Origin of the sequence: Alcanivorax sp. NBRC 102024 (assembly GCF_001602235.1) — a bacterium.
Taxonomy (GTDB): domain Bacteria; phylum Pseudomonadota; class Gammaproteobacteria; order Pseudomonadales; family Alcanivoracaceae; genus Alcanivorax.
This window is the reverse complement of the sequence record NZ_BDAS01000005.1, coordinates 1-57671: the sequence shown is the minus strand read 5'-3', so window position 1 is coordinate 57671 and position 57671 is coordinate 1. Positions and strand designations below refer to the sequence as shown.

The 57671-nt window shown below is 57.1% G+C and carries 56 protein-coding genes (1 of these 56 running past the window's edge); 25 read left to right on the top strand and 31 right to left on the bottom strand.

Annotated features, from left to right (window positions below):
• The 5 genes from A0251_RS09700 to A0251_RS09680 all read left to right on the top strand — a co-directional run.
• Window positions 1–452, top strand: the 3' portion of a protein-coding gene (locus tag A0251_RS09700) for an isocitrate/isopropylmalate dehydrogenase family protein (RefSeq protein WP_062816646.1). It extends 688 nt beyond the left edge of the window; only the last 452 of its 1140 coding nucleotides appear in the window; its start codon lies beyond the left edge, outside the window; its stop codon occupies window positions 450–452.
• Between the two features lie 37 nt (window positions 453–489).
• Window positions 490–1776: an aspartate aminotransferase family protein gene (locus A0251_RS09695; protein ID WP_062816645.1), complete on the top strand. Its 1287-nt coding sequence runs from the start codon at window positions 490–492 to the stop codon at window positions 1774–1776.
• 35 nt (window positions 1777–1811) lie between these two features.
• Entirely contained in the window at window positions 1812–2783 is a 972-nt protein-coding gene (locus A0251_RS09690) for a D-2-hydroxyacid dehydrogenase (protein WP_062816644.1), read from the top strand.
• A gap of 66 nt (window positions 2784–2849) precedes the next feature.
• Window positions 2850–4256 carry an amidase gene (locus A0251_RS09685; RefSeq protein ID WP_062816643.1) on the top strand — a complete coding sequence of 469 codons (1407 nt, stop codon included), beginning with the start codon at window positions 2850–2852 and terminating at the stop codon, window positions 4254–4256.
• Between the two features lie 65 nt (window positions 4257–4321).
• Entirely contained in the window at window positions 4322–5530 is a 1209-nt protein-coding gene (locus A0251_RS09680) for a pyridoxal phosphate-dependent aminotransferase (RefSeq protein WP_062816642.1), read from the top strand.
• Window positions 5531–5678: 148 nt separating this feature from the next.
• Here the strand turns inward: A0251_RS09680 and secF are convergent, their stop codons facing one another.
• From secF to A0251_RS09640, 8 genes are all read right to left on the bottom strand, one after another.
• Complete coding sequence (gene secF, locus A0251_RS09675) at window positions 5679–6602, bottom strand: protein translocase subunit SecF (protein ID WP_062816641.1); 924 nt, start codon at window positions 6600–6602, stop codon at window positions 5679–5681.
• A gap of 13 nt (window positions 6603–6615) precedes the next feature.
• Window positions 6616–8496, bottom strand: coding sequence for a protein translocase subunit SecD (secD, locus tag A0251_RS09670; RefSeq protein WP_062816640.1), 1881 nt, complete (start codon window positions 8494–8496; stop codon window positions 6616–6618).
• 124 nt (window positions 8497–8620) lie between these two features.
• Window positions 8621–8977, bottom strand: a complete 357-nt coding sequence (yajC, locus tag A0251_RS09665) for a preprotein translocase subunit YajC (RefSeq protein ID WP_231865998.1) — start codon at window positions 8975–8977, stop codon at window positions 8621–8623.
• Window positions 8978–9031: 54 nt separating this feature from the next.
• Window positions 9032–10144: a tRNA guanosine(34) transglycosylase Tgt gene (tgt, locus tag A0251_RS09660; RefSeq protein WP_062816639.1), complete on the bottom strand. Its 1113-nt coding sequence runs from the start codon at window positions 10142–10144 to the stop codon at window positions 9032–9034.
• Window positions 10145–10153: 9 nt separating this feature from the next.
• The gene (gene queA / locus A0251_RS09655; RefSeq protein ID WP_062816831.1) at window positions 10154–11197 is read right to left on the bottom strand and encodes a tRNA preQ1(34) S-adenosylmethionine ribosyltransferase-isomerase QueA; all 1044 of its coding nucleotides are present in this window, start codon (window positions 11195–11197) and stop codon (window positions 10154–10156) included.
• Between the two features lie 118 nt (window positions 11198–11315).
• Window positions 11316–11786, bottom strand: coding sequence for an RDD family protein (locus A0251_RS09650; protein ID WP_062816638.1), 471 nt, complete (start codon window positions 11784–11786; stop codon window positions 11316–11318).
• A gap of 277 nt (window positions 11787–12063) precedes the next feature.
• Window positions 12064–12369, bottom strand: a complete 306-nt coding sequence (locus A0251_RS09645) for a type II toxin-antitoxin system RelE/ParE family toxin (RefSeq protein ID WP_062816637.1) — start codon at window positions 12367–12369, stop codon at window positions 12064–12066.
• Entirely contained in the window at window positions 12366–12656 is a 291-nt protein-coding gene (locus A0251_RS09640; protein WP_062816636.1) for a hypothetical protein, read from the bottom strand. Before A0251_RS09640 ends, A0251_RS09645 begins: the two co-directional genes overlap by 4 nt.
• A 180-nt stretch (window positions 12657–12836) precedes the next feature.
• Here A0251_RS09640 and A0251_RS09635 point away from each other — a divergent pair, with 180 nt between their 5' ends.
• Window positions 12837–13634 (top strand): Wadjet anti-phage system protein JetA family protein, encoded by a 798-nt coding sequence (locus A0251_RS09635; RefSeq protein ID WP_197461901.1) that lies wholly within the window; start codon window positions 12837–12839, stop codon window positions 13632–13634.
• Between the two features lie 201 nt (window positions 13635–13835).
• Here the strand turns inward: A0251_RS09635 and A0251_RS17175 are convergent, their stop codons facing one another.
• Window positions 13836–14840: an AraC family transcriptional regulator gene (locus A0251_RS17175; RefSeq protein WP_197461900.1), complete on the bottom strand. Its 1005-nt coding sequence runs from the start codon at window positions 14838–14840 to the stop codon at window positions 13836–13838.
• Window positions 14841–14965: 125 nt separating this feature from the next.
• Here A0251_RS17175 and A0251_RS09620 point away from each other — a divergent pair, with 125 nt between their 5' ends.
• Window positions 14966–15478 carry an SDR family oxidoreductase gene (locus A0251_RS09620; protein WP_062816633.1) on the top strand — a complete coding sequence of 171 codons (513 nt, stop codon included), beginning with the start codon at window positions 14966–14968 and terminating at the stop codon, window positions 15476–15478.
• A gap of 131 nt (window positions 15479–15609) precedes the next feature.
• Here A0251_RS09620 and A0251_RS09615 read toward each other — a convergent pair whose 3' ends face one another.
• From A0251_RS09615 to A0251_RS09595, 5 genes are all read right to left on the bottom strand, one after another.
• Window positions 15610–15810 carry a thioredoxin domain-containing protein gene (locus A0251_RS09615; RefSeq protein ID WP_062816632.1) on the bottom strand — a complete coding sequence of 67 codons (201 nt, stop codon included), beginning with the start codon at window positions 15808–15810 and terminating at the stop codon, window positions 15610–15612.
• Between the two features lie 426 nt (window positions 15811–16236).
• Entirely contained in the window at window positions 16237–19359 is a 3123-nt protein-coding gene (locus A0251_RS09610; RefSeq protein ID WP_008930140.1) for an efflux RND transporter permease subunit, read from the bottom strand.
• Window positions 19352–21019: an efflux RND transporter periplasmic adaptor subunit gene (locus A0251_RS09605; protein ID WP_008930139.1), complete on the bottom strand. Its 1668-nt coding sequence runs from the start codon at window positions 21017–21019 to the stop codon at window positions 19352–19354. Before A0251_RS09605 ends, A0251_RS09610 begins: the two co-directional genes overlap by 8 nt.
• An 11-nt stretch (window positions 21020–21030) precedes the next feature.
• Window positions 21031–22359, bottom strand: coding sequence for a TolC family protein (locus A0251_RS09600; protein WP_008930138.1), 1329 nt, complete (start codon window positions 22357–22359; stop codon window positions 21031–21033).
• Window positions 22356–22898 carry a DUF411 domain-containing protein gene (locus A0251_RS09595; protein WP_008930137.1) on the bottom strand — a complete coding sequence of 181 codons (543 nt, stop codon included), beginning with the start codon at window positions 22896–22898 and terminating at the stop codon, window positions 22356–22358. The genes A0251_RS09600 and A0251_RS09595 overlap by 4 nt, the downstream gene beginning before the upstream one ends.
• Window positions 22899–23831: 933 nt before the next feature.
• Here A0251_RS09595 and A0251_RS09590 point away from each other — a divergent pair.
• From A0251_RS09590 to A0251_RS09535, 12 genes are all read left to right on the top strand, one after another.
• On the top strand, window positions 23832–24242 hold the full coding sequence (locus A0251_RS09590; protein WP_040297268.1) for a MerR family transcriptional regulator: 411 nt from the start codon (window positions 23832–23834) through the stop codon (window positions 24240–24242).
• 69 nt (window positions 24243–24311) lie between these two features.
• A complete protein-coding gene (locus tag A0251_RS09585; protein ID WP_062816631.1) occupies window positions 24312–24932 on the top strand; it encodes an isoprenylcysteine carboxylmethyltransferase family protein in 621 nt (206 codons plus the stop codon).
• Window positions 24933–25058 carry a hypothetical protein gene (locus A0251_RS17680; RefSeq protein ID WP_255357626.1) on the top strand — a complete coding sequence of 42 codons (126 nt, stop codon included), beginning with the start codon at window positions 24933–24935 and terminating at the stop codon, window positions 25056–25058.
• Window positions 25048–27552, top strand: coding sequence for a heavy metal translocating P-type ATPase (locus tag A0251_RS09580; protein WP_040297267.1), 2505 nt, complete (start codon window positions 25048–25050; stop codon window positions 27550–27552). Before A0251_RS17680 ends, A0251_RS09580 begins: the two co-directional genes overlap by 11 nt.
• A gap of 49 nt (window positions 27553–27601) precedes the next feature.
• On the top strand, window positions 27602–27877 hold the full coding sequence (locus A0251_RS09575) for a DUF2933 domain-containing protein (RefSeq protein ID WP_008930133.1): 276 nt from the start codon (window positions 27602–27604) through the stop codon (window positions 27875–27877).
• Complete coding sequence (locus A0251_RS09570) at window positions 27874–28239, top strand: hypothetical protein (RefSeq protein ID WP_008930132.1); 366 nt, start codon at window positions 27874–27876, stop codon at window positions 28237–28239. Before A0251_RS09575 ends, A0251_RS09570 begins: the two co-directional genes overlap by 4 nt.
• A 23-nt stretch (window positions 28240–28262) precedes the next feature.
• Window positions 28263–29777 carry a thymidine phosphorylase family protein gene (locus tag A0251_RS09565; protein WP_051011835.1) on the top strand — a complete coding sequence of 505 codons (1515 nt, stop codon included), beginning with the start codon at window positions 28263–28265 and terminating at the stop codon, window positions 29775–29777.
• A 54-nt stretch (window positions 29778–29831) separates the two neighbouring features.
• A complete protein-coding gene (locus tag A0251_RS09560; RefSeq protein ID WP_008930129.1) occupies window positions 29832–30722 on the top strand; it encodes a ribose-phosphate pyrophosphokinase in 891 nt (296 codons plus the stop codon).
• 6 nt (window positions 30723–30728) lie between these two features.
• Window positions 30729–31646 (top strand): DMT family transporter, encoded by a 918-nt coding sequence (locus A0251_RS09555; protein WP_008930128.1) that lies wholly within the window; start codon window positions 30729–30731, stop codon window positions 31644–31646.
• A 661-nt stretch (window positions 31647–32307) separates the two neighbouring features.
• A complete protein-coding gene (locus A0251_RS09545; RefSeq protein ID WP_008930126.1) occupies window positions 32308–32589 on the top strand; it encodes a DUF5676 family membrane protein in 282 nt (93 codons plus the stop codon).
• A gap of 63 nt (window positions 32590–32652) precedes the next feature.
• Window positions 32653–34335, top strand: coding sequence for a BCCT family transporter (locus A0251_RS09540; protein ID WP_008930125.1), 1683 nt, complete (start codon window positions 32653–32655; stop codon window positions 34333–34335).
• A gap of 215 nt (window positions 34336–34550) precedes the next feature.
• Window positions 34551–35828, top strand: coding sequence for a hypothetical protein (locus tag A0251_RS09535; RefSeq protein ID WP_040297265.1), 1278 nt, complete (start codon window positions 34551–34553; stop codon window positions 35826–35828).
• An 88-nt stretch (window positions 35829–35916) separates the two neighbouring features.
• On the opposite strand, the gene A0251_RS09530 is transcribed toward A0251_RS09535, so the two are convergent.
• The 16 genes from A0251_RS09530 to A0251_RS09450 form a co-directional block, all read right to left on the bottom strand.
• Complete coding sequence (locus A0251_RS09530; protein WP_008930123.1) at window positions 35917–36375, bottom strand: hypothetical protein; 459 nt, start codon at window positions 36373–36375, stop codon at window positions 35917–35919.
• Between the two features lie 69 nt (window positions 36376–36444).
• Window positions 36445–37809 (bottom strand): NADH-quinone oxidoreductase subunit N, encoded by a 1365-nt coding sequence (locus tag A0251_RS09525; protein WP_062816630.1) that lies wholly within the window; start codon window positions 37807–37809, stop codon window positions 36445–36447.
• Window positions 37809–39278: a NuoM family protein gene (locus tag A0251_RS09520; RefSeq protein ID WP_062816629.1), complete on the bottom strand. Its 1470-nt coding sequence runs from the start codon at window positions 39276–39278 to the stop codon at window positions 37809–37811. The genes A0251_RS09525 and A0251_RS09520 overlap by 1 nt, the downstream gene beginning before the upstream one ends.
• A gap of 15 nt (window positions 39279–39293) precedes the next feature.
• Window positions 39294–41204 carry an NADH-quinone oxidoreductase subunit L gene (locus A0251_RS09515; RefSeq protein WP_062816628.1) on the bottom strand — a complete coding sequence of 637 codons (1911 nt, stop codon included), beginning with the start codon at window positions 41202–41204 and terminating at the stop codon, window positions 39294–39296.
• Window positions 41201–41512, bottom strand: coding sequence for an NADH-quinone oxidoreductase subunit NuoK (nuoK, locus tag A0251_RS09510; RefSeq protein ID WP_008930119.1), 312 nt, complete (start codon window positions 41510–41512; stop codon window positions 41201–41203). The genes A0251_RS09515 and nuoK overlap by 4 nt, the downstream gene beginning before the upstream one ends.
• Entirely contained in the window at window positions 41509–42075 is a 567-nt protein-coding gene (locus A0251_RS09505) for an NADH-quinone oxidoreductase subunit J (RefSeq protein WP_008930118.1), read from the bottom strand. The genes nuoK and A0251_RS09505 overlap by 4 nt, the downstream gene beginning before the upstream one ends.
• A complete protein-coding gene (locus tag A0251_RS09500) occupies window positions 42075–42971 on the bottom strand; it encodes a complex I subunit 1 family protein (protein ID WP_008930117.1) in 897 nt (298 codons plus the stop codon). The genes A0251_RS09505 and A0251_RS09500 overlap by 1 nt, the downstream gene beginning before the upstream one ends.
• On the bottom strand, window positions 42968–44578 hold the full coding sequence (locus A0251_RS09495; RefSeq protein WP_304438781.1) for a heavy metal-binding domain-containing protein: 1611 nt from the start codon (window positions 44576–44578) through the stop codon (window positions 42968–42970). Before A0251_RS09495 ends, A0251_RS09500 begins: the two co-directional genes overlap by 4 nt.
• A 464-nt stretch (window positions 44579–45042) precedes the next feature.
• On the bottom strand, window positions 45043–45405 hold the full coding sequence (locus A0251_RS09485) for an NADH-quinone oxidoreductase subunit A (RefSeq protein ID WP_062816625.1): 363 nt from the start codon (window positions 45403–45405) through the stop codon (window positions 45043–45045).
• 203 nt (window positions 45406–45608) lie between these two features.
• Complete coding sequence (locus tag A0251_RS09480; RefSeq protein WP_062816624.1) at window positions 45609–45929, bottom strand: P-II family nitrogen regulator; 321 nt, start codon at window positions 45927–45929, stop codon at window positions 45609–45611.
• Between the two features lie 132 nt (window positions 45930–46061).
• Window positions 46062–46280: a hypothetical protein gene (locus tag A0251_RS09475; RefSeq protein WP_062816623.1), complete on the bottom strand. Its 219-nt coding sequence runs from the start codon at window positions 46278–46280 to the stop codon at window positions 46062–46064.
• A 28-nt stretch (window positions 46281–46308) separates the two neighbouring features.
• The gene (locus tag A0251_RS09470) at window positions 46309–47661 is read right to left on the bottom strand and encodes an APC family permease (protein ID WP_082810826.1); all 1353 of its coding nucleotides are present in this window, start codon (window positions 47659–47661) and stop codon (window positions 46309–46311) included.
• Window positions 47662–47703: 42 nt separating this feature from the next.
• Window positions 47704–48453 carry a copper resistance protein B gene (locus A0251_RS09465; protein ID WP_062816622.1) on the bottom strand — a complete coding sequence of 250 codons (750 nt, stop codon included), beginning with the start codon at window positions 48451–48453 and terminating at the stop codon, window positions 47704–47706.
• Window positions 48454–48462: 9 nt separating this feature from the next.
• Window positions 48463–50238, bottom strand: a complete 1776-nt coding sequence (locus tag A0251_RS09460; protein ID WP_062816621.1) for a copper resistance system multicopper oxidase — start codon at window positions 50236–50238, stop codon at window positions 48463–48465.
• A gap of 83 nt (window positions 50239–50321) precedes the next feature.
• Window positions 50322–50882 (bottom strand): cytochrome c, encoded by a 561-nt coding sequence (locus tag A0251_RS09455; protein WP_062816620.1) that lies wholly within the window; start codon window positions 50880–50882, stop codon window positions 50322–50324.
• A gap of 17 nt (window positions 50883–50899) precedes the next feature.
• Window positions 50900–51190 (bottom strand): hypothetical protein, encoded by a 291-nt coding sequence (locus tag A0251_RS09450; RefSeq protein ID WP_062816619.1) that lies wholly within the window; start codon window positions 51188–51190, stop codon window positions 50900–50902.
• A gap of 186 nt (window positions 51191–51376) precedes the next feature.
• Between A0251_RS09450 and A0251_RS09445 the strand changes: the two genes are divergently transcribed.
• Window positions 51377–52069, top strand: coding sequence for a heavy metal response regulator transcription factor (locus A0251_RS09445; protein WP_008930105.1), 693 nt, complete (start codon window positions 51377–51379; stop codon window positions 52067–52069).
• Window positions 52056–53462 (top strand): heavy metal sensor histidine kinase, encoded by a 1407-nt coding sequence (locus tag A0251_RS09440; RefSeq protein ID WP_008930104.1) that lies wholly within the window; start codon window positions 52056–52058, stop codon window positions 53460–53462. Before A0251_RS09445 ends, A0251_RS09440 begins: the two co-directional genes overlap by 14 nt.
• Before the next feature lie 186 nt (window positions 53463–53648).
• Here A0251_RS09440 and A0251_RS09435 read toward each other — a convergent pair.
• Window positions 53649–54811 (bottom strand): IS3 family transposase gene (locus A0251_RS09435; protein ID WP_119917345.1). Its coding sequence is split into 2 segments (ribosomal slippage): window positions 53649–54556 and window positions 54556–54811, totalling 1164 coding nucleotides; the frame shifts between segments, so codons are not numbered across the junction.
• Between the two features lie 259 nt (window positions 54812–55070).
• Here A0251_RS09435 and A0251_RS17170 point away from each other — a divergent pair.
• From A0251_RS17170 to A0251_RS09410, 4 genes are all read left to right on the top strand, one after another.
• A complete protein-coding gene (locus A0251_RS17170; protein WP_082810825.1) occupies window positions 55071–55403 on the top strand; it encodes a hypothetical protein in 333 nt (110 codons plus the stop codon).
• 70 nt (window positions 55404–55473) lie between these two features.
• Entirely contained in the window at window positions 55474–55968 is a 495-nt protein-coding gene (gene radC, locus A0251_RS09420; protein ID WP_008929384.1) for a DNA repair protein RadC, read from the top strand.
• A gap of 97 nt (window positions 55969–56065) precedes the next feature.
• Complete coding sequence (locus A0251_RS09415) at window positions 56066–57034, top strand: DUF932 domain-containing protein (protein WP_008929383.1); 969 nt, start codon at window positions 56066–56068, stop codon at window positions 57032–57034.
• Between the two features lie 84 nt (window positions 57035–57118).
• The gene (locus A0251_RS09410) at window positions 57119–57619 is read left to right on the top strand and encodes a hypothetical protein (protein ID WP_231874209.1); all 501 of its coding nucleotides are present in this window, start codon (window positions 57119–57121) and stop codon (window positions 57617–57619) included.
• Window positions 57620–57671 lie beyond the last annotated feature (52 nt).

Genomic DNA, 57671 nt, shown 5'->3' with positions numbered 1-57671 from the left:
CCAACGAATTTCCCGACGTGGACACTCACCACGAGCTGGTGGATGCGGCCTGCATGAAGTTCGTGCAGTGCCCCTGGCGCTTCGACGTGGTGGTCGCCAGCAATCTGCACGGTGACATTCTTACCGACCTGGCAGCGGTATTGTGCGGCGGGCCGGGGCTGGCCCCATCCGCCAACCTGAACCCGGATGAACCCACGCTGCCCGCCCTCTTTGAACCGGTGCACGGCAGCGCCCCGGACATTGCCGGCCAGAACCTGGCCGACCCCCGCGCCACCCTGATGAGCCTGGCCATGTTGCTGGAAAATCTGGCCCACCATCACCCGGCCATCGGCAGTGCGGCACAACATCTGCATGACCTGATTCAGGCGGACCTGGCCCGCGAGGCGAACGGTGACCCTTTTTCAGGCACCCGGGAAACCGGACAACGGCTATGCCAGTGGCTGGCAGCCTGACGCTGCGCCGGCAAGCCAACAACAGAAAGGAGGCACTATGAGTCACCTGTCCCCCCTGCTGGTGCAATCCAGCGGTATTTGTGCCGAGCGCGGCGAAGGAAACTGGCTCTACGACGAGGATGGTAACCGCTGGCTGGATTTCACCTCCGGGATCGGTGTGACCTCCACCGGTCACTGTCATCCGAAAGTGGTGGCTGCGGCTCAGGAGCAGGTCGCCAAACTGGTCCATGCGCAATATGCCACCGTCAAACACCCCAATATGGTTGAACTGACAGATCGGCTCTACAAGCATCTGCCCGCCCATATGGATGCTGTGGCGTTTTCCAATTCCGGCAGTGAGTCCGTGGAAGCAGCATTCCGCCTGGCACGACAGGCTACCGGTCGCCCCAACATTGTGGTGTTTCGTGGCGGTTTTCATGGCCGGACCATGGGCGCGGCGTCGTTGACCACCTCCAATAACAAGGTGCGCACCGGTTGGGCACCGCTGATGGCGGGCGTGTCGGTTGCCCCCTTCCCCCATGCGTACCGCTACGGCTGGGACGAAGACACCACCGTGGACTTCTGTCTGGGAGAACTCGATCACCTGATGATCACCGAGTGCAACCCCAAGGACACGGCGGCCATCATCATCGAACCGGTACAGGGCGAGTACGGCTACTACCCGGCGCCGAAACGTTTCATGGAAGGCCTGCAGGCACGCTGCAAGGAACATGGCATCCTGCTTATCGTCGATGAAATCCAGGCCGGCTACGGGCGCACCGGCAAGTTCTGGAGTCACGAACACAGCGGGGTGTCCGGGGACATCCTGATTACCGCCAAGGGGTTGGCCAGTGGTTACCCCCTGTCTGCCATCGCTGCCAGCAAATCCCTGATGGACAAGGGCTACCCGGGCTCCCAGGGCGGCACCTACGGCGCCAACGCGGTTGCCTGCGCTGCCGCCATCGCCACGCTGGACGTGATCGAAGAAGAAGGGCTGGTAGAGCACGCCCGCGAGATGGGTGACTATCTGCTGGAGAAGCTCACGGCCGTTCAGCAGGATTTCCCCTGTATCGAAGAGATACGCGGCCAGGGCCTGATGCTCGGCGCCGAGATCACCCGCTCCCCGGGGGTGGCAGACGGCGAACACGCCGCGGCCATTCTCAAGGCCTGCGAGAAAGATGGCGTCCTGCTGCTCCGCTGTGGACACAAGGGCCAAGTGGTTCGCTGGCTGCCTGCGCTCAACGTGACTCGCGAGGAAATCGATATTGCCGTGGGCACCTTCGCCAAGGCGATTGCCAGCACATGCAAGAACCAGGATAAACGCTGCTCAGGCTGCAAAAGCTGAATTCGAAAGCCACCGGAAAGTGAAAGAGTCGCATTATGAGCAAACCGGTAATTACGGTGCTGATGGCCGAGGATGAACCCTCCATGCCCGGGCTTGAAGCCCTTGCGGGGCAAGCGGAGGTTCGCGAGGCCCGGCATCGGGAGGAGCTGGAAGCCGCCCTTCCGGAAACGGAAATTTTGCTGGTGACCGATTTCCGCACCGAGATGCTGCAGGAAGTCTGGCCCGATCCCTGCAAAATTCGCTGGATACACGCCACCAGCGCGGGGGTGGATGCCCTGATGATTCCCCAAGTGCGTGACAGCGACATTCCTGTCACCAATGCCAGAGGTATTTTTGACAGGGGTATTGCCGAATATGTGCTCGGCGCCATGTTGCTGTTTGCCAAGGACACGCTCACCAACCTGTCGTTGATGAAGGAACACCGCTGGCAACACCGGGAAACCCGTCTACTGCGAGACAGCCGGGCCTTGGTGGTAGGTGCCGGTTCCATTGGCCGGGAAGTGGCAACCGTACTGGGCGCCCTGGGCGTCAGCGTAGTGGGCACCGCCCGCAACGCCCGGGAGGATGCAGCGTTTGAGCGGGTGCATGCCCAACAGGATCTGCCCGATCTTCTCCCGGAAGCGGACTACGTCATCATTACCGCACCACTGACACCGCAAACCGAAGGGCTGTTCGACGCTGACCAGTTCCTGCGCATGAAGCCCGGTGCGGTACTGATCAATGTGGGGCGCGGCCCCATCGTGGAAACGTCAGCGCTGCTGGCCGCCCTGCAAAGCGGGCATCTGGGCGGCGTTGCTCTGGACGTGTTCGAAGAAGAACCCCTGCACGCCAACCACCCGCTCTGGGATGAACCCAAGGCCATGCTGTCCGCCCATATGGCCGGTGACTTTATCGGCTGGCGAGCCGCGCTGGGTCAGCAATTTGTCGATAACTTTCAACGCTGGCAGAAAGGGGAACCGCTCAACAACCCGGTCAGCAAGGAGCACGGCTACGTCAGTAATGCCTGAGGCAAGAGCCTGACCGCAGCCCTACGCAGAGAAACACAGGATTAGCGTCAACCAGGAGTGATGCCGATGAGCAAGGAACTACTGACCATGAGCGCCCAGGCGCTGAAAGCCGCCTACCAGACCGGCGCCCTCTCCCCCGTAGAGGTTTGCTCCAACCTGCTGGACCATATCGAAAAGCATGACCCGGCCCTGAATGCCTGGTGCCTGATTGACCGCGATACCACCTTGCAATGGGCCCGTGAATCCGAACAACGCTATCAGCAAGGCACTCCGGAAGGGTTACTGGATGGCGTACCGGTGGCCGTCAAGGATGTCTTCCTCACCCCCATGTGGCCGACCCTGAAAGGCTCCAAAACCATCGACCCTGCCTCTACCCTGAACAAACGCTCCCCGGCGGTGGCCGCTCTGGAGCGCCATGGCTATGTCCCTCTGGGCAAGACCACGACCCCGGAGTTCGGCTGGAAAGGGATTACCGACAGCCCCTTGTGCGGGCCCACCAACAACCCCTGGGATCCATCCAAAACCGCCGGAGGCAGCAGCGGCGGCAGTTCCGCCGCTGTCTCCGCGGGCATGGCCCCACTGGCGCTTGGCACCGATGCCGGCGGCTCTATTCGCATCCCCGCCAGTTTCTGCGGCATCGTCGGCCACAAGCCCACTTTCAGCGAGGTCCCGCACTGGCCCGCCAGCCCGTTTGGCACCCTCGCCCACGCCGGCCCCATGACCCGTTCCGTAGCGGACGCCGCCCTCATGATGAACGTGATGTGCGAAGCCGATGCCCGCGACAGCCTGGCCGCCCCCCGCCGTCATATTGATTATCTGGCGGCGCTGGACCAACCCATGAAGGGGTTGAAAATCGCCATGAGCACCAACCTGGGTTATGTGGATGTGGATCCGGATATCGAGAAAGCGTTCAAGGACGCCGCCAGGGTATTTGAAGATCTGGGCGCCACCATCACTGAAGCCGACCCCGGATTCAGCAATCCGCTGGCCGCGTTCAGTCACCTTTTCTATAGCGGTGCGGCCAATGCCATGCGCGATCTCGGTGAGCGCCAACGCAGCCTGATGGACCCGGCGCTGATTGAAGTCGCCACCAAGGCCGAGAAACTCTCCATGCTGGATTACCTGGGCGCCATGAACGAGCGCATGGCGGTCAGCGAACGCATGGCGGTCTTTCACACCAAATACGATTTGCTGATTACTCCGACCCTGCCTCTTGGGGCGTTTGACACCAACCGCGAAGTACCGGTGGACTGGCCCAGCACCCGCTGGCCCACCTGGACCCCATTTACCTATCCGTTCAACCTGACTGGCCAGCCGGCACTGTCAGTGCCCATGGGGCTGGACAGCAAGGGCCTGCCCATGGGGCTGCAGATTGTCGGTGCCCGTTTCGACGATGCCCGGGTCCTGGCCGCCGGGCACGCCTTCGAGCAAGCCAAGCCATTCACCCTGTTGCCACCATTGCTGCAACACTAGACACGTGTTTTGCGGCGCGCCGTCGCCGCCGCCTGAAGAAGCTGCGCATCAAAAAGAAGGAGCACATGATGGGCAATATCAATCTGGATACGGATTTCTACGAAAGCGAAGACCCGATCTGGAACCCGGCGCTGCTCACCATTCCGGTGCCGGGCATTCGTCGCATGGTGAACCTGGCATCGGACCTGGACAATGTCATCCATCTCTCCATTGGCCAACCGGATTTCAAGCCACCGGGCCATGTTATCCAGGCCGCCGTGGATGCCCTCAACGCCGGGCAGACCGGCTACACCATGGACGCGGGCCTGCCGGAACTGCTCGAAGCCCTGGCTGAATACTACAGCCACCGATACCAACGCCCGCTGGTGCCGGAAAACCTGATGATCACCACCGGCGCCACCGAGGCGATCTATCTGGCGCTCACCGCCACTTCCGCACCCGGGCGGGAGTTCATCGTGCCCGACCCGTCATTCATGCTGTACGGCCCCCTGATCCGCATGAATGGCGGCACCGTAAAAACCATTGCAACCCGGGCAGAGAACAACCATCAGCTTGACCCCCAGGAAGTGATTGATGCCATGGGGCCGAATACCTTTGCCGTGGTCCTCAATTCCCCCAGCAACCCCACCGGCACGATCTATCCACGGGAAACCATTGAAGCCATCGTGGAAGAAGCGGCCTACCGGGGCATTCATGTGATCAGTGACGAGGTCTATGACCACCTGATCTATGACGGTCGGGATTACCCCAGCGTGCTGTCCTGCTGCTCGGACCTGGACCATGTGATGGTGATCAGCAGCTTCTCGAAAACCTTTTCCATGGCCGGCATGCGCATCGGCTGGCTGATCGGCAGCCAGGGCGCCATCAAGAAATTGCGCCGCTACCACATGTTCACCACTACGGTGGCCAACACCCCCTGCCAGTGGGCCGGGGTTGCTGCCCTGCGCGGCAGCAACGACTTTATTGACAGCATGGTGGCGGAATACCAGCATCGTCGGGACCGGCTGGTGGAACTGGTGGAACAGACCCCGTACCTGACCGGATACCAGCCTGATGGCGCCTTTTATTTGTTCCCGTCGCTGCCGGATGGGGTGGACGGCGCCAATGTGGCCCTGAAAATGCTGCGTGAAACCGGCGTCTGCACCATCCCCGGCGACACCTTCGGGGAAGCCGGCAAACACGCCCTGCGCATCAGCTATTCCACCTCCCTGGACCAGATCGAGGAAGCCTTTGAACGCATCATCCCATGGATGAAAAAACAGAACTTCGGGTAAAAGGCGAGGTGCGAGTCACGAGAAGCGAGTCGCGAAAGGCGAAACCGGTTTTGTCGTAACTCGCATCTACAGAAACAAAAAAGCCGCGAACAATCGCGGCTTTTTTAGGTTTAGCTATTAACGATGAATTGTTAACCATTCACTGCTTTTACGGTGTTTCATCCAGCTCTTCCGGTTCCGGAATCAGGAAGTCTTCCTTGGTCACCTTCATCATGAACAGAATGTTGGTGACCACGTAGATGGATGAATAGGTACCCACCAACACCCCGACGATCAGGGCTTCGGAAAACGCCTTCATCACTTCACCGCCGAAGAAGAACAGCGCCACCAATACCAGCAGGGTGGTCAAGGAGGTATTGATGGTCCGGGTCAGCGTCTGGTTCACCGCACCATTGATAATGGCTTCCGGATCCGTTTCCCGGGTATTGCGGAACTCGTCTCGAATCCGGTCCGCCACTACGATGGAGTCATTGAGCGAGTAACCAATCAGCGCCAGCACCGCCGCCAGCACCGTCAGATCAAATGGCCACTGCAACAGTGAAAACAGACCCAGCACGACAATCACATCGTGGAACAGGGCCACCACCGTCGCCACACCGAACTTGTTGGAAAAACGAAACCAGACGTAGAGCATCATCAAGCCCAAGGCCAGCAGCATGGCCGTACCGGATTCATCACGCAGTTCATCACCCACCTGTGGGCCGACAAACTCCACCTTCAGCAATTCCAGATCACTGTTCTCAGCCTTGAGTGCATCGAATACCACGTAGCCGATCTTGTCCGCATCCACGCTGTCTTTTGGCGCCACACGGATATTCACTTCCTTGGGCGAACCATAATGCTGGACCACCGCGTCACCGAAACCGGCCTCGGACAGATCCGCTCGTGTCTGCGACAGCTCCACATCCACCGGACTTTTCACCACGATGGTAGTACCACCAGTGAAATCCAGGCCCAGATTCAGGCCCCGGGTCACCAACAGCACCACAGAGATCACTACCAGCGCGATGGACAGGATTCCCAGAGGTTTCCGGGCACCCATAAAATTGACGTTCATTTCTGCCTTACTCATCGCCATCACCGCCTCAGATACTCAGTTTGGCCGGTGCACGGGCACCGCGACCGTAGATCATTTCCACCATGGCACGGGTGCCGATGATGGACGTGAACATGGAAGTGAGAATGCCGATGAACAGGGTTACCGCGAACCCCTGTACCGACCCGGTACCGGCAGCAAACAGGATCACCGCCACGATCAGGGTGGTGATATTGGCATCCAGAATGGTGGTGAAGGCCTTGCCGTAGCCCTCTTCAATGGCTTGCAACGGCTTGAGGCCACGGCGCAGATCTTCTTTCACCCGCTCGAAAATCAGCACGTTGGCGTCCACCGCCATACCCACGGTCAGTACGATACCGGCAATGCCGGGCAGGGTCAGGGTTGCACCGGGAATCAGTGACATGATGCCAACGATGATCACCAGGTTGCCGAGCAGGGCCACATTGGCCACCAGGCCAAACACCTTGTACCAGACCACCATAAAGATCAGCACCAGCACCAGGCCCAGTGCCATGGACTTGAGGCCGGCTTCGATATTTTCCGCACCCAGGCTCGGGCCCACGGTACGCTCTTCGACAATGCTCACCGGCGCCGCCAGAGAACCGGCACGCAGCAACAGGGCCAGCTCGGAGGCTTCCGCCGGGTTGTCCAGACCGGTGATGCGGAAACGGCTGCCCAGGGTATCCTGAATGGTGGCCACGTTGATCACGTACTTGTCCGTGGTGCTGACCATCTTGTCCACGGTGTTGCCATCGGCATCAGTGGTCTTCTGGACATCGGTCTTGGTCTCGATGAACAGCACCCCCATGGGGTTACCCACATTCTTGCCGGTGATGCGCTGCATGCGCTTGGCGCCATCCCCGTCCAGCGTCACATTCACTTCCGGTGAACCGTTCTGCTGATCGAAGCCCATACGCGCATCAATGACCTGGTCACCGGTGGCGATCTTGGACTTGCTCAAGGCAACAATACGGCCTTCCTGGCCCTTGAAGGGGAAAAACTCCAGCCCCGGCGGTGCTACCCCGGTGCGCAGGCGGGCAGACGACACACTGTTGTCCACCAGGCGAAATTCCAGGGTCGCGGTACGACCAAGGATCCGGCGGGCCTGGGACGCATCCTGAATCCCCGGCAACTGCACCACAATCCGGTCGGAACCCTGGCGCTGCACCACGGCTTCCGCCACACCCAGTTCGTTGACCCGCTTGTTCAGGGCGGTGCGGTTCTGATCCACCGCATAGTCCTGCATTTCCTTGAGCGCACTGTCATTCAGTGTCAGCACCACTTCCGGGCTGTCACCCGCCGGCTTCATGGCAAAGTTATCCAGTGCGCGGCGCAATGGCGCCCGGGCCGCATCGGCGGCCACCTGATCTGCAAAGGTGGCAGTAATGGTTGTGCCATCCACCGCCACGCTGCGATAGCGAACCCCGGCATCACGCAGGGTCAGCTTGGCATTCCCCGCCCAGGCTTCCATGCGGCTGGTCACCACGTCGTCCATATCCACCTGCAGCAGGAAATGCACCCCGCCCCGCAGATCCAGCCCCAGGTTCATGGGGCTGGCACCCACAGCACGCAGCCATTGGGGGGTGGTCGCCGCCAGGTTCAAGGCCACCACGTAGTTATCGCCCAACAGGTTGGCCGCGATTTCCCGTGCGCGAAGTTGTGCCTCGGTGTCATCCAGGCGGACCAGCAGCGAGGTACCAACCGTCTCACCAGGCCCGTGGTTGAGACCGGCATCATCCAGAGCGCCAAGCACCCTCTGACGAGCCACATCGGTGACTTCACCACCGGCCTCTGCGTGGCTGATCTGGATGGCAGGCGCATCGGGGTAAAGATTGGGGAGCGCGTACAGGCCGCAGACGATCAGAGCGGTCAGTAGCAGGAAAAATTTCCAGCGGGGGTAGCGGGTCATAATACTTTCCGGTGTTGCCGGTCCTTGGGCCCGGGAATGAAAAGCGCTGCGCGCTCACCCCCGGGTAAAACAGGTTTTTTGAGCCTGTAAAAAGCCCCGTACAGGACGGGGCTGACCGTTGTTTTTAGATGGACTTGATGGTGCCTTTGGGCAGGGTTGCCTGGACACTGCCTTTCTGCAGTTTGATTTCCAGGTTATTGCTGATTTCCACCACCACGAAGTCATCGGTCACCTTGCTGATACGGCCCAGGATGCCGCCGCTGGTGACCACTTCGTCGCCCTTGCTCAGGCTTTCCACCAGGTTTTTGTGCTCCTTGGCGCGTTTTTGCTGGGGACGAATCAGGAAGAAGTAGAACACCACCATCATCACCACCAGCATGATCAGCTCCACACCGCCCGGGCCCGCAGGCGCAGCCGCATAAGCCGGGGAAATCAGGCCGGTGGCCAGCAAGGCCAGGATGGAACGCATTGCGATTTTCATTGATTACTCCAAGTTTTCAATAAGCGAAGGGTGCCCCGAATAGCCGGTTGCACCCTACAGCGCGGGGGTTTGCCGGCCTCGCGCTGCATAGAAGTCGTCCACAAAGGCGGACAATGTACCCCCTTCAATGGCCCCCCGCAATCCAGCCATCAGGCGCTGATAATAACGCAGGTTATGGATGGTATTGAGTTGGGAGCCCAGCATTTCGTTGCAGCGGTCCAGATGGTGCAGATAGCTGCGAGAGAAATGCTGGCAGGTATAGCAGTCACAGTCCGATTCCAGGGGAGCCAGATCATGACGATGCCGGGCGTTGCGGATTTTCACCACGCCTTCGGCGGTAAACAGGTGACCGTTACGGGCATTCCGGGTGGGCATCACACAATCAAACATGTCTACGCCGCGCCGGACTGCTTCCACGATATCCTCCGGCTTGCCCACGCCCATCAGGTAGCGGGGGCGCTCCGCAGGCATGTGGGGCGTCAAGTTGCCCAGGGTACGCAGCATGTCCTCCTGGGGCTCTCCCACGCTCAACCCGCCAACGGCATAACCGTCAAAGCCGATGTCCACCAGCCCGGCCAGGGATTCCCGACGGAGAGTGTCATACATGCCGCCCTGTACGATACCGAAGCAGGCTGCATCATTCCCTTCATGGGCGTCTTTGGAACGCCGGGCCCAGCGCAGGGACAGCTCCATGGAATCCCGGGCTTGTTGTTCGATGGCCGGGAAAGGCGTGCATTCATCAAAGATCATGCAGATATCACTGCCCAGAGAGCGTTGTACCTGCATGGCCTTTTCCGGGGTCAGTTCCACCTTGTCGCCGTTGATGGGGTTCTTGAACACCACCCCCTGCTCGGAAATCTTGCGCATCTCGCCCAGGCTGAACACCTGGAAACCGCCGGAGTCGGTAAGAATCGGTTTATCCCATTGCATAAAGCCATGCAGGGAACCATGGGCCTCGATCACTTCAGTGCCCGGGCGCAACATCAGGTGGAAGGTATTGCCCAGGCAGATCTCGGCACCGGTATCGGCCAGATCCTTCGGCAACATGCCCTTGACGGTGCCATAGGTGCCCACCGGCATAAAGGCGGGGGTCTGGATAGTACCGCGGGGAAAGGTGATCTGCCCGCGCCGGGCGGCACCATCGGTGCCGCTGAGAGAAAAGTGCATTCGAGACATTTAACGCCCCTCTGCGGGAGGCATCTCCACCCGCTCGATAAACATGGCATCGCCATAGCTGAAAAACCGGTACTGCGCATCAATGGCCGCCTGGTAAGCAGCCATGACCCGTTCGCGGCCCGCAAAGGCACTAATCAGCATCAGCAGGGTGGATTTGGGAAGATGGAAATTGGTGACCAGGCAATCCACCAGCCGGAAACGGTAACCCGGATAAATGAAGATATCGGTCTCCCCCTGCCCCGCCATCAAGGCGCCGGACTGACTGGCCGCCTCCAGGGCTCGCAACGCGGTGGTGCCCACTGCCACGACCCGGCCACCCCGGGCGTGGGCCTGCGCCACCTGCTCCACCAGGGAATCGGGGATCTGGTAGCGCTCACTGTGCATGTGGTGGTCTTCCACCTTGTCCACCCGCACCGGCTGGAAGGTCCCCGCGCCTACATGGAGGGTGACGAAACCGATATCCACCCCGTGCTGCTCCAGCGCCGCCAGCATCTCGTCATCAAAATGCAGGCCGGCGGTGGGCGCCGCCACGGCGCCCGGCTCCCTGGCATAGACGGTCTGGTAGCGCTCCATGTCCCCGGCTTCATCCGGCCGGTCGATGTAAGGCGGCAACGGTACGTGACCGATACGCTCGAGCGCCGCGAGCAAGGTGTCACAGCCATGGAACGCAAGAATGAACAGGGCATCCCGGCGGCCAGTGACCTGGGCTCGCACGCCGTCATCAAACTGCAGCCAGGAACCCGGCTTCGGCGATTTGGAAGCCCGCACATGGGCCAGCGCCTCACGGTCATCCACCACCCGCTCGATCAGGACTTCCACCTTGCCGCCGCTTTCCTTCTGACCGAACAGACGAGCGGGGATCACCCGGGTATCGTTAAAAATCAGCAGATCGCCGGGCCGCACGTGAGAAAGCAGATCCGGGAATTGCTGATGCTGGAGGGCATCACGGGTGAGAGCCAGCAAGCGGGCATCGCGTCGCTCGGCAGGCGGGTGGCGGGCAATCAGCCCGTCCGGGAGAGCAAAATCAAAATCGTCGACGTTCACGTACTGTACCGGCACGGAAGCTATTGGGGGTGGCAAGGATACCTGCTCTGCCACGAGGAAAAAACACCCTTCATCAAGACCTCTACGGCGGCCTCGCGAATAAAGTGCGAGGGGGAAATCAGCTCTTCTTCGGCTTTTTCGGCAATTCCACTGTGGCAGTGGCGGACAGGCGGTCGTGCAGTGTCTGGTGAGGAGCAATCAGCACCACCAGATAACCGGCGCCGAATAGCGCCCAGGAAACACAGGCGCCCAGAAAACGGACCACGGTCTGCCACAGCTTGACCGACCCACCCCGATAATCCTGCACCTGCAGCCGCCAGGCACGCATACCCAGCGTCTGGCCGCCGCGCATCCAGAACCAGGCATAAAACAGCCAGGTTTCCACCAGCAATAGCGGCAACAGAATGCCTTTGAGAAAACCCGGTGCCGCACGGGTCACACCGTTGATGGATTCTTCCGGCAAACCGGTATGGGGATATACCAGCACAAAAATACCCGCGGTCACGAACCACAGGGCCATCACCAGAAAACCGTCATACACCAACGCCATCAGACGTTTGAGCAAACCGGCAGGTTGCAGCTTCTCCATCAGGTCACTCCATTCCGCGTCGGGCCATCGTGCTGCGCCCATAAAAAAGCCCGCGCGAAGCGGGCTTTTTTATCATTTGGTACAGAGGCCGGACTCAAATACCGCCCTAACCCTCTGAATCCAATAAATATTAAAAAGCCTTTTAAGGTGTTGGCCCCGCTGTTGGCCCCACTGAAAATGACCTAAAAATGGGACCCGAACCCCTTGCGGACGGCAGTATAGCGCAGGCTTCCAAAGCAAGTCATTGAACGGCGAAAAATCATGGCGTCTTCCAGACTCAGTCTGACACCTCATCGTTATCTGATATCGACTTTGGCCATAGCCTGGCCGTATGCACCAATGCAAGCACCCAGACGGTCTCCTGATAAACTTCATAGACCAGCCGATAATGTTCATGGGGAAACAGTTCCCGCGTGCCTGGCACGTCCCCCTCTTTCCCCATCCCGGGGTGATCTGTCAGCGAGCTGGCCGCCTCCGAGAAGCGCATATCCATTTCCCCTGCCGCAACCGGATTATTCGCCGCGATATACTCCCAGATGGCGAGACGGTCTTTCTGGGCCTGATTGGTCCAGATCACCCTCATGCATCAGCCTTTCCGTCACCCACCGCAGCAGCCCTGCGTGCCGCAAAGTCAGCCTCCACCTCGTCGTTGGAGCGCCCCTCTCCAGCCAACATCTCAGCCCGACCGGCGCCCACTTTTCCCCTCAGAAAATCCTGATACTCCTGCTCCTGACGCTTCCGGGAAACATAGTCACGCATCAATTCACGCACGATTTGCGAAGCAGGCCGATGCTCCGCTTCTGCAACAGCAATAAATTCAGCACGGAGTTCAGACTCCAGCTTCATGGTGAAAACCGCTTCTTTGTTCATGATCGATCTCACAACAAAATACTAACGATGTATATACCTTGTTAGTATCTCAGTTCCGAATGCCAATATAAAGCTCCCCTTGCCTGACCGCGCCATCGTGAGCTGCCTTCAATCCCACCCCTTGGAGCCCCCGTAACAACCTGATTAAATGGCCAGCTTGCCACTCACGATAAGCGAGCCATGTTTTTCACGGACGAGCGCGCACAGTTTTTCAAGCCCCTCACCGGCAAGTACCGCGAGCAGGTAGTCGAATGCCTGCGCCTGCTACACGAGCGGCTATACAGCGCTCAGGCCGACTACGGGGAATCCCTCAAGCGTGATCAGGTAATCGATGTGTTCAGCGAAGCCCTGGAACGGGCGCCGCTGCTGGATGGCGATGACGACACCAGTCGATTCCGCAATAACCGCGAACAAGCTGGCTGGATTCTCAATCTGCTAGTGGAGCATGGCTGGTTGAAACGGGACAAGGACGAAGCCTCCTTTCAGTCCACCTACCCGTTCAGCCGCACCGGGCGACTGTTCACCCAAACCCTTGCGGAACTCGACGGACGCAGCGTACGCACCCGCCACCGCAACACTCGCAACACGCTCAACGCTCTATCCGCCTTTGTCGATCGCGGTGAGGTCTACGACCTACTTGATGCCCACGAACATTCCGAGCGCATCATCGCTGATTTCACCGACATCATCGCCGAATTGGAAGAACGCAAGCGAGAACTGGTGAAGGAAGTGGAAGCACAACAACTGGTCCAACAGGCCAGCGACCAGTTCTTCGAATTCATGGAGAAGCGCTTCCAGCCGGACGTGGCCATCCGCATGTCTGCCGACAGCGTGGAAAAACACCGCGACCGTATCCGCAACACCATCGAGCAAATCAAGCGCAAACCCAAGGCCTGGAAAACCAGCGCCGAGAACGAACTGCGCCGCCTGGCCCCGGACCTGATCGTTAATACTGATGCACAGGTGTGTTTGAGCTGATTTTATTGGGCTGCGCCATCCTTTTACCCTCTTGCTACACCAGAGCTTACACTTGTGGTCTGGATTTAGGCGGATGTAGATGGACTGATATACATATAAGAAAAGGCCATCGCATAAAGTGGCAGATGCAGTGCTAACTAAGGAGTAAAATTCCGCGATACCGGAGCATGGCAAGCGCCAGCCATGATCAGCCTTTTTCTTTCAAGCGTGCCGCTGCCGATAAGCCTGAGGTGTCATACCTGTCCAACGGATGAAGCTACGGGTAAACGCACTATGCTCGGAGTAGCCCAGCAGCAAGGCGATATCCACCAGCCCCAGGCGGGTTTCTCGCAGATAGCGTTCAGCAATCTCCTGGCGTACTGCAGCCACCTCCTTGAGAAAGCTGGTGCCCGCAGCCGTCAATTGACGTTGCAGGGTACGAACAGACAAATCCATACCTTGCGCAACCGAAGAAATCTCCGGATTCTTATCAGGCAACAAGCGCCCAATGCGGCGACGCACCTCATCAATCAACGGGGACTGCGTAGGGAGGCATGCTAGAAGAGAGTCTGCCTGCTCTTCCAATATGGACAGCATGGCCGGATCTGCCGTATGGAGAGGTTCCATCAAGGTCACAGCATCCATGCATATCACCGTATCTGCTTGCTCAAATTCGACTAGGCAGCCGAAAAAGTCTCTGTACTCGCTGATGGCGGCTGGGGTTGGATTAATAAAAGAAACATAGGACGGAGACAAATCCGGGCGTGTCAGACTCCGACACAGATGCACCAACGTCGTGATAGCAGTTTCATCCACCAAAGGGCCCGGCCGGCCATGCTCCGCATCCCATACAAGCTCTACGGCAGTGCCGCTTACTCGTACTTCCAAAGGAGTCACGTCGTAAACCAACCGCTGATATCGGTGCAAACGACTCAAGGCTTCCCCCAGATCCCGAGAGGCCATAACTACATAACCCAGCACACAAATGTGGCGCAGGCTCAGCGTTTGTCCCAGATGAAGCCCAAGCAGGGGATCATTAAGGTGGCCGGCTGCACACTCCAGAAGCCTGCACCAGTCATCAATCGGCAAATCTGCATTCAAGGCAATATCTGCCGGTGGTCGTGATATTGGCAGCAAGCTATCACTATCCAGCCCTCTTACGTCCAGATACTCATACAACGCAAGCGCGAAGCTGGCCGGTATACGGCGCCGATGAGGAACAGTCATGAGCATCTCGCTATTGGACAACCCTGTTGGCGTAAAGTGTCAAATTCATGGCAGCCCCTGTCAAGCAAACCGCCCCCCATTCAGCCAAACTAACCTGACTATAAATGGATTCCCAGGGTCGAAACATGCAGCTATTGGTTACCGGCGCAGCCAACGGTATCGGCGCCAGCCTTACTGAACTGGCCATGAAAAAAGGTCACCGGGTCATCGCCACAGATGCAGACATCAAGGCGCTGAACCAACGCTGGGAACACCAGCCATCGGTACGCTGCGAACCTCTGGATGTCCGCGACGAAGCCCAATGGAAACGCCTGATCAGCAAGCTTGAAGACGAAGAGCAGACCATCGAAATGCTGGCGAATGTGGCCGGTGTATTGCGCAGCGGACGCACCGGTAACCTCAATAGTGCCGACATTCGCCTGATGCTTGACGTGAATGTACTGGGCGCTATTTTAGGTACCAACGCCCTTGCCGCCCACATGATCAGCCGCTGCTCGACCGACTGGAAGTTGACGCTGAGACTACTGCTCCCTGCGCTACGCGGTGCATGGCTGAATGGCCCGGTGCGCAGAGCGTTGGTGACTGGGGTATCCCAATCGCCTTGGCTTCGGCGGTATCCTGCTCCAGAATGGCCGTAATATCGCGCCCAGTGATCTGCTCACGGGCCCTCTTAACATCCAGCCCCGTCGCTTTGGCTGCTTGCCAATCGCCGTGCCAGCAAGGCTGAACGGCAAAGACCGTCTCCTGCACCGGTAGATAAACTCCTTGTTTACGCGATCCGCGCTGCTTCTTCCGAACTCCGGTGAAAGAGGACGTAACGGAGGACCAGTCGCACATCATCCGGGTATTCAGCCATGAGTTCCTTGACGATGTGATAAAGCGCCCAGCAATCCTCACAAGCGGGATCAAAGAATTCTACGATCCTCACCGGCGCGTTGGCGGGGTCGATGACCGGCAAGTGCGAGGGCATCAGCTCACCCCCCCCTCCTGCGCCACGGCTTTATCGCGCTGTCCCGTAGAGAATTGGTTTAAAGCAGACCTGCTGTGGCGACGCCTAGCGCGATAAAAAGAGCGGCGGTGATGGTTGCGCGTTTATTCATGATCTGTAGCTTCAGTTGAGGAATCGATAGAATGAAATTGCACGCAAGTGCGACGCAGGGCCTCAAGCTGCACTGAGGTTCCCTAGGTCACTGATTGCGCTAGGAACAGTTCATGGAAGAGGCACCATAATGCTCAGAACGCACCTTTATCAGATGCCCGGCGGCTTGACCGACAACATCCCTTAAAGAACATTCGATCAGCCAATGACCGCCAGCCGAATCCAGACATTTTTTACGCGCCTACCCTAACCTCGAGTAATAAAAATGCCGCTCAAAACAGATTCAGACAGATCATCCTAACTTTTTAGCGAATATCCCCTCCAAAGATAATATACAACGGGCAACACCAGCAGTGTCAGAACCATCGCGCTCAACATGCCGCCTACCATCGGAGCCGCAATTCGGCTAACAACTTCTGCACCTGTGCCAGAGCTAAACATAATGGGCAGCAAGCCAGCAATAGTGGAAACCCCCGTCATCATCACTGGTCTGACACGTAGCCCGGCTCCGTGTGTCACGGCTTGAAATAGTTCCTCTCGCCGGAATGGCGCTCCTTTCTCTTTGCAATCACTTACGAATTGACTGTACGACTGATTGAGATAGGTCAGCATAATGACGCCAATTTCTACCGCGACACCCGCGAGAGCGATAAACCCAACCGCCACAGCTACAGAAAAGTTGAAATTCAAGAGGAACATTAACCAGATGGAACCGATTACAGCAAGCGGCAAGGTTCCTAGAATTATGGCTACTTCAGCGAAGCTCCTGAAGTTCATGTACAGCAGTATGATGATAATAGCCAAAGTCAGCGGTATTACATAGGTCATCTTCTCCTTGGCGCGCTGCATATATTCATACTGGCCGGACCAGGTTACCGAATAGCCCGCCGGCAAATCCAGTTGTTCCTGAACGGTCACCATGGCCTGCTCAACGTAAGTGCCTACATCCACGCCTTCGATATCCACAAAAGTCCAGCCGTTGAGCCGTGCATTTTCACTCTTGATTGCCGGGGGGCCTTCCTCTACATATACCTTTGCGACATCGCCAAGTGCAATACGCTCTCCGGCCGGCGTAACAATGGGTAGCAATGCCAATTGTTCCGGCGAGTCCCGGTAATGCTGCGGGTAACGCAAATTGATCGGATAGCGTTCAAGCCCCTCAATCGTCTGCGACACATTCATTCCCCCAATGGCGGTAGCCACCACCTGCTGCACATCGGCAATATTCAGGCCATAGCGAGCCGCCTGTTCCCGCTGAATATCCACCTTGATATAGCGACCACCGGCCACCCGCTCAGAGTAAACCGAGGCGGTTCCGGGCACATCTTTGAGGACCTGTTCCAACTGCTGGCCAATGGCCTGGATTTCTTTCAAGTCCTCGCCCGCCACTTTAATACCTACCGGCGTTTTGATGCCGGTCGCCAGCATGTCAATTCGGGTTTTTATGGGCATCACCCAGGCGTTGGTCAGGCCGGGGAATCGTACTAGAGCATCCATCTCCTTTTTGAGTTTCTCTGTGGTCATGCCCTCGCGCCACTGGTCTTTGGGTTTGAGCTGTATGAAGGTTTCAATCATAGTCAGTGGCGCTGGGTCAGTCGCCGTGTCGGCACGACCGATCTTGCCGAACACGGTATTGACTTCCGGCACCGTAGCAATCAACTTATCGGTTTGTTGCAGTAACTCCCTGGCTTTTCCGATGGACAGCCCCGGATAAGTGGTGGGCATATACATCAGGTCGCCCTCATCTAAGTCAGGAATAAACTCACTGCCGATTTGATTGACTGGCCAGATCCCAATCAAAAGTATCACAACAGCCATTGCAAGCGTGGTTTTAGGGAACCGCAAGACGCCTTTGAGCAATGGCATATAGCCAGCAATCAGTATCCTGTTTACCGGGTTATTGCTTTCGGCGACCACCTTTCCTCGAATGAAATACCCCATCAAAACCGGAACCACTGTAACAGCGAGCGCCGCACTGGCCGCCATGGCATAGGTTTTAGTAAATGCCAGCGGACTGAACATCCGTCCCTCCTGGGCCTCCAGGGTAAACACCGGAATAAAGCTGACGGTGATAATCAGCAGACTGAAAAACAATGCGGGGCCCACCTCCGAAGCCGATTTCGCCACTACTTGCCAACGGTTTTCCGGCGTCAAAGGCGTCCGCTCCATGTGCTTGTGCATGTTCTCGATCATAACGATGGCACCGTCAATCATCGCGCCTATTGCAATCGCGATACCGCCCAGCGACATAATGTTGGCGTTCAGACCTTGAAGATGCATCACGATAAAAGCCGTCAAAATGCCCAACGGAAGGCTGATGACAGCAACCAGTGATGACCTGACATGAAAGAGGAAAATGACACAGATCAGCGCCACAATGGCGAGTTCTTCGAGCAGACTTTTCCATAAACTGTCAACGGCCCGGGAGATTAATCCGGAACGATCATAAACGGTGACAATCTCTACCCCTTCGGGCAAACCGCTTTTGAGCTTTTCCAGCTTTTCTTTGACGCCGTCAATGGTTTTTTGAGCATTTTCTCCCGAGCGCATCACCACGATACCGCCCACAGTTTCACCTTCACCATTGAGCTCAGCTATGCCACGGCGCATCTGTGGCCCCACTTCGATTTCAGCTACGTTTTTCAGTAACAGCGGAGCGCCGTTAGCGTTCACACCCAAGGGAATGTTACCGAGATCCTCCACGCCTTGGATGTAACCCGTGGCGCGCACCATATACTCTGCTTCCGCCATTTCCACCACTGAGGCACCGACTTCCTGGTTACCACGCTGAATGGTGTTTTGAATGTGCGACAGAGGAATATCAAAAGCACGTAGCTTTTCTGGACTGACCTTTACCTGGTACTGCTTAACCATGCCGCCAAGGGCCGATACCTCAGAAACGCCGCTCACCGTTTGCAGCTCGTATTTCAGGAACCAATCCTGCAGGCTGCGCAGCTGGCTCAAGTCATGCTTGCCACTGCGATCCACCAACGCGTAGAGGTAGACCCAGCCAACCCCGGTTGCGTCCGGCCCAAGTTGTGGCCGAGCGCTTGGTGGCAGTGTGGGAGCCACTTGGGACAGATACTCCAGCACCCTCGAACGGGCCCAGTAGGCATCAGTATCATCATCAAAAATGACATAGACATAGGAATCGCCAAAAAAAGAATAGCCCCGCACGGTTTCCGCGCCCGGCACCGATAGCATGGCCGTGGTCAGTGGATAGGTGACTTGGTCCTCCACCACCTGCGGCGCCTGCCCGGGGTAGTTGGTCTTAATGATGACTTGTACGTCGGATAGATCCGGGATCGCGTCTACGGGGGTATTCTTCACGGAATAGAGGCCCACACCCACCAGCATCAAGGTGCCCAGCAGCACGAAAAATCGATTGCTGATGGACCAACGAATGATGGACTCAATCATGACGATGCTCCTCCTTGTCGTGATGATCGTGCTCCATGGCGTCCTGGCTCATGCTGTCGTGGTCCGGCATAGACATCTCATCGTGGCCCTTCTCGCTCTGTTCCGGCATCGAGCCCTGGCCTCCCCCTTCATGCTGGCTGTGGTCCATTTCAGAAGATTCGGTATCGCCTGTAGATCCTTCACCGGGGATGTGAACTTGGCTCAAGCGGTAGTCACCGCCGCTATCCTTTACTATCTGTACATGCAGGCGCATCCCCGGCTCGAGATCCTCCATGCTGACGCCTTCCTCGACCATGAAATCCATGGTCATGGCGGGCCAATCCCAATCTGGTATCGGCTCGTGCTCGAGAGTGGCCATACGGTGATCGGGCATCAGGCTGAGAACACGAGCGGAAACCCAAGTCGACGAGGGTTCAATGTCTTCTTCAACAGAGGCTTGTTCGCTCTGGTCGGGACGTGGCGTCATGCGTTCTAAATCTGCGGTTTTGCTGGACTCCGAGTCGATCAGGAATTGTGCGGAGGTGACGAGACGCTCCCCTTCATTTAAGCCAGCCAGAATTTCCACTTGCCGCTCTCCGACGCGCCCCACTTCAACGACTACGGATCTAAACCTGCCCTCTCCTAGTGCCAATACCACGCGTGCTTGACTGCCGGTACGAATCAAGGCTTCACGTGGAATCAACAGGGTTTCCGCTCCCGCCTCGGTTTCAATGACCATCTGCGCGAACATGCCTGGTTTCAAGAACCCATCGGGGTTGTGGAAGTGCACCCGGACCTGGGCTGTACGGGTTTCGGCATTGAGTGACGGATAGAGGTAATCTACCTGCCCCAACCACTCTCGACCGGGTAGATAGTCCAAGCGCATACGCACAGGATCGCCCTCACTGACCAGGTTCGCCTGGCGCTCAAACACCTCTCCGATCACCCAGATGTGCTCCAGCTGACCTATGCTCATCATATTAGTGCCGGGTTTGATGAACATGCCTTCACGCACCGAGAGATTCTCCAATACACCGGACTGAGGGGCCGCGAAAGTGATGTGTTGATTAATCCTTCGGGTTTCACGCACCCGGTCGATTTCATTTTGAGGTAAGTTCAACGCCAACAGCTGGTCCACCGCGGCACCTACAGCCACTGAATTGTCGCGCTTTAGCGCCATTAGCAGCTCTTCTTGGGCGTTGACCAGCGTGGGCGAATAGAGCGTGTACAAAGGTTCGCCTTTTTTGACCGGATCGCCAACTGCTTCAACGTAGAGCTTCTCAATCCAGCCCTCAACTCGCGGGTTGACATGCACCAAGCGATTCTCACTGTATTGCACATACCCGACGGTTCTAACCTCCGGCTGAAGTCTGCCGGAGTCAACCCTAGCGGTACGCACCCCGAGATTATTGACCACCACGGGGGAAATTTTGACGGTCCCAGGCTCATCCTTACCACTGCCCTCCTCATAAACCGGAACAAGGTCCATGCCCATGGGCGATTTGCCGGGTTTGTCACGCCGATATTCGGCATCCATGGGTGCCACCCAGTACAGCGGTTGCCGTTCGCCTTCAGTGGCTGTAGTCCCATTTTCGTTGACGTCACTCAACAACCAGAATCCCGATACACCGAGCAACGCACCCACGGTTGAACCAAGCAGTACTTTAGTTAATGTATTCATTATTGACCTTCCTAAAACGGTTCGATTGCCCGTGCATCGTCCGACGAGGGCTCGGCGAGCAGGTAATTGATTTGGGCCATTATTTTCTGACGCTCCACCGCGATCACAAGTGCTTCGACTTTGGCATTCAGTTCGGCAATGCGCGCCCGGACGGCCTCGGCGAAGTCTCCGCTATCGTTGCCATAGGCCGCCAACGAAGCCTCTGCCTGGTCGGCCATTTGCGGTAGCAGCTGCTCGGTGTACAGCGCCAAGCGCTCATCGAGCCGCGTCAGCTGAACGCTCGCCGTTTCCAGTTCTGCCATCAGTTGGCGACGAAGCAAGTGCCTTTCGGTTTTGATGGCTTCGGCTCGATTCACGGCGGCGCTAACCTCCCTGTCCTGGCGGTTGCCTGTGAAAATAGGAAGATCGAACGTCACACCAATTGAGAACAGATCAGACCGCTCCCGCCCCATGGGATCGCTGGCGCGAGAGCCGTATTGGGCGGTCAGGCCCCACTCGGGTTTGTATTTCTGTTCTGCCAAATCGACGCCGGTTTGGGTCGCGTCAATGCGCTGCTCCAGCGCCATCAGAGCTGGGTGATGGCGGATCAACTGGTAGCGTGCGTGTTCGTCAGCGGCCTCGATAGTCGGTATAGTCAGCGGCCTGGCGAGTGATGGCGTCGGCAGTATCGGCGCTAAGGGGACTCTTGCAGCAGCCCCGATCCATTCAGACAGGCGGCGCTGTGCGGCCTCTTTCTGCTGCTTTAGCGTTGTCAAGCGATCATCCAGACGGGTTAGCTCCAACTGCGCGCGAATGACATCCTGCTGACGGACCTGACCCAACCCCGACGAATAATGGGCCTCGGCAGATTCCACCAGTTGCTCGAACAACCCCCGATTCCGCTCGATCAATCGAATACTTTCCTGTGCCCTGTAGGCCTCTAGCCATAACTGACTGGCCGTTGCTTCCACCTTGGCGCGGCGATCTATCCTCAGCAGAGGGTGCTGTCCAGCAAGCTGCTGTTTTTGCCGTTTGGCAAGCGCCAGACTGTCACCACGTGGGAACATTTGCGTGACACCCACCGACAACTGAGTCATAGCCTCCTGGTTGATGTCGAAGCTATCTACGGGGAAATTGCCCGCCATCAGACTTACGCGGGGATCCGGCAAGCTCGCTGCGGCAGTCGCCTCATCATTGAGCGCCTGCTGGGTGTGCTTGCTGCCAGCAAGCCAAGGATCTGCTTCGACGGCGAGGGCTACCGCTTCTTCCAAGGTCAGCGATTCCGAAACCGGCTGAGCAAGGGCTGTAGCACTGCCCAAACCAAGTGACATAACGGATAGCATTATGACTAGTACTCTCATAACTGAACTTCCTGTTGATCACCCGGCTGATATTGCTGGGCGGGGTTCTCTACACTGACAAACACTTCGGTGTTGCCATCTTTTTTCATCAGCAGGACCTGATAAGCCCTAAACCGATCTTCAGCCTCCATCCCCGGACTGCCAAGGGGCATGGCGGGTACAGTCAGACCCACAGCATCAGACGGAGGGTTGGCCAGAAACTGTTGGATGTAGCGCGCCGGGATATGCCCCTCGAAGACGTAGCCTTGTGACGATACGGAGGTATGACAGGAGCGGAGATTGGGTGCGATCCGATACCGATCTTTTATGAGTTTCAGGCTTGATGGGTGTTGGACATCTGTTTCAAAGCCCTCGACATCTATATGGTCAATCCACTTTTTGCAGCAGCCGCAACTTCGACTTTTGTAGACGGTGAGCACCTCAGCGCCACCAATGGCCCAATCAGGACTAGCGAATCTCTCCTCCACTTTCCCACAAGCAACTAGCAAGGGCAGCGTGAGCAACCCCAGCATCAGAATTTTAAGGCGTGATGAATGCATATTTGCCTCCCATGACAAATCGCCACTTCGTGTTCAGGTTTCAATTAAAAGGCAACGCCGCTTCGCCTCCCTTTGGGACGGCACATTACCTTTAGTACTTGGTTAGCACGGATTAATTGAGTGAAATCAGGCGATTGGAGGTCTTAGAAAAGGGAAAATCGGTGCCAGAGGAAGGGCAAGGTAGCGCAAACCTGAAGTCTCAGAACGAGTCCCCAATGACTCCGGGGTAGTCACGGAAGAAGTCAACATCTGAATTGACAAGGCACATCCCACCACCGCACAGCCAACCCCCGATTTATCGGTATCGCAGCACGCCCCCTCTGCAGACTGCACGCTCTCGACAGGGCCCATTGCTTGGTGATCAGTGTGTTCGGCAACACCTTTTAAGTTCGTGGATAGCTCGTTCGCTCCATCATCCATAGTGCAATAGCGGGGCATACCCATGGCAGAGGCCTCCCACAAGAACGGCATTGTTAGTAGAACTACAACAACTGTTATCCGGTTCACCCAGTCACGCCTTTGTCTGTGCCGAATCGGCGACAATCTCTATAATCTATAATGTCTCTATTACCCGAACGATCTATATTTCCTGTGCGTCGGTGCAATAGTTCTACCCTACCGGTCTATCGCGTCACCCCTGCTCAAAAAGGCGGTCGCCCAAGCGTAAGATCTTTCAGCTACCATGATAAGAAGAAAAAACCAACAGAAAGATGGCATCAAGATTACAAATTTGTAATCTATTCGTCACGTCCTGGAAATGGGCTAACCTTCAGACTCTAGTTTTAAGTTGACCTGTGACCAGGACACAGGTCTACCATACCGATATTGATAGTTGAACCTATGTCTTTAACGCAGGACCTTGACGTGGATCAATATGAGAGCTAACACCCAGGGTCACCCTGTTTACATTGCTGACGAAAGGGATGTGACCCTATGCGTGTTAACCAACTGGCTAATGAGACTGGGGTAAGTGTAGATACTGTTCGCTACTACACCCGTATTGGATTTCTGAAACCAACGAAGAACCCGTCCAATGGCTACAAGGAGTACTGTGCCAAGGAAAAGCGTCGAATGAGGTTTATCCTCAGCGCCAGACAACTCGGATTTTCGGTGAGCGATATCGCCGAAATCCTGGATACCGCTGATCAAGGTGAATCCCCCTGTCCTCTCGCCAGGCGGCTTATACAGAAGCGTCTGGAGGAAAACGAGAAAGGCTTCCAAGATAGTCAGCGACTACGGCAACGTATGTACTCCGCAGTCAGGGATTGGGAAACAAAACCGGACCGGGCGCCAACAGGCAACATGATCTGTCATCTGATCGAGGAGTTCAGTGAGAGCGGGTAGGATAAACGTTCAGTGTGACACAATCATTGAATATCTAAAGCTTATTGACACAAACAGAGGCACAAGCGCATGCATGTAGGAACCTGGGGCCTAGCAATTATCGTCACAGTTTTTGTTTCATGGCTAATGTACCGATATCTAGCTCCGGCCAGCTGGAAAGAATGGACGCGCGCTGGCGTGCTGCAGGCCTTTATTATCGCCTTTTACGCTGAAATGTACGGGTTTCCTTTAACGATCTACTTTCTAACTCGATTCTTCGGCCTCGATCTGGCATGGAACGAAGGCGGCAACCTCTGGGCGCAATTGTTCGGCACCCCTACGGCGCACATCATAGCCATGCTGCTCGGCTACAGTTTAGTGTTTCTAGGAGCAACTCTGGTCGCGGAGGGCTGGCGCCGGATACATCAAGCACGGCGCCGTGAGACTCTAATGACCGATGGCATTTACGCGATTGTTCGCCACCCCCAATACACTGGCCTCTTTCTCATCGTGTTCGGTGAAGGGGTTGTGCACTGGCCGACGATTGTCTCACTGATCGCCTTCCCAGTAATTGTCCTAGCCTACACGCTACTGGCTCTGAAAGAAGAGCGGCAGATGCTGGAACAGTTTGGTGATGAATATCGGGCTTATCGACAGCACGTCCCGATGTTCATTCCCCGCCTCAATAAGTTGCAGCAGCAGGAGTTTTGAATGAGCTTAGAATTCACAACCATTATTAGTGGTATTGTTCTTCTGGCGGTTTTTGCGCTGGTGGGCTGGAACCTACGAAGAAAGCGTTCGCGATCCGAAAAAGCAGGGGAAAAGAATGAGCGTTGACTCACAACCTTCGAGCGCTGTGGCTAAGCTGACTGTGCCGGGCATGGGGTCGGACCACTGTGCGGGTATTGTAAAGACCTCGCTACAGCGTCTTGACAGCGTCGGCGACATTACAACCAATATCGCTAGCCACCGCGTAGAAGTCACCTACGACCCCTCGACGGTGGACCTGGACGATCTCCGCAAAGCTGTGGAAAACGCCGGCTACGACGTCGCCGCAGCCAACACTTCGGGGGCGGGAAAGAACGCCCAGCTTATCGTGCCGGGCATGGGCTCAGACCACTGTGCGGGCATTGTGCGTGAATCGCTCCAGCGGCTAGAGGGCATTGAGAGTATCAAAACCAATATCGCCAGCCACAAGGTTCACGTCGTAATGACCGACGCTGGACCCAGTGTTGAACAGCTTAAACAGGCGGTTGAAAAAGCCGGCTACGATGTCGCTCAAGCCTCCTCCGAAGCAGCGGAAGATGAAGCGGAAAAGGATGCCGATATCGAAGACGCCTACTTGAATCAGGCTTTGAAACGCCTTTGGATCGCCGGGATACCGACAACACTGATTATGGTGTTGATGATCCCGCACATGTTCTGGAAACCGATCCCCGGTTATCTTTTGATTGTGGCCCTGTTGGCGTTTCCGGTGGTTTTTCTATATGGCGGCGCAGCCACTCACAAGTCCACCTGGCGCTCGCTCACCAACCGCACCTTCAACATGGATGTACTGATTTCCATGGGCAGCGTTCCGCCCTACCTGATCGGCCTGGCAGGCTTTTTCGTCACCATGACGTCATTCATTGAAATGGCCGCCACCATCATGACCTTTCACCTATTGGGGCGCTATCTTGAGGCCAAAGCCAAGGGCCGTGCATCTCAGGCGATCCGAAAATTATTAACCTTGGGCGCCAAGACCGCACGGGTCGAACGCGATGGCCAGGAGCAGGAAGTTCCCGTCAAGGAACTGCAACCGGGCGACATCATGGTGATCCGCCCCGGTGACAAGGTGCCGACGGATGGCGAAGTGGTAGAAGGCGAGAGCCATCTGGATGAATCGATTGCCACCGGCGAGTCGGTTCCGGTGTATAAATCTCCGGGCGATACCGTCATTGGCGCGACCATCAATAAAGAGGGACGTTTACGGGTCAAGGCCACCAAGGTGGGCGGCGATACCTTTTTGTCCCAGGTGATCAAACTGGTAGAACAGGCCCAAGGCTCGCGAGTGCCCATTCAGGAATTCGCCGACCGCATGACGGGGCGTTTTGTGCCCATCGTCATTCTGATTGCCCTGGCAAGCTTTGCGGTGTGGTTTGTTGCCGCCGACAGCCTGCGCCCCATACTTGCATGGGGCGCGGATTTTCTGCCCTGGGTTGATCAAACGGCGACCACACCAGTACTGGCTACTCTCGCCGCCATTGCGGTTCTGGTTATTGCCTGCCCCTGCGCTCTGGGCTTGGCGACACCCACCGCGCTTATGGTGGGCTCGGGTATTGGCGCCGAGCGAGGCATTCTGATTCGCTCCGGCGAGGCTATTCAAACCTTCAAAGACGTCAAGGTGATGGTGCTTGATAAAACCGGCACTATCACACGGGGCGAGCCCAAACTGACTGAAGTGGTTACGGCCAACAATGTCACAGAACAACAACTGCTGCAGTGGGCCGCGACGGTGGAAAATGCCTCTGAGCACCCCATTGCCCGCGCCATTGTCGAAGGCGCCCGCGAGCGTCAGGTGAGCCCGGGGGAGGTCAAAGAATTTCGTTCCACTGGCGCACGCGGCGTATCCGGCAAAGTCGATGGTGCGTTGGTTCTGATTGGCAACCGCAAATTGCTGAACGAAGAAGGAGTAAGCGGTCTAGAGGCGTTGGACGAGGATCTGGACAGCCTGGAAGGGCGCGGCCGCACCGCCGTACTGGTCGCTGTCGATGGGAAAGCGTGTGGCATTGTCGCGGTGGCCGACACCATCAAAGAGGAATCAGTAGCCGCTATACGCGGCATGCATGAGTTGGGCCTGCATGTGGTAATGATCACCGGCGACAACGAACGTGCGGCGCGCGCTGTTGCCGAGGAGGTGGGTATCGACGAAGTGCAGGCCGGGGTACTTCCGGAAGGCAAGGTGGATGCAATTCGTCAGCTGCAGAAAAAGCATGGCAATCATGTCGCCATGGTCGGCGATGGCATCAATGATGCGCCAGCGCTGAAACAGGCAAACGTGGGTATTGCCATAGGTGCCGGCGCTGATGTGGCCATTGAGGCGGCCGATGTGACTCTGGTTCGCGGTGAGCTGACCGGTGTAGTGGAAGCCATGCACCTCTCCCGAGCCACCTTTGGGAAAATTGTTCAGAACCTGATTTGGGCGAGTGCCTACAATGTGGCCGCTATACCCATCGCCGCCGTCGGGTTACTGCACCCCATGATCGGCGTGATCGCCATGACCGTGAGCTCGTTATCAGTCATCGGCAATTCAATTCTTCTTAAGCGTGTAAAGCTGAGTGTCGATAAATGATTCGATTTCACACCGATAGAGGCCGCTACCTCGGCACTGGAGAAACCTAATGGCTAACAAACCCGGTTACTGGAACAGCCTTCACGGATTTGCGACGATCTTGTTGGTTGGCGCAGCGCTTTACTTTCTATTTGTAGAGCACGGAGCGCACGTCTTTCCGTTTCTCCCCTACCTGATCATTCTCCTCTGTCCGTTAATGCACCTTTTTATGCATAAGGGGCACGGTCACGGAGAAAGCGGGCATGGCGAACACAACCACCAGGACACGGAGCAAGCTTACCGCCGCGGCCTGGAAGAAGGCCGAAAGGAGGCTGACAGAAAATGAAGCATAAAGAGCATCGCCTGGGAGTTTCGGAAGTTAACTTGGTGACCCGTCACCTCGGGCTTAAGCGACCCATCAATACCGAGAAACTGACCGAAGCCATTGCGGAAATCGATCAGCTCTATGGCTTGGATGATATCGCCTTTGTCGAGACATCCGACCGGCTCGATTTCTCCTATGACGCATCGCGGCTATGCCTCCAGTGTGTGGAGGACATCCTTATCAAGTTCGGCATTCCAATCAAGCAGGATTGGTGGACGCGCTTCAAAGAGGAGTATTACCTGTTCGTCGACCAAAACGTTAAAGACAACGCCCAACATGAACCCTGGAGTTGCCACCGAGTACCTCCGCACAATCGAAAATAGAGACGCCATTAAAAGGGCCCTTGATGACCGAAGAGCATTACCTACTGAAACCGCGCCGACTGGGTATCGATAGCCATCAAGAGCTGGTGGTCTATATGCGCAATGATTGCCACGTCTGCCACTCGGAAGGATTCAATGCCCAAAGCCGGGTACAAGTCAACATTGGCGAGCGAAGCGTTTTGGCTAGTCTCAACGTCATACATGGAGACTGGCTTGCACCGGATGAATTCGGGCTGTCGGAATCCGCTTGGCACACCCTTGCCCCCCAGCCTGGCGAACTCGCCGGTTTCGTTCACCCGCCCACGGTAGAATCCATGAGCTCGGTGCGTGCCAAGATCTATGGAAAGCCACTGGAGGACATACAGTTTGACGCCATCATCTCGGACATCTGCAAAGGGTTTTATACCGACGTGGAGCTGGCCACCTTCCTGACCGCGTGCGCCAGTCGTGGATTAAACCGAACCGAGACCGCCAGCTTAACTCGGGCCATGATAAACGCGGGGGAGCGCCTTGACTGGCATCGCGATGTGGTCGTAGACAAGCACTGCGTTGGTGGCCTGCCCGGCAACAGAACCACGCCTCTTGTGGTAGCTATGGTGGCTGCAGAGGGTTTGATCATGCCAAAGACCTCCTCGCGGGCGATCACCTCTCCGGCAGGCACCGCCGACACAATGGAAACCTTGGCGCCGGTCGCCCTTTCCATTGACGACATGCAGCGCGTCGTGGAGCAGGAAGGCGGCTGCATCGCCTGGGGCGGTGCAGTCTCCCTGAGCCCTGCCGATGACGTTCTGATTCGTATCGAACGGGCAATCGATCTCGACAGCGAGGGACAACTAGTGGCATCGGTGCTGTCTAAAAAAGCCGCCGCTGGTGCCACCCATGTCGTGCTCGACCTTCCGGTCGGTCCCACAGCCAAGGTTCGCAGTGAAGAGGACGCCCAGTGTTTAGCAAGGCTGCTGCGCGAGACCGCTGAAGTGATCGGGCTGACTGTTCGGACGGTCATCACCGACGGTCGGCAGCCAGTCGGACGAGGCATAGGTCCCACCCTGGAGGCCCGAGATGTTCTGGCTGTGCTCCAAAACAAGGAAGACGCACCTGCGGATCTCAGGGATCGATCTATCCAACTGGCCGGTGCGATTTTCGAGCTCGCAGGGCTTGTCGAAAAAGGCAGCGGCGTCAATCTGGCCGCGCAATCCCTGACCAGTGGTCGGGCCTGGCAAAAATTTAGAGCTATTTGCGAAGCCCAGGGCGGCATGCGCGTACTGCCGGTGGCGGCTCAGACTCAGCCGGTGCCAGCAAATCGTCATGGCTTCGTCACCGCTATCGACAACCGTCTACTGGCGCGCATAGCCAAGCTTGCCGGCGCGCCAGCGACACCAGCCTCGGGACTCGACTTACATGTACGCCTCGGCGACTGGGTCGAAGCCGGCCAACCTCTGTTTACCTTGCATGCCGAGTCCGCAGGAGTGCTTGCCTACGCGCTGGAGTACTTACACAGTCGTCTTGACGTTATTTCCATCTCTGAATATCCGTCATAAGGCCTTCTCAATTCGCGTCCAATACCGCTCATTGACTTTAAAAAAGGACCAGGCATGACAATCCGTTGGAATGTGCTATTCAACCTCCACAGTGACAAAGAACTTGCTCTAACCCTTTGCGGGTCGCTGGATCTTCGCGAGGGTCAGCTCGACATGCGCCACTTCCCCGATGGCGAAAGCTATGTGCGGGTGCTGGATGAGGTTAAAGACCTCAATGTGGTGGTGCTGGCGGACCTTTATCAACCTGATCACCGAACCCTGCCTTTACTCCTGCTGGCCGAAACACTCAGGGACCTCGGTGCCAAGGAGATTCTGCTGGTGGCGCCCTACCTTCCGTACATGCGCCAGGACAAACGCTTTCACGGCGGGGAGGGTGTGACATCGCGTTACTTCGCGCAATTGTTGTCCCGCTACTTTTCAGCGCTGGTCACCGTTGATCCTCACCTGCACCGCTATCATGTCTTGTCGGAAATCTACGGTATTCCTACCCAGGTCGGTCACGCAGCGCCAGTAATCGCGGAGTGGATCGCCGCCAACGTCAACAACCCGGTCTTGATCGGCCCCGACAGCGAGAGCGAGCAATGGGTCTCTGCGGTGGCAAAGCAGGCAGGTGCGCCCTTCACGGTATTGAGTAAAACCCGGCGTGGCGACCGTGAGGTAGAAATCAGTGTGCCTCACCTTGAGCAATGGCTGAATCACACTCCGGTACTGGTCGATGACATCATCTCCAGTGGCCATACCATGCTGGAAACCATAGTTCACCTTGAGCGCTTTGGGCTGCCGAAAGTGGTCTGCATCGGCGTTCACGGAATCTTTGCTGAAGGAGCCGATATGGAGCTAATTGATAAATCAGCGCGACTGGTCACTTGTAATACGATCTCACACCCCAGCAACGCCATCAATATCGGAGGCCTTCTGGCCACCAGTATCCGCGAGTTGGCTTGATTCGTTATGAAGACTCAATCAAAAGCCGCGAACGTTGCTTGGATGGTGGTAGTTGTACTGCTCTGGGCCATCTGTTTTCCTTTTATCGTGACGGGGCTGCCGGACGCTCCCCCCTTGCTGTTTGCTGCCTTGCGCGCTTTTCTTGCGGGAGGGCTGCTCTTCGCGGTTCACTTGGTTCTGCGGCGGCGCGCGCCTTACCCTTTTAGCCCCCGAGACTTGGGGCTGTTGAGCTTAATCGGATTGTCCTATACAGCGATGGGATTTGGCGGAATGTTTCTAGCAGCAGGACACCTATCACCGGGACTGGCAACTGTCCTGGCAAGTACTCAGCCCCTGATTGCCGCAGCGATCGCCGCCGCTTGGCTCGGAGAAACGTTGCAGATCAAGGGCATAGCCGGGCTTGTCATAGGTTTTTTGGGCGTCGCCTTGCTTTCTTGGTCGGGATTCGACAATAACAATGCCGGCTATCTATGGGGAGTTACCTGGGTTCTTATGGGCGCCATCGGAATAGCCATCGGCAACATTCTATTAAAAAATCGTGCTGGGAGATCAGTTGCCGCCCCCATGGCTGTCCAGTTATTAATAGGCGGCGGAATACTTCTGGCTGCATCCGCGGTAGGCGGCGAACAGTGGGAGATTCGGTGGACATTTCGATTCACCGGTTCCCTGCTCATTCTATCTGCCCTGGCGACAGCCGCCATGGTGTATTTATGGTTCGCCCTGCTGGCCCGCGCCCCCTTAAACCGATTGAACGTCTTCAGCTTTCTAACCCCGGTACTTGGGTTGCTAATTGGATTTATGTTCTTTGAAGAGCGGCTTCAACCCGTCCAGATTCTTGGAATAGTCGTTGTCATTATCGGTATAGCCATGATGCAAGGGAGAAATGCTGTGGTAGCCCCCGACGAGAGCGCAACACCACCTTAGTCGCTACAGTCCGTGCCTCCTTATAAACACAGCTGGAGTGGAAAACCCCGCAACAGGAGCAACATGTGATCGAACGAATACGCCAAGGAGCGCCCACCAGCCGACTATCCGTCCTTTTGCCAGAACTCCCCCTGGCGGGATTTGGTTTTTTGACACACTTTTTGTGGGAGATGCTTCAAGTCCCTTGGTTTACCGGTATGGCGAAGGCATCTCACGGCTCAGTGGTTTGGATGTGTATACAGGCTTCCGGCGGCGATGTGCTGATTCTACTGGCCAGCTTCTGGTTTTCCTCAATAGTCTTCGGACACCGTCGATGGCTCCTCGAGGGCAAACGAAAGCCGGCTATCACCCTTCTGCTCGCGGCATTTCTCGTGACCATCGTCATGGAATGGCTGGCGACCGGCCCTCTGGAACGATGGACATACGCAGACTCTATGCCGATCATACCTCTGTTAGGCGTGGGACTGGCCCCACTTCTGCAGTGGCTTATTCTCCCGCCGCTGATAATGTGGCTATCGCACAGACATATGCTCGGCTGCATCGCCATCCGGTCCAGCCGTTCGGTCTAGTTGCATTGGGCTGGTGGCCCGCCGCGCCGGCACAAACGCTTGCCCCAATCAAAAAATCAAGATTTTTCTACAACGAGAAGAGGAAATTAGCTATGAACGATTCTACTGTAGTGAATACCCGTTTACGTACCGTCCCGCTAGGCAACACCCTGTCAGTTCTGTTAGTAATCAGCTATCTGCTGTGCGTAGGCTTTGGCCTGCTCGCCCCGGCGCAGATGCGTATGTACGAAGCTTGGGCGCCTTTATTGCCCGGCTTCGAATGGCTTACGTGGTCGGGATTTTTAATTGGATTAGTTGAAGCCTATTTGTACGGTTGGTACATCGCGGCTCTGTTTGTGTCTTTGTATCGCTGGTTCTCAAAAGAGAGACAATGATTATTTTTAATGGATCCTACGTCGAAACGGGTAGAAACGTGAGAACTGTCTGGTGAGCTATTTATGAACCGATTAACAACTTTCCTGAAGAGACACCTCGGTGATGTCGGGGTGGTTTTCTACACCTCACTACTCATTATTACCGCCTTTGTCGTCACCTCTGCCCTTCAGCCGGAAACCGTTGAAGCAATCGCCCAGAAAGTCCTCGATGCAACCGCCAAAAATGTTGGTTGGATGTACTTGATGGCAACCACCGGCTTTGTACTATTTATCTTTTTCCTGGCGTTCTCCAGGTTCGGAAACCTCCGCCTGGGCCAGGAGAACGAGTTGCCGGAGTTCTCCTTCACCAGCTGGCTGGCCATGATTTTCTCGGGGGGCATGGGCGTTGGACTGGTGTTCTGGGGCGTGGCGGAACCCATCATGCACTTGAACGTTCCGCCCCTGGGCCTTGCCGAGCCGCGCAGCGTAGAGGCGGCGCAGCTGGGCATGCGTTACTCGTTCTTTCACTGGGGTTTTCACCAATGGGCCAACTTTACCCTTGTGGGTCTGGCTATCGCTTATGTCCGTTTTCGCCACAATAGCTATGGTTTGATCAGCGAAACATTCCGCCCCCTGTTGGGAGAGCGAGTAGACCGCGGTTGGGGAAAAGCCATCGATATTCTGGCGGTAGTATCCACCTTGTTCGGGGTTGCAACGACTCTGGGGCTTGGCGCGCTGCAGGTCAATAGCGGCCTCTCCCGGCTGGGTGTAATGGATTACTCGACCACATCGCAGTTTATGATCCTGGGAGGGCTTGCAACGCTTTTTACCATATCGGCCATGACGCCACTCGACAAGGGCATACGCCATCTCAGTAACGCCAACCTTGTAATCGCGAGCGGCCTCCTGCTCTTCGTCCTGGTCACGGGCCCCACGGCCTTTATTTTTGGTGAGCTCACCCAAACGCTTGGCGAGTATCTCGGAAACCTCATCGAAATGAGCCTGGTAACCGCCCCCCACTCCGACGAAAAGTGGGTGGAGCAGTGGACCATGTTTTACTGGGCATGGGGGTTAAGCTGGGCGCCCTTCGTGGGGAGTTTTATCGCCCGAATATCAAGGGGAAGAACCATTCGGGAGTTCGTCATGGGGGTAATGGTCATTCCCGTCGCCTTGAGCATGCTGTGGTTCTCAACCTTTGGTGGTTCCGCCATCCATTTCGAACTGTTTGAAGGCGTCGGTATCGCCGATGCCGTGGCAGAAGAAGTTCCATCCGGTCTTTACGTACTTTTAGATCAACTGCCTTGGGGTGGGGTCGCCGCTGTTCTGGCGGTCATACTGGTCTCGATGTTTGTGGTCACCTCTGCGGACTCAGCCACCTTCGTACTGGGCATGTTCACCTCCAAGGGTGTACTAACGCCAACACGCTTTGTTCGAGTGCTCTGGGGCTGCTTGCAGCTGTTAATGGCCTCCGTGCTCTTGCTGAGCGGCGGGCTGAACGGGCTCCGCACTCTTTCCATTGTCGCCGCATTTCCTTTTATGTTGCTGATGGTCCTAATGGCTTTCTCTCTTCATAAAGACCTTGCGACAGACATTAGGCGCCGCGAAGAGAAAAACGCAATGATGCATGCCCGCATGGAGCAATGGCTGCTGAGAGAGTCTGAGCGGGAAGCGGAGCGTCAGGAAGAAGAGGAACTCCATCCAAGCGCCCCCGAGCAATGTCCGGGATTGAGCCGGACGGGACAATCGACCCCGATAGAAGAGACGTAGCTGGTGAACCAACAAGGGGCCAAGTTACCCTGGCCGACGCCCTTTCCTGGGCTTACGGTACCGGACGATGAAATGCCCATTTGAGAAAGTGCGGACTGAAAAACCACTCGTTACCAAATCCACCGCTTCATCAAGCGGGTTCCATGGCCCAAGTACAGCGCATTTTGCTACAATCCCGAGAACTTTCGTAAACCTACGATCATTTGGTATGACCTGTGCACCCAACTAATGAAACTTCACAGCAGGCAGAGGCAAAAAGACTCAACCAAAGTTGTTCCTGCGTCACTCTCGATCGGCCAGCGGTAGCTCAGGATATCGCCCATCTACTGGGTGAAGACGCCGAGGATATTTTGTCCAGCGAGGCCTGGCATCAACTTTTCTCCAACGTTGCTGTCTTTGTTCCCGACCAAGATCTGGCCAAGATGCAGGCCTTGGTTCGCGCATTGGAAGCGGCCGCTGCGCTCTCCGACTATCGAGAGAAGGTGTTGTCCTGGGCACCATCGACAGCACGGCTCGACCCCGGTCCCGCTGGTGCCTTTATGGGCTATGACTTCCATCTTGGCGACGATGGACCACGTCTAATCGAGATTAACACCAATGCCGGAGGTGCGTTTCTCAATGCGATTCTTGTCCGTGCCCAAAAACGATGCTGTGGCGGTGCGACCAATGAACTCTGGACCGAGGACTTTGACCGCGAGGTGATCCGTCAGTTCGAAAGCGAATGGCGCGCCCAGCGCGGCAGCAGACGCCTGGAGACAATCGCGATCGTCGATGATCAGCCAGAGGAACAGTACCTCTATCCGGAATTCAGGCTCGCTCAGAGGTTGCTGCAGAGGGGCGGAATCGAGACCCACATTCTGTCCCCCAAAGATTTTCAGCTTAATAACGGAGTGCTGTACGGCAACGGCAAACGAATCGATCTGGTTTACAATCGGTTGGTGGACTTCGGACTCGAAGCCCCCGATCACGCCACCTTACGCGCGGCCTGGTCGGAGGGAGGCGCTGTTATAACCCCCAACCCCCACATTCACGCACTGTTCGCGAACAAACGCAATTTGGCTGTTCTGTCAGATCAAACGACCTTGAGGGAGTGGGGCCTGAGCGCTGAGAACGCCGAATTGCTTCGCCAAAGTATTCCGCGCACCCAGTTAGTCGATGCCGCCAATGGCGAAGAACTCTGGCGGCAGCGACGGCAATTGTTTTTCAAACCTGTAGCGGGTCATGGCAGCAAAGGAGTTTACAAAGGCAGCAAACTCACAAAAAGCGCCTTTGCCCGAATTCTAGAAAGCGACTACATCGCGCAGACCTATGTGCCACCTTCAGAACGCCTGGTGATGGTCGATGACGAGAGGGAAATGCTCAAGGTCGACGTACGTCTATATACCTATCGCGGCGAGCTGCTGTTGGCGGCGGCGCGCTTGTATCGGGGCCAGACCACCAATTTTCGCACCCCAGGTGGTGGCTTTGCACCAGTTCTCCTCAAGCAAACCTAGCGGGAGACATTTCCGCCCGCCAAGAAGTACCGGGCCGGCAGCGGCCTCCGCGCGCTGACTCCAGCAAAAACGGATAGCCCTATTTTACTTACATGTCATCCATGCGCCCTATCTGCCGTACCAAGCGCTTGGTTTCATGCTCTTCCATATCCAGCAATGACTGCACCAGTTCTGTGACCTCGGGTATTTCTGCCTTTTCGATAAGCGTTCGGTAAAGACTGATGATTTGTTCGTGGAAATCGACCACTTCCGTCTCTATTGAAGTGGCATCCATTTTGGCGTAGTGATCGTCGCAATCCAGGTGGGTGGTAATAGGATTGTGCGGCATGTAATCGTACACATAAGTGCGAGCTGCCCTGGGATCAGCCTGCTGTTCAAACCCTGCCACTATTTTCTCTATTTCCGCTTCGTGCGAGGCCAGATACTCAAGCAGCAGAGAAGCGCGTTCATTTTGATGAAGCGAGGCGCAATGAGACAGGCATTTTGCCAGGCTCCCGTGCAACTTTCGGCTCCATTCAATCAGGTCAAAAATAGTTTCAACTTTCATGCTAAACCTCTTGTCTGAATTTAAAATACGTCGCTTTAAACGTCAGCGACCATGGTACTAGGAATGCCATTACGTCATCGGAATCACAAGGAAGAACTGCGCAGCCAACCCGATGATGACCGTGCCTGAAAGCGCGGTTATCGCCACCATGCTCAGCCAATATTCGGGGGCATTCGGAGCCGCCTCCCCTTGCCGGTACATGGGTACAATAATACGCAAATACACCGCCAGCGAAAGCACACTATTGACAATCCCCACCACCGCCAGCCACGTGAATTGGGCATCTATGGCAGCCGCAAAAATCAGGAACTTGCCCACGAAACCAGCAAGTGGCGGAATGCCGACCAACGACAGCAGAAATAGCACCATTGCGATCCCCATTAATGGCCTGTTGCGCCCCAGGCCATTGAAATCGGTCAAGGTGCGTCCGACCATGGCAACAATGGCGAAGGCACCCAGGTTCATGGCCGCGTAGGCGGCGGCGAATAGAATGATCGATGGCAAGGCAAGCGAGCTTGAGCCCACGGCCAAAATGCCCAGCAGGAAGTAACCGGACTGCGCAATTGATGAGTAAGCCAACAGCCGAACGACATTATCCTGCGCCAATGCGGCGAGGTAGCCGTACGTCATACTCAGTACCGCCAGCCCCGCAATAACTGCGGGCCAACCGCTCTCCATGGGCAGGTCTCGAAGCACTTGGGTTAGCGCGAACAGAGCGCCCACTTTGGGCACCACAGACAGGTAGGCGGCTATCGATAAGGGCCCGCCTTGATAAGCGTCTGGCACCCAGAAATGAAACGGAACCAATGACGCCTTATAGCCGAGGCCGACAATCGCCGTCACCAGGCCGAGGATGGCGGCTAGCGGCATGGCGTCGGCGCGCGCGAGATCAGAGAGCAGCGTGGAGCCAGCGGCGCCGAACCAGTAACTCAAGCCAAAGACCATCACCGCGCCGGTAACCGAGCCGAATACAAAGTATTTCATGGCGGCTTCGGTGGCCGGGTCATCGTCCGGGTAGGCCACCAGCGCGAAGCTGGCCAGGCTGGTCAACAAGACGCCCAGCACTAGAAACATCATATCGCCGCTTCCGGCCAGAACGAGTGCACCAAAAGTGGCAAAGCACAGCAAACTGTAGACCGTGCCCTCACGAACGGTGCCTCGCACATCCACGCGCGCCAGCAACAGGGAAAGCACGGTGGCGGGCAACAGGATAAGTTTGGCCCAAATACTGAGCGTGTCGATTCGGAAGCTGCCCCCGAACACGGCGGCGTCGGTGCCCAGCATACTCAAGGTCAAGCCCGTGGCGATGAACAGGCCCACGATGGCAACCGCCAAGGCAACGCGCGGCCAGCGCAGCATTTCCGCAATCAGTGCACCGACCGCCGTTAACAGAACGGCTATTTCGGGAATTAATAACGCAAGGTCATGACCCATTACAGCACCAACGCCGAGGTCGTCCGATGAATGATGTCCAGCACCCAGGACGGCGCCACCCCGGTAACTAGGGTAAGCACCAGCAGTGGCGCCACGGCGAGCAGTTCCCGCACGCTCAGGTCGGGCATGCTATGCCAGCGTTGCTGGGGCTCGCCAAGGAAGGTTTCGCGGATTGCCTTGAGAAAAGTGCCGGCAATGATCGCGATGCCCAGTATCGCGACAACAGCGGCGGGCACAGTGCCCAGAGTGCTGAGAAATATCTGGAACTCGGCCGGAAAGTGCGCCAGACCAGGCAGACCAAGGGACGCGAAGGCTGCCAGCATAAATGACCAGCCCAGCAGCGGAACCGTTTTAAGTAGGCCACCGAATTCACCCATTTCCCGAGTATGCGCACGCTCCTGAATCATGCCCACCAGGAAGAACAATGCACCGGTCACCAGGCCGTGACTGAACATCTGCAGGACGGCGCCATCGAGGGCGGTGGCACGCACTGAGGGGTCTAGGGTCAGTGCGGCCACGGCGACGCCGATGATCACATAGCCCATGTGGTTGATCGAGGTATAGGCCACCAGGCGCTTGAGATCGGTCTGCGCCAGAGCGGCGAAGGCGCCATAGAGCGCGCCGATGACACCGAAAACCAAAACAACGACGCCGGCTTCGCGGAACGCCTCCGGAGTCATTTGTAGAGCGAAGCGAACCAGCCCATAGGTTCCAAATTTCAGCATGATGCCGGCCAGGATGACACTGCCGATAGTCGGCGCCTGAACGTGGGCGGCAGGTAACCAAGTGTGCAGCGGTACGGCGGGGATCTTGACCGCGAAAGTAACCAGCATGGCGACCAACGCCCACATGGCCGCGGCCCCTTCAAGCGGTGGATTAGCGATCCAGGCGCGCATGTCGAAGCTGGGATCGGGACTGCCGAGGTAAAGCCCCAGGATGGCGAGCAATAACGGCAGGCTGCCCAGAAGCGTGTAGATAAAGAACATCAGAGCCGCCCGCTGCCGGTCCTCATGCCCCCAGCCGGCAATCATGAAATACATCGACACTAGGGAGACTTCGAAGAACACATAGAACAGAATTCCGTCGAGGGCGGTAAAGGTGCCGATAGCCGCAGTTTCCAGAAGTAGAACCAAAGCCACGTAGGCGCGCGGGCGCTCGCGCAGCGACGAAGCATAGATGAACGCCACCAAAAACAGCATGGCACTCAGCAGCACTAAGGGCAGGCTGATACCATCCACCCCGACCCGGTAGGCGGCACCGATGGCCGGAATCCATTCGAGCTCTTCGACTTGGGAAAAGCCCGCGCCACTCACTCCCTCCAGCCACATGGCCAGCGCGCCGACCAGAGTTAAACCGGCGGTGCCAATACCAATGCTGTGTACGGTTCGCGCCGTTGGCCTCGGAAGGGCCAGAATCAGGACGGCACCGGCGAGCGGCAAAAACAGAGTAAGTGATACAACTGGTAGCATGAGTATGGCTGTCCTCTAGAAACTCAATGAAGCCGAAAGCAGTATGATCAGTGTTACGGCGGTAACCACGGCGCTGATAGCCAGACTGTGGTGAATCCAACCGCTTTGCAGGGAGCGGGCACGGTCTCCCCAGCCTCGCACGCCGGCCACCAGGGAGAAGATCAGGCCGTCGATTCGGCGCTCATCTCCTACCCGAACCAAATGCGCCACGGCCAAGCTGGCACGGCCAGTACCCAACACCGCCGCATACAAACCTCGTTCCACGCGCCCGCAACCTCGAGCAATGAAGAGGCCTCCACGGCCGACACTCAGGACGGTCGCGTATAGGCCACGCTCCAGGCGCTGGCAGCCGTAGGCAATGGCCATGGCTGGTCGGCCGATCCAGAAGGTGAGCCCTCCGGAGATGACCAGCCCCGATTGTGCCCAGGGGTGGAAAGGGCCAAGCAGGCGCGGTGCCGGTACCAGCCAGCCCAGCGCCAGGCCGACCACTGCCGCGAGAAGTCCGAACAGCATGGCGGTAGTGCCATGGGCTTCAGGGCCGGGTAAACCCAACAAGGCTTCAATGGGACCGAAGGTCAGACCCAGGAAGACGGCTGGGATTACCAGGGCCCATACTCCCACCCCCATCCAGCGGGCACCGGCGACCGGACGGCTTTCGCTCTCGCCCTCCTCGCGCTCGAGCCATAGCATCCGAAGCGCGCGAGCCAGGTAGGCGCCAGTCAGCAGTGTGCCCGCCAGTGCCAGCGGAGCGAGCCAGGCGGTACTTGGTGCGGACAGCGCGGCGGCGATCACCGCGTCCTTTGAGAAGAAGCCGCTCAGCGGTGGAGCACCCACCAGGGCCATCGCTGCCAATGCGAAGCCGAGGAAAGTCCAGCGCCGATCTCGCCCTACACCCCGCAAGCACCTCAAAGCCGTGCCGCCGCGCGCATGCTGAAATTCACCAGTCGCTAAAAACAGGCCGCTCTTGATGGCGGCATGGGCGAGCAGATGCAGCAACGCCGCCAGCGGCACACCGGCACCGACCGCAATCAGCATCAGACCATACTGACTGGCGGTTGAGGCTGCCAGCAGGCGTTTGAGGTCGCGTTCGGCCAGCGCAATCAGCCCTGCCGCCACGGTAGTAATACCGCCCACCAGCCCAATAGCGAGCAAAACGTTCGGCGCCAGCAGCGGCGCTACGCGGATCAGTAAAATGGCGCCAGCTGCCACCAATGTCGCCGAATGCAACAACGCCGACACCGGTGTTGGCCCCGCCATGGCGCGCATAAGCCAATCCTGCAAGGGGACCTGGGCGGACTTGCCCATGGCGGCCAGCAGCAACAAAAGCCCGGCCGCCACGGCGGTGCCTCCGTCGACATTCAGGGTGGCGGCGATCTGGCTGGTGCCTGCCGCCCCGATGAGGATAAATATAGCGATGTACAGACCAAGGTCGGCGCTGCGGGTGTAGAGAAAGGCACGGCTCGCGGCGTTCGCCGCTTCGGGTCGCTGAAACCAGAAGCCGATCAGCAGGTAACTGCACAACCCGATCAGCTCCCAGGCGACGAGCACCAGAATCCAGTCGCCGGCCAGCACCAGGGCCTGCATGGCGGCAACAAACAGGGACATGAGGGCAAAAAATCGGGGTAAACCGGACTCCCGCTTCATATAGCCCACCGAATAAATCAGTACGCAAGTCGCCACGGCGGCCACCAACACACTGAACAGCGCGGTTAGCGGCTCGGCGGTCAACCGCAAGGGCAGATCCGGCAAGCCTGGCAGCACCAGGGGTGCGGAGTCACCACTGGCGGTCGCCCCTAAAAGCCTAAGGCTTGCCGCCAGGCTGAGTGCGACCCCGGCCAACGCCAAAATAGCCGCTCCCCGGCGCAGCAGCAGAATGGCAGCGGCCGCAAGCAAAGGGAACACTATGGGAAAGACCAGGTCACTCATCCTTTCAGGTCTCCTGCCTCTTCCATCTCGACCGAGCCCTTGGCCCGGAAGCGTGCAATTGCGACGCCGAAACCGACGGCCATCTCCACTGCCATAACCGTCATCACCACCAGCACAAACATCTGTCCGGCGTAGACCTCCGGATGCAGAAAGCGCCAAAAGGCCACCAGGTTCACCAGCGCGCCCGCCAGAATCAGCTCCACGCCCATCATTATCATGACCAGATTAGTCTGCGAGAGCGCGCCATAGATACCGACACCAAAGAGAATGGCGCCGGTCAGAAGTGCCAGGATCAGTACCGGAGTCATTTTGAAGCCTCCTGTTCTTTATCACCGTTTCCCTTGTCGAGCTTTCCTGTGTCGACGCCGGGCTGGCGCACCGGAATCGCTACTGCCGTAGCCGCGATCATTGCGGTCAGGATGGTGATGGCGGCGGTCTCGAAAACCAGCATAGAGCGACCCAACATTTCAAAACCGAGTTCCCGCGTTTGCATTGCGGCATCCGGCGCCTCGGCGACTATCGGTCCCCAATCAGAGAACAGCGCTACCGAGATGGCGGTGGCGGCGGCAATGGCTCCGGCGCCAATCGAAAAGCGCTTCTGGTGGCTCATATCCATCCCGCCAAGCCCACCGGGGTCCATCATGAACATCACCATGAAGATGGCCATGATGCTCATTTCGGTGGCCATCATCATAATCTGCAGCACGCCCAGGAATTCGGCCTGCATGGCCAGAAACATGCAGCCCACGGCGGCCTGCGAAAACAGCAGCGCCAATGCAGAACGCACCATAGACGCAGTACGGAACACCGCCACACCGAAACCAATCGCTGCCAGCCCGAATACGCCGACAAAAAAAGCCTGAACAACCATTAAGGCACCACCAGGATGAGCAATCCGACTATCAAGATATTGAGCAATGCCAGAGGGATCCCGAGCTTCCAGCACCAGCCCAGCAGATCCGCCTCGCGAATACGAGGTAAATAAAAGCCGACCAACAACATCGATACGGCTACCGCCAGAGTCTTGATCAGGCTCCAGGCCCAGGGCGGCAAAAGCGGCCCCTGCCAGCCACCGAGAAAAAACACCGTGGTCGCGGCAGACAGGGTGATTACCATCACCAACCGTGCCAGCCGCAACACTGCCAGGCGCACGCCGGTGTATTCGGCGTCGACCCCGCCGGCCAACTCACCGGGTGCGGTAGGCAGGTCGAAGGGTGAGCGGAACGCCAACGCGATAGCGGCGATGAAAAACAACACAAAGCCCAGCGGTTGGTAAACTATGTTCCATAAACCGGCCTGAGACTCGACGATGGCACTGTTTAGCAGGGACTCAGCGCGCATGGCGGTCGCCGTAATGGGCATGACGATAAGCATGGAGTAGGCGATAAGCTGGCCGAGAAAGCGCCAGCCACCGACCATCGCGTAGGCGCCATTCGGGCCCCAACCCGCCATAATCAGCGATACCAACACATAGGCAAGCACCGCGTTAAGAAACAAGGCGCCGGTGGCCAGATCAGCGATGACCAGATCCGGCGCCAGCGGAAGCACGGCAGCACCGAGCACCGCTACCACCAGCAACAACACTGGCGCGGTCTCGAAAAACAACCGGTCGGGTTTGCGCGCCAGGATGGACTCCCGGCCCAGGTGCGACAGGCCCGCCAGCAGCGGCGCAACCGGTCGCAGGCGGCCGGTCGTTAGCCAGGCCTCAATCACAGCCAGTAACCAAGCGCCAACCAGCAAGGTGAGCAACACTAAGGCGACAGTCATGAGGTCACCTCCCAGGGCGAGAGATCCAGTGACCCGACCGCCACCAGGGCATCGCCCAGCTCCTGGCCCTCGACCAAATCGGCGACCAAGCCGATATGTTGGCTGCAGGCGCTATCCAGCTCGACCGATACCACCTGCCCTCGCTCCTGCGTTAGTCGCAATGTGGCGCGGCCACGCGGCGTTTCCACGGTCGCCTCTCCCGTTCCGGAAGGGTTGTCGATGGCGCGCAGCTTGGGGAGCTCAGGGTCTCCGGCCACCTCCACGAGGTCGAGACTGGTCATGATCTCAACATGCCGCTGCCGGAGACGCGCCCAGGCGTCCCCGGCGCTCTCAGCGCGCATTTCGAAACCCAGCTCGCGATACATTGCATCCGCCTGGCGGGCGTCTTCGGTTCGGCCGGAGGCGCGGGCCACCGTGCCTCGTAGATCCTGGGAGCCGTGGGGCAAAGCTCCGATGCCTTTCAAGCGCGCTTTGAGGAGGGGCGTATGCTCGAGCCGTGCAATGAGCGACTGCAGCGCCGGTCGCAGGGCGACAAGCTGCTCCCGGTCGGCGCGCTGGGTTTCCAATTGCAAAGCCGCCGCACGACGCGTTAACCAGACAAAGCTGAGCTGGCGCCCCAACTGAGCCAGCCAGCCCAGGTGGCTGGCGATGCGCTCGCGCTCAAGAGCGGCCGCCCGGCCCCGCTCGACGGCCGGATCTGGCTCCAGACCGGCCGCCTGCTCGATAGCGCGACAGGCCAAGAGGCGATAACTTACCGGTGCCAACGGCATAGCCGCCGCCAGGCGCTCGATGAAGGTTTCGACCGCCACCTCTTCAGATGACGTGTTCATAGCTACCAGAGATGTTGCTTGGCCCTCGGTCACCCCATCGCCGTCGAGCGTCAAGGTTAGCTTCAATCCGCCCGGCAAACCGGGAAAGCAGGGGCCGAAGGGCACCTCAAGCCAGTCCATTGCCAAACCATCGGCACTGCGGGGCAGGTCTTTGGTAACCTCGACCATGGACATGAATCCGGAACTGTCGTGGTCGTGGTCGTGGTCGTGGTCGTGGTCAGAATGATCATGCCCGTCATGGTCGTGCCCGGAATGGTCATGGTGGTGCTCGTGATCGTGCTCCGACACATCTTCCTTCACGCTCTCGTCTTCTCCGGGCTTATGCGGTTCTAGATCCATGCCGCATTTGGGGCACCTGCCCGGCTCGCTTCTGACTACTTCTGGATGCATGGGACAGATATATTCAGTGCCGGATTGTTCTTGAGCCGGTTCCTGTTGGTGACCGTGATCCTGGCCCTGATGATCCTCATGCTCATGGCAATGAGCATGCTCGTGATCGTCGTCGCCCTGATGCTGTTCGTGGTCATGAGCGTGTTTATGATTCTGGTGATGGCCGTGATGGCGCTCATGACTCTGTCCATGATCATTGTGGTGAGCATGGTGATGATCGTGTCCCTCGCTCTCATGCTTATGATCATGATGATGTTCGTGGTGCTCGTGGCCGCGGTTCTCGTCGTGTTCCCCGGCATCAGAGTCGCCGCCGGCTTCGCGCGCCACCAAGTCCATGCCGCATTTGGGACAGCTACCTGGTTCGTCTTCCACCACTTCTGGGTGCATGGGGCAGACGTATTCGGTTTTGGTTTGCAGGATTGATGAGTCAAAATCGTCGGGCGAGGCGGCGAAGGCGCCTTCGGCCAGCAACCGCTGCAGCCGAGTGGCCGCCTCCATCAGTTCGGTTTGTGAGAGATCCGCAGAAACGTCAGCTTGAGGTAAAGACGAAGGTGCTGACCCACCGAGCACTAGAATAGCTCGCGGCCTAGGCATCTGGGCATAGAGCACTGCTGTGGCCTCATCCAACTTCTGAGATAGCTCACCGACAATCAGAAGCACAGTGGCATCGCGCGGCGTGGCGGCGATGCGCATGTCTGCGGCCGCCAGGTCCAGCCCATGCGCCAGGGCCACTTCCGGCCCAGGGACTACCAGGCAGCTCAAATTGCGCGCCAGAGCCTGCCCAACCCACCTTCGCAGGATAGATGGACGCCCTTTGCGTGCGCCGGCAAGTGTCGTTGCGGCCTCAGACATCACTGCCGCCTCAGAGCGCCCTGGCTCCATCCGTAAAGCAGCCCGAGAAAGAGAATCGCAAGAAACACGCCCATATCAAGTAAAGCAACCAGCCCTACCTCCTTGAACACAACCGCCCAAGGGTACATGTAGGCCATCTCCATATCGAACGCCAAGAACAGCAACGCATAACCGTAATAGCGCGCATGATAACGTCCCCAGACCGGATCGCGTGACAGCACCCCCGCACTCGCCGGCACATCCTTTCCCGGCTCCTGCCGTGTCGCCCCCAAACTACGAGCCAAGCCATAAAGGCTCAACACCGTACCCAGGACACCCAGGGCTAACCCCAGCAGCAATGAGTATTGTTGTGTAGCGCTCATAACGTCTAACTTCTCAAGTTTACTCTGGCACAGGTTCGTGAGATCTAACTCTCTATTGCACAAAAAATATGGAACCCCGTTCAACGAATGGTTCGACGAAGATCAGTTTCAAGTCTAGACACCCTTGCCGGAAGCGCAAACTATCCCTCTACTCACGCGGTCAGAACCTCCGCCTTCTACTGAGTTTTAACAAGTAGATTCGACTACGGCACGTCCTTGAAGTCGCGAATATGCAACAGATCTTCTACCGGGAGAACGGCCACAAACCCGTCGCTGTCGAGCCCCTTGTGGACCGTCCGGGCAATGGTTTTCACTATTTTTTCCGCCCGACCCGCTTCCTCGAATATCTCGGCGCGAACCCAGTCAGCCATAGTGTCCTCTGCATAGTAGTTCCGGTACTCGCCGAAACCGCGTACCTTGGAAACCGTCAAGCCGGACACGCCAATTGCTTTCAGCGCGCCCTCGACTTTTTCAAGTTCTAACGAGGAAAATATTGCCGTTACTTTGCAAAATTTCGTATTCATCATAACTCCACTACATTAAGGAAATTGAGCGACGAGCAACTCAGATCATCCCTTCTTCCAGTAGTTAAACATTCGAAGCTAAACTGCAGTCAAAAACGGTACACACTTCTATTTTCTACGCCTCTTCAAAACTCAGTCGCCACGTTTGTTACATGGCCAATCCGCAAACGCCAGAAAATAGAGAAAGGCAAGATTAACGAGTGGAATCAATATCAAAACGCCCAAAATTCCCGGATACCCAACACGCTGGCAAATACGCCACGTCGGTATCACAACAATAATGGCAACAACCAGCATCCATAACCAGTGGCCCGCGCCCATGGTGTTTCCTAACATGTTACCTTCAATCATATTCGAAGCTCCATTTCAATTGGTTAATTCAGTGGTGATGAGAATGAGTGTGCTCTCCAGTCGGCGGCTCTACCCCCGACGTTTTTTTAAGAAATACCTGCTCGCCAACCGCAATTAGGACCATCGCCACTACGGCCACGCCGATCACGAACGGATCCGTATTCAGTTTGACCCAGACAAAACCTCCGAGCGCCAGTAAATCGAGAGCAATGGCTGTAACGGGTACCCACGCTTTGGCCTTGATGTCCTCACGCAAGTAGCGAAGCACGCCCCAGTGAATGGCGATATCCATTATCAAGTAGAACACAATTCCCAGAGCGGCAATCCGAGACAGATCAAAAAATGCGGTCAGAAACAAGCCCAAAACGACAGTATAGACCAGAGTGTGCTTCTGGATACTCCCAGGCATACCAAAATGATTGTGTGGGACCAGCTTCATTTCAGTCAGCATGGCCAGCATTCGTGAGACCGCAAAAATGCTGGCTAGAATGCCGCCCGCAGTAGCCATCATTGCAATGGCCACCGTGAACCAGACCCCATAGTTTCCCAGTGCTGGGCGCGCGGCAGCGGCCAGGGAATAATCCCGCGTCTCGATGATTTCGGCCAATGAAAGGTTGCTCGCAACAGCGAAACCAACGAGTGTGTAGATCACGACGCAAGCAGCGATAGAAATCACAATGGCACGACCGACATTACGCTTAGGATTTTTCACCTCAGAGCCGCTATTGGTAATGGTCGTAAAGCCTTTAAACGCCAATATCCCCAGAGCCGTAGCCCCCAGGAAGTTGCCTACGGTTCCCGCCTCTCCGGGGCTTGAGAAGTCCACTGAAAGACTGTCCGCGACCCAGATTCCGACCAGCCCGAAAATGATAATGCCCGCAATTTTCAAAATACCGATAAATGAGGCCACGCCCTGGATCAACCGATTACTTGAAAGATTGACCAGAAAGGCGGCGATGATGAGGGACACACCGAGAACAGGCACCATTATGCCGCTCTGGTCGCCACCGAAGAGCTGCATGGTGTAAGAGCCGAAAGTGCGGGCGAGAAAACTCTGGGCAATCACCATGGAAAAATACATCAGCAGAGCGTTGAACGCTGTTGGCAAGCGATTGCCATAGGCCTTGTGCAAATACATGCCAATGCCACCGGCGGACGGGTAGGCATTGGAAATCTTGATGTACGAATAGGCGCTGAAGCTGACGATGACGGCGGCGGCCAGGAACGCCAACGGGAAAAGGACGCCGGTCATCTGCGCCATCTGCCCGGTAAGCGCAAAGATACCGGCGCCAATCATGACACCGGTACCCAGCATGACCGTACCCGATAATGTCAAACTTCCTTCCTGATAACGCGTTGTTCTATCATCGTCCTTAGCCATAAAGCCTCCGGGCTGTTAAGTTGGTTTATCTACTCTATGAAATCAGAACCAAATGCGGGCGCCAATGACGAGGCCGGTTTCGGAGTCGTCTCCGCCTCCGGCACGTATCTGGTCAGCCTTGTCCCCCAGAGAGCGGCTCCAATAGGCACCAATGTAGGGAGCAAATTCTCTGGACAGTTCGTACCGATAGCGTAATCCCACACGAATATCATTCAATCCGGTGGGGCGATCGTACGCTTCAGCATCGGTCAATGCGGCGGCAACTTCCAAACGCGGCTGCAGGTAGGACACCTGGGTCAGGCGCAGGTCGTATTCGGCCTCAATGGTCGCGGCGATGTCGCCATCCTCATTCACCGTAATGGAGTTATCCATCTCAAACCGATAGGGGGCCACACCGAACAGGCTGAACACCAGGTAGTTCTCGCGCTCCGCCCCCGACGCCAACGACCCCCGGGTACCAATACCCCCCTGTAGCTCCCAGAACGGGGCAATCAGACGACTGGCCAGCACCTCCGCGCTCTCCAGCTCAGTGGGCTCGCCATCATCCTTCTGGTTTTCGCCTTCGCTCTTGAAATAGATTCGATTTCTGTCGCTACCGTACCAGGCCAGCATATCCCAGACGAGCACGTCTTCGTCGTTATCGGTCCGGGTGACTTCCAGTCGGTCAAACAGAATCTGGCCGGTTCGATAGGATTTAACGGGCTCGGGCCAGTCGTCTTCGGCGTGGCCCGCCCACACCGGGCCGCTCACTCCAGCCAGCACCAGAGACACAACGATCTCCAATTTTCTCATAATTCCTCCTTAGCTGACGTTGACGACGCGGAACATGCCTGCCTTCATGTGATACAGCAGATGGCAGTGAAAAGCCCAGCTGCCGGGCGCATCAGCGCTGATTTGCAACGAGACCACCTCACTGGGTTTAAGGCTGATAGTGTGTTTTCGAGGACGGGGGTATTGGCCGTTTTCAAGCTCCATCCACATGCCATGCAAATGGATGGGGTGATCCATCATGGTGTCATTCACCATGATCAGACGCAGACGCTCTCCATGGTTGAACTCTACGGGACCATCGACTTCGGTAAACTTCACCCCATCAAAGGACCACATGTATTTCTCCATGTTGCCGGTGAGGTGAAGCTCAATGTCCCGTTCCGGCTCCCTTTCGTCTGGCCAGGGATGAGCGCCGATCAGATCGCCATAGACCAGAACGCGATGATCCACATCCTCAAGGCCAACGCCAGGCTCGTTTAGCCGGCTGACCGGATTGCGAGCAATCATCGCTGCGGCGGGACCATGGCCACCCGGTGCGTGCTCGATGCCAAGATCCGGGGCCGAAGGCCGTTGTTGAGATGCCGCCATACCCCCGCCATGGTCACCGTGCATCTCATGCTGGCCCCCCATACCGGATTCATCGCCCTTGGAAGACGACATATCCATGCCATCCATATCGTGGCTCATTCCCATGGCCGCCATACCCCGCTCGGGCACCGGCCGCAAATCGGGCACCTGTGCTTGCTGCCCCACCTCCGTTGCGAGCGTGCCCCGGACATAACCGCTGCGGTCCATACTCTCCGCGAACAGCGTATAGGGCCGGTCGCTTTTCGGCGTCACGATGACATCGTAGGTTTCCGCCACGCCGATACGGAATTCATCGACTGTGACTGGCTTGATCGGTTGACCGTCGGCGGAGACCACCACCATCTCAAGGCCCGGAATGCGAAAATCAAAAAACGACATGGCCGATCCATTGATGATTCTCAACCGGACCTTTTCGCCGGGCTTGTACAGCGCTGTCCAGTTTGTTGCATTATCACGGCCATTCATCAGATAGGTATAGGTGGATCCGGTCACATCCAGCAAATCCCGGGAGCTCATGCGCATTGTGTTCCACATGGACCGCTGTTCCAAGGTTTTCGCCAGCCCTTGACGGCGGATATCGGCAAAAGTGTCCCCCAAGGTTCGCTGCTGGTAATTGTAGTAGCCCTCCGCGACGGTCAGGTTGCGGAATACCTCGTGAGGGTCTTCAAAAGTCCAGTCGCTCAGGATGATCACATGCTCCCGGTCCGCGCCTATATCGCCGTCGGCCGGATCAATCACCAGTGGCCCCAGGTGCCCCAACTGCTCCTGCAGTCCCGAGTGGCTGTGATACCAATAGGTTCCATTTTGTTGAACGTCGTATTCGTACTGAAAGGTTTCTCCTGGCTTGATACCGGGAAAGCTCACGCCGGGCACACCATCCATGTTCTCGGGCAGAATGATGCCGTGCCAATGAATTGAGGTGTCATCAGCAAGCGAGTTGGTAACGTTCAGGCGAGCTCTCTGTCCTTCTTTCAACCTGATCAACGGCCCGGGCATGCTGCCGTTGATGGTGATCGGTCTGCCGACCTTTCCACCAATGTTCATATCCGCCCGGCGAATATGCAGATCAACCGCTGGATTCGCATTGACGACATCGCTATAGCTTCGCCCCAGAGGAGACGCCCAGGTCGGTGCCATCCTCGCCATGGCGAGGGCCGATGCCGCCCCGAGCGCTGATTTGATAAACCGTCGACGGCCCGCTTCTACTGGTTTTTCCATCATGTAACCTCTAATCTCGTTACCTGCTTGTCTCTCGCAAAAAACTTCTGACTTCGGCGACCAGCGTGGCGCAATTACCCAAGTCAATGATGATTGGCGTCATCGGCTCCCCGGGTGGTCAAGATTTGGTACTGCTCGGGCGACAGCTCGGGTAGACGCCGCAAGAAGGCCACCATATCCCAAATCCGTTCGTCATCATGGTTCGGCCCCCAGGCCGGCATGCCCGATGCCTTGATACCGTGCTTAATAACCCAAAAGCGTTTTCGGGCCTGCGACTCAAGGGCCTCTTCATCTTGATGCTGTTGCGTCAGATTCGGTGGCTGGGGGTTGAGGCCCAGTGCGAAGTCACTCTGAGCCTTACCCGGCTTGAGATGGCAACCGGCACACATGTCGTTGTAGTCGGCACCCCCCGCCAGTAGGCGGTCGGACGTATCCAGATCCGCTGGCACCTCGATCTCGTCCGACGCCCGGTCAACCGAGCGCTCGCGCAGCGTCTCCAGCGCCCAGTAGGTCAGAGGGGTGTGCCGATCATCCGCACCGACGGGATACAAGCCCGAGTAGATGAGCGCCCCGCCCGCCGCTATGGCGAAAACGAGTGCAAGGACCAGGCACTTGGTGCAAGACAAAAACCCAGGGGCCGCCATGTGCCCTCCTTCATGCTCTAGTGGTCGTGATTGGACTTACGCGGCGCGTCATCATCGGACTCGGAGTGCTTGTGCTGGGACTCCTTCGAGTCGGCATCACTCTTATCCATGTGGTGCTTGCACTTCTTCATCATGGCCTGCATGACCGGATCATCCATATCCATTTCGGAGTGGTCCATTTCCTTCATTTCCGAGCAGTTCGGTTTTTCGTCCCCCTCCATATGCTCCGAAGGTTCATGCGCCTGCACTGACAGGGCCAACAGAAGCGCCGGCAGGGTGGTCAACCAAAGTAGTGGTTTGTGTGTCATGGGGTAACTCCTCAAGTACAACGAAGGTGAACGGCAATTCAGTTTTTTCAGCAACTGAGTCTCAGACTAACAAACAGGCCCTGTCTGCCAGATGACTCGAACATTACATTTTTGTAATGTTCGTGTAACCTTGTCGTTGGACACAGTCAGCTACACTCGCGCGATACGGATCAGAAGAGGTGCTTCATGCGACTGCTGGTGGTAGAGGACGAAGTAAAGACAGGTGACTATCTGCGCCAAGGCTTGACCGAAGCCGGCTTTATGGTCGAGCTGGCGCGCAACGGGCTCGACGGCCACCACTTGGCGATGACGGAGTCATTCGAGCTGATCGTTCTGGACGTCATGCTGCCAGATGTGGACGGATGGCGCATCGTGCAGTCATTGCGCGAAGCTGGCCGCCAGACGCCGGTGCTGTTTCTCACCGCCCGCGACGCGGTAGATGATCGTGTTAAGGGCCTGGAGCTGGGAGCGGACGATTACCTCGTAAAACCGTTTGCCTTTACGGAACTTCTGGCCCGAATACGCACCTTGCTGCGCCGGCCGTCCACACCGACCCTATCGGAACAGCTGGAAATCGCCGACCTGTCCCTTGATCTACCAAAACACCGCGTTACCCGCGCCGGAAAGAGGATCAATCTCAGCCACAAAGAATTTTGCCTTCTGGAGCTTTTGGTCCGTCGGCGTGGTGAGGTGTTGCCTCGTTCGCTCATTGCTTCCCAGGTATGGGACATGAACTTCGATTCCGACACCAACGTGATCGATGTGGCCATTCGTCGGCTGAGGGCCAAAATTGACGATGATTTCGAGCCCAGACTGATTCACACAGTGCGCGGCATGGGGTACAAGCTTGACGTGGAAACCGACGATGAAGATCACTGACCGGCCACCACTGTCGCTGGCCGCCCGGGTCATGATATTTGTGGGACTGGCGATTGGGCTCAGCCTCATCTTGATCGGAAGTCTGCTCCTCAGTGCCGTTGAGCGTCACTTTGCCGAACAGGATGCCGGTGAACTAGCGGTGATGACCCAAGCCGTCGCCAAAACCTTGCTGAACGGTGGCAACGATTCCGCACAACAGAGTGATGCCCTGGCCAACGCCATATCCGGACATCACGGTGTCTTTTTCCAGGTTCGAAAGGCGCAAGGCGACATTATCTACAGCATGCCAGGAGCCAACCTGACTCAAGTAACCGACACGCTCGCCCCCACCTCCGAAATTAACGTAGAAAACGTGCAAACCTGGCAGGACGGCGATAAGACCTTCCGGGGTGTAGTCTCTGACGTTGAAGTCGGGGGCCGAAGCTACTCAATCACTACGGCGATTGACATGGGCTTCCACCTGGAGTTTCTGCGAAGCTTTCGCCGTGCTTTGTGGCTTATCATGACCCTAGCCGGTGCTATTACCCTTCTGGCCGCCTGGTATGGCATTCATCAGGCCCATGCTCCCCTGCGCAGGCTATCCGACAGGATGGGAGACATCCAGGCCGACCGACTCCATGTGCGCTTCGACCCCGCCTCGGTGCCATCGGAATTACAGGGCCTGGTAATCTCGTTCAATCACATGATCGGGCGGCTGGAAGACAGCTTTACTCGCCTATCGCATTTCTCGGCCGACATCGCACACGAATTGCGGACACCGCTCACCAATCTTATCACCCAGACCCAGGTTGGGCTGGGAAAGGCCAGAGCCTCCGAGGAGTATCGTGAGCTTCTGTACTCCAATCTGGAAGAGCAGGAACGACTGGCCAAGATGGTCAATGACATGCTGTGGCTGGCCAAAAGCGACCATGGCCTGCTCAAGCCGGTACAGACACCATTGGATTTAGCGAGAGAGGTGCATGCGCTGTTCGATTTTTTCGAGGCACTGGCGGAAGAGAAGCGTATCAGCCTGACACTGGAAGGTCAGGCACCGACGATACTGGGCGACCGCGCTATGCTGCGACAGGCAATTTCCAACCTTTTGTCCAACGCCATTCGCTACACACCGTCGGGTCAAACAGTACTGGTACGGCTGGTCCGGCTCTCGGATCGTCGCGTTTCTCTGAGTGTGCTGAACCCTGGACCGGAGATTCCCTCCGAGCATTTGCCCAACATTTTTGACCGCTTTTACCGTGCCGATCCTTCGAGGACCCGCCAAAGCGAAGGTGCGGGGCTCGGCTTGGCTATTGTAAGATCAATCGTCGAGGTTCATGGTGGTCAGGCGGAAGCGGCCTCCTCCCCAACTAGAACCACGTTTACCCTCTATTTCCCTGCTACCCAAAGCCACGCCTAACCGACGATATGAGCTACGCCGAATATAACGGATTTTGAGACGCGCGAGTCGTTCTTCGCAAAACGGACTTCGGGGGGATACACTGGGTCCACATTCATCAATGACTATAAAAAAGCGCAGGCGGTGAAGGTCGGTGGAAGAAAAAAGCGCCGACTTCCCCGACGCACTTATTGTGAACTGTAGTGGTCAACTAATACCGGACAGTGATTTAGGTTTTTCTTCGGCCACCGCAGGGGCGATCCCGCCGTTGTAGCTGTGAGGCCTGTGGTAATTGTAGTAACCCATCAGATAGTCACCGATATCTTTCTTTGCTTCGGGCAAGTTGCGGTAGCCCATCGTAGGCACCCACTCTGATTTGAGGCTGCGGAACAGCCTTTCCATTGGCGCATTGTCCCAACAGTTGCCCCGCCGGCTCATGCTTTGCTGCATTCGATAGCGCCATAACCGCTGCCGGAACACTCGGCTGGCATATTGGCTGCCCTGATCCGAGTGGAACATGAGTTTCTCAGGTTGACCGCGTTGCTCCCAGGCATGTTCCAACGCCTTCACCACCAGATCTGCATCCGGGCTGCTGGAGATCGCCCAGCCAACAACCCGTCGTGCATAGAGATCCAGAACAACAGCCAGATAACTCCAGCACTGCCCCGTCCAGATATAGGTGATATCTCCGCACCACACCTGATTCGGGGTTGCCATCGTAAACTCTCGATCCAGATGGTTCGGTATATCTGGCCGCTCTACTGTCGCCTGCTTGTAAGCATGAGGCCCAGGCTGCTTACAGATCAGCCCGAGTTCACGCATAAGACTGCGTACCTTGAAGCGACCAACTTCCTCCCCTTGCTCATTGAGGAGCCCTTGTATCGTACGGCTTCCCGCCGAGCTGCGACTCTGATTGAACAAGCGGTTCACTTTGGCTTTCAAGGCCACACGCTCCGCATCGATACGACGGCTCCGCTTACGGTGTTCGTAGTAACAGGAACGATGCACATTAAACGCTGAACAGACCAATTCCACAGGCTCTTGCTCACTTAATTGGTCAATCAGCGCGTACGATTCCAGTCGTCCGACATCAAGAGAGCAGTAGCCTTTTTTAGAATGTTCTTCTCCCGTTCCAGGCGCTCACACCGAGCCTCAAGCTCCTGTATTCGGCGCTGTTCCGGGGTAAGAGCCTTGCCTTTGGGGGTAACACCTTGGCGTTCAGCCTCAAGCTGCTTAACCCAGCGCCGCAGCGCGCTCTCGACTACACCAAGCGATGTGCTGGCTTGGGGAACGGTGTAGCCTTGGTCCAGCACCAAGCTGGCGGCTTCCTGCTTGAATTCAGGTGTAAAGGATCGTCGTTTTCTGGTCATATGACACCTCGCTTAAGGTGGTGATTTTACCACCCTACGTTGGTGTCCGGATTCATTAGACCACTACACAAGGTCGAAATACAAGGGCAGCAAAACGGCGCTGACTCCCCCTCAATGACTTCCAAGACTTGGCTTAGTATGGCGCCTGACTGCAGAAGACCGACCTGACTCAACCCACTTTCCAAATAATTTCAAACATATATCACCTCCATGAAGCCAGGAAGGAATGGCCTTCCTGGCCCCATCTCATGGAGGTTCCATGATCATTCAATGTCCGTCCTGCCGCTCTATCCGGGTCGTCGCCCTAGGAAATGGCCGCAAGGTCGGCGGTTCTGTAGGCACAGTTGCTGGTGCCGCGAGTGGCATCGCCATGGCCACCAGTGGCGCTCGCGTGGGCGCCACCGTCGGCCTGGCGTTTGGTCCTGCCGGGTCTGCGATTGGCGGCATCGCCGGTGCCGTACTTGGCGGCCTGGCTGGAGGCGTCGCTGGCGGTGAGGCCGGTGCTGCGCTGGGCGCCAAGCTCGACGAGACCTATCTCGACAACCTGGAATGCCTGGATTGCGGGCATAGCTTCCGTCTCAATACCGAGTAAGCCCCATCCCTTCCCCCTTGATCCCGAAGCCCGCCATGTGCGGGCTTTTTTATGCCGTTTTGGAGTTTCTATGGATATCCCCACTTTCGTAAAGAACGAGCAGGGCCTGTACCACGTACAGGGCTGCGTTAAACCCGAGGAGATTATCAGTACCGCTGCCACCATCCTGCTGGATGAACTGACCGGTCGGGAGGCACTCACCTCTCCCACCGATGTCGCCCAGTTCCTGCAGATGGCCCTGGCCCAGGAGAAGAACGAGGTCTTCGCGGCCATTTTCCTCAACAACAAGCACAAGGTGCTCAGTTTCGAACCCTTGTTCAACGGCACCATTGATGGCGCAGCGGTGTATCCCCGTGTGGTGGTACAGCAGGCTCTGGCCTGCAATGCCGCTGCCGTGATCTTCGCCCATAACCATCCCTCCGGGTGCTGTGAGCCCTCCCAGGCTGATCGCACCATTACTACCCGGCTGAAGGACGCTCTGGCCCTGATCGATGTGCGGGTCCTGGATCACTTCGTCGTGTCCCGCTCCGAGTGGGTCAGCTTGGCCCAGCGTGGCTGGCTCTGAGCCTTCGCTCTTCTGCTTTTGCTCTACGCATGCCCCCCCCTCTTCTCACTCGTTAATCCGCCCGCTTCGGGCTCATCGTTATTCCTGGAGATTTACCATGGCACATCTTGTCGAAAGCATGGCCTATGCAGGCCGTACACCCTGGCACGGGCTGGGTAACCAGCTCGCTGCCCAACAACCCCTCAATGTCTGGATGCAGGAAGCCGGCATGGACTGGGAGATACGTGAAACCCCTGTCCGCTTCATTAGCAGTGAGGCCGGTGCGCTCGGCCAGATCTCATCCTTCCCGGATCAGAAGGTGCTGTTCCGCTCAGACAATCAGGCACCTCTGTCCGTAGTGAGTAACCGCTTCAAGGTGGTGCAGCCCCGGCAGATCCTGGAGTTTTACCGGGATCTCACCGAGCGCTCTGGCTTTGAACTGGAAACCGCTGGCGTCCTTAAAGGGGGCCGCAAGTTGTGGGCCCTTGCCCGCACGGGGCAAACGGGTTCCTTGGCAGGCAATGACCAGACCAACGGCTATGTGCTGCTGGCCACCGCCTGTGACGGCACTCTGGCTACCACTGCCCAGTTCACCAGCATCCGGGTGGTGTGCAATAACACCCTGGCGGTTGCTCTCAATGGCGCCGGCCAGGCGGTGAAGGTCCGCCACAACACCACGTTCGATGCTCAGGCCGTCAAGAAGCAGCTGGGGATCTCCGTCTCCGCCTGGGATGACTTCATGTACCGGCTGAAGGCCCTGAGCGAGCGGCGCATCACCCGCAAGACCGCCGAGAAGGTCATGCGCTCGGTCTTCACCGATGTGAACTACTCATCGGGTGACATGCTGGTGAAACCCAACGAGCACGCCATGAAAAAGGCCATGACCCTGTATGACGGGTCCGGTCGCGGTGCGGAGCTGCCGTCTGCCAAGAACACGGCCTACGGCCTGCTGAATGCCGTAACCGAGTTCGTGGACCACGAACGTCGCGCCCGCAGTACCGACAATCGACTGGATTCCGCCTGGTTCGGCAAGGGTGCCCAGATCAAGCAGCGGGCCCTGAGCCAGACCCTGGAACTGGTGGCCTGACTGATTCCCGACTCACTCTTTTCCCTCGACTAAAGCCCGACCCGCTCTGTGCCGGTCGGGCTTTTTATTGTTTGGAGCCTGACCATGACAGAACCTAATCACGATAACCGTGTGGGCCCGGAAGCCAGACTCTCTGCGCCCCCCCTCTCCCCGCATCTGGCCGCCATCTGGGGCGCCTTTCTCCATGAGGGGATGATGCTGAACAAGGAGCGCGGTACCCGGCTTCTGGAGATCTGGGGTAATGGCTGTATCGAACTGATCAGCACCCTGTGTGACTTCATCCCCGATATCTGGAAACAGGTGCAACCCTACTGGTACGGCCCGCAAGGGTTTCCTGGGGTGTTCGAGTACGAGGTGGTGTCCATCCTGGGCGAACAGCTGGGCACCTATCTGCTCGACAATGACGGCAATCTGCCATCCAACGCCGACATCCAACAGATGATCACCGATCTGGTAGTCACCTTCTTCAGTCAAGGCGGCAGTCATGAGATCCCCTCGGATCAGACGCCCCAGACCCATCGGCTGATCAATCTCCATGATCGCTTTACCGAGCGGCTGACCCAACTGGAAGGAGGTCACTCATGAGCACTCCCCGCGCTATCAAACCCTCATCCCGTCCGGCCCTGCGTCTGGTGTC

What these genes read in the sequence shown, in the direction of transcription:
- A0251_RS09695 (WP_062816645.1), top strand. Translation starts at nt 490, where the DNA reads ATGAGTCACCTGTCCCCCCTGCTGGTGCAATCCAGCGGTATTTGTGCC.
- A0251_RS09690 (WP_062816644.1), top strand. Translation starts at nt 1,812, where the DNA reads ATGAGCAAACCGGTAATTACGGTGCTGATGGCCGAGGATGAACCCTCC.
- A0251_RS09685 (WP_062816643.1), top strand. Translation starts at nt 2,850, where the DNA reads ATGAGCAAGGAACTACTGACCATGAGCGCCCAGGCGCTGAAAGCCGCC.
- A0251_RS09680 (WP_062816642.1), top strand. Translation starts at nt 4,322, where the DNA reads ATGATGGGCAATATCAATCTGGATACGGATTTCTACGAAAGCGAAGAC.
- secF (WP_062816641.1), bottom strand. Translation starts at nt 6,602, where the DNA reads ATGAGTAAGGCAGAAATGAACGTCAATTTTATGGGTGCCCGGAAACCT.
- secD (WP_062816640.1), bottom strand. Translation starts at nt 8,496, where the DNA reads ATGACCCGCTACCCCCGCTGGAAATTTTTCCTGCTACTGACCGCTCTG.
- yajC (WP_231865998.1), bottom strand. Translation starts at nt 8,977, where the DNA reads ATGAAAATCGCAATGCGTTCCATCCTGGCCTTGCTGGCCACCGGCCTG.
- tgt (WP_062816639.1), bottom strand. Translation starts at nt 10,144, where the DNA reads ATGCACTTTTCTCTCAGCGGCACCGATGGTGCCGCCCGGCGCGGGCAG.
- A0251_RS09650 (WP_062816638.1), bottom strand. Translation starts at nt 11,786, where the DNA reads ATGGAGAAGCTGCAACCTGCCGGTTTGCTCAAACGTCTGATGGCGTTG.
- A0251_RS09645 (WP_062816637.1), bottom strand. Translation starts at nt 12,369, where the DNA reads ATGAGGGTGATCTGGACCAATCAGGCCCAGAAAGACCGTCTCGCCATC.
- A0251_RS09640 (WP_062816636.1), bottom strand. Translation starts at nt 12,656, where the DNA reads ATGAACAAAGAAGCGGTTTTCACCATGAAGCTGGAGTCTGAACTCCGT.
- A0251_RS09635 (WP_197461901.1), top strand. Translation starts at nt 12,837, where the DNA reads ATGTTTTTCACGGACGAGCGCGCACAGTTTTTCAAGCCCCTCACCGGC.
- A0251_RS17175 (WP_197461900.1), bottom strand. Translation starts at nt 14,840, where the DNA reads ATGACTGTTCCTCATCGGCGCCGTATACCGGCCAGCTTCGCGCTTGCG.
- A0251_RS09620 (WP_062816633.1), top strand. Translation starts at nt 14,966, where the DNA reads ATGCAGCTATTGGTTACCGGCGCAGCCAACGGTATCGGCGCCAGCCTT.
- A0251_RS09615 (WP_062816632.1), bottom strand. Translation starts at nt 15,810, where the DNA reads ATGCCCTCGCACTTGCCGGTCATCGACCCCGCCAACGCGCCGGTGAGG.
- A0251_RS09610 (WP_008930140.1), bottom strand. Translation starts at nt 19,359, where the DNA reads ATGATTGAGTCCATCATTCGTTGGTCCATCAGCAATCGATTTTTCGTG.
- A0251_RS09605 (WP_008930139.1), bottom strand. Translation starts at nt 21,019, where the DNA reads ATGAATACATTAACTAAAGTACTGCTTGGTTCAACCGTGGGTGCGTTG.
- A0251_RS09600 (WP_008930138.1), bottom strand. Translation starts at nt 22,359, where the DNA reads ATGAGAGTACTAGTCATAATGCTATCCGTTATGTCACTTGGTTTGGGC.
- A0251_RS09595 (WP_008930137.1), bottom strand. Translation starts at nt 22,898, where the DNA reads ATGCATTCATCACGCCTTAAAATTCTGATGCTGGGGTTGCTCACGCTG.
- A0251_RS09590 (WP_040297268.1), top strand. Translation starts at nt 23,832, where the DNA reads ATGCGTGTTAACCAACTGGCTAATGAGACTGGGGTAAGTGTAGATACT.
- A0251_RS09585 (WP_062816631.1), top strand. Translation starts at nt 24,312, where the DNA reads ATGCATGTAGGAACCTGGGGCCTAGCAATTATCGTCACAGTTTTTGTT.
- A0251_RS17680 (WP_255357626.1), top strand. Translation starts at nt 24,933, where the DNA reads ATGAGCTTAGAATTCACAACCATTATTAGTGGTATTGTTCTTCTGGCG.
- A0251_RS09580 (WP_040297267.1), top strand. Translation starts at nt 25,048, where the DNA reads ATGAGCGTTGACTCACAACCTTCGAGCGCTGTGGCTAAGCTGACTGTG.
- A0251_RS09575 (WP_008930133.1), top strand. Translation starts at nt 27,602, where the DNA reads ATGGCTAACAAACCCGGTTACTGGAACAGCCTTCACGGATTTGCGACG.
- A0251_RS09570 (WP_008930132.1), top strand. Translation starts at nt 27,874, where the DNA reads ATGAAGCATAAAGAGCATCGCCTGGGAGTTTCGGAAGTTAACTTGGTG.
- A0251_RS09565 (WP_051011835.1), top strand. Translation starts at nt 28,263, where the DNA reads ATGACCGAAGAGCATTACCTACTGAAACCGCGCCGACTGGGTATCGAT.
- A0251_RS09560 (WP_008930129.1), top strand. Translation starts at nt 29,832, where the DNA reads ATGACAATCCGTTGGAATGTGCTATTCAACCTCCACAGTGACAAAGAA.
- A0251_RS09555 (WP_008930128.1), top strand. Translation starts at nt 30,729, where the DNA reads ATGAAGACTCAATCAAAAGCCGCGAACGTTGCTTGGATGGTGGTAGTT.
- A0251_RS09545 (WP_008930126.1), top strand. Translation starts at nt 32,308, where the DNA reads ATGAACGATTCTACTGTAGTGAATACCCGTTTACGTACCGTCCCGCTA.
- A0251_RS09540 (WP_008930125.1), top strand. Translation starts at nt 32,653, where the DNA reads ATGAACCGATTAACAACTTTCCTGAAGAGACACCTCGGTGATGTCGGG.
- A0251_RS09530 (WP_008930123.1), bottom strand. Translation starts at nt 36,375, where the DNA reads ATGAAAGTTGAAACTATTTTTGACCTGATTGAATGGAGCCGAAAGTTG.
- A0251_RS09525 (WP_062816630.1), bottom strand. Translation starts at nt 37,809, where the DNA reads ATGGGTCATGACCTTGCGTTATTAATTCCCGAAATAGCCGTTCTGTTA.
- A0251_RS09520 (WP_062816629.1), bottom strand. Translation starts at nt 39,278, where the DNA reads ATGCTACCAGTTGTATCACTTACTCTGTTTTTGCCGCTCGCCGGTGCC.
- A0251_RS09515 (WP_062816628.1), bottom strand. Translation starts at nt 41,204, where the DNA reads ATGAGTGACCTGGTCTTTCCCATAGTGTTCCCTTTGCTTGCGGCCGCT.
- nuoK (WP_008930119.1), bottom strand. Translation starts at nt 41,512, where the DNA reads ATGACTCCGGTACTGATCCTGGCACTTCTGACCGGCGCCATTCTCTTT.
- A0251_RS09505 (WP_008930118.1), bottom strand. Translation starts at nt 42,075, where the DNA reads ATGGTTGTTCAGGCTTTTTTTGTCGGCGTATTCGGGCTGGCAGCGATT.
- A0251_RS09500 (WP_008930117.1), bottom strand. Translation starts at nt 42,971, where the DNA reads ATGACTGTCGCCTTAGTGTTGCTCACCTTGCTGGTTGGCGCTTGGTTA.
- A0251_RS09495 (WP_304438781.1), bottom strand. Translation starts at nt 44,578, where the DNA reads ATGCACCCAGAAGTGGTGGAAGACGAACCAGGTAGCTGTCCCAAATGC.
- A0251_RS09485 (WP_062816625.1), bottom strand. Translation starts at nt 45,405, where the DNA reads ATGAGCGCTACACAACAATACTCATTGCTGCTGGGGTTAGCCCTGGGT.
- A0251_RS09480 (WP_062816624.1), bottom strand. Translation starts at nt 45,929, where the DNA reads ATGAATACGAAATTTTGCAAAGTAACGGCAATATTTTCCTCGTTAGAA.
- A0251_RS09475 (WP_062816623.1), bottom strand. Translation starts at nt 46,280, where the DNA reads ATGATTGAAGGTAACATGTTAGGAAACACCATGGGCGCGGGCCACTGG.
- A0251_RS09470 (WP_082810826.1), bottom strand. Translation starts at nt 47,661, where the DNA reads ATGGCTAAGGACGATGATAGAACAACGCGTTATCAGGAAGGAAGTTTG.
- A0251_RS09465 (WP_062816622.1), bottom strand. Translation starts at nt 48,453, where the DNA reads ATGAGAAAATTGGAGATCGTTGTGTCTCTGGTGCTGGCTGGAGTGAGC.
- A0251_RS09460 (WP_062816621.1), bottom strand. Translation starts at nt 50,238, where the DNA reads ATGGAAAAACCAGTAGAAGCGGGCCGTCGACGGTTTATCAAATCAGCG.
- A0251_RS09455 (WP_062816620.1), bottom strand. Translation starts at nt 50,882, where the DNA reads ATGGCGGCCCCTGGGTTTTTGTCTTGCACCAAGTGCCTGGTCCTTGCA.
- A0251_RS09450 (WP_062816619.1), bottom strand. Translation starts at nt 51,190, where the DNA reads ATGACACACAAACCACTACTTTGGTTGACCACCCTGCCGGCGCTTCTG.
- A0251_RS09445 (WP_008930105.1), top strand. Translation starts at nt 51,377, where the DNA reads ATGCGACTGCTGGTGGTAGAGGACGAAGTAAAGACAGGTGACTATCTG.
- A0251_RS09440 (WP_008930104.1), top strand. Translation starts at nt 52,056, where the DNA reads ATGAAGATCACTGACCGGCCACCACTGTCGCTGGCCGCCCGGGTCATG.
- A0251_RS17170 (WP_082810825.1), top strand. Translation starts at nt 55,071, where the DNA reads ATGATCATTCAATGTCCGTCCTGCCGCTCTATCCGGGTCGTCGCCCTA.
- radC (WP_008929384.1), top strand. Translation starts at nt 55,474, where the DNA reads ATGGATATCCCCACTTTCGTAAAGAACGAGCAGGGCCTGTACCACGTA.
- A0251_RS09415 (WP_008929383.1), top strand. Translation starts at nt 56,066, where the DNA reads ATGGCACATCTTGTCGAAAGCATGGCCTATGCAGGCCGTACACCCTGG.
- A0251_RS09410 (WP_231874209.1), top strand. Translation starts at nt 57,119, where the DNA reads ATGACAGAACCTAATCACGATAACCGTGTGGGCCCGGAAGCCAGACTC.